The sequence below is a fragment of the Paraburkholderia heleia NBRC 101817 genome, assembly GCF_000739775.1.
Lineage (GTDB): Bacteria > Pseudomonadota > Gammaproteobacteria > Burkholderiales > Burkholderiaceae > Paraburkholderia > Paraburkholderia heleia.
Genome location: NZ_BBJH01000057.1, coordinates 1 through 53,983 on the forward strand (window position 1 = coordinate 1; position 53,983 = coordinate 53,983).

The following is a 53,983-nucleotide window of genomic DNA, read 5'->3' on the forward strand; positions in this document are numbered from 1 at the left end:
AACGCGGCAATGGCTTCCTGCGTCGAGCGCACGTGGCCCATGTGGCGGAACGTCTTTTCGAACGCGAAGCGATGCATCTCTTCGTTCAGACCCGACGTGGCGTCTTCGACGAACACCAGCTTGAAGCCGAGATCGAACGCCGCGCGCGCAGTGGATTCGACGCCGAAGTTCGTGGCGATGCCGCCGATCACGATGGTGTCGATGCCGCGGCGGCGCAGCTGCTGTTCGAGGCTGGTGCCGTAGAACGCGCCCCATTGGCGTTTCGCGACGATCACGTCCCCGGGCTGCGCGCCGATCCCGGGCACGAGTTCGGAAGCTTCGGCCGGCGCGGGCGGCGTGTCGGGCGTGCGGCCGGGCGCGTCGGCGGGCAGCGCGAGCAGTTCGTTCAGGAGCACGTGCACCCAGACGACGGTGCCGCCCCTGGCGCGCAGGGCGTCGGCAAGCGGCTTGGCGTTGGCCACGACCTGCGCGCCGCTATAGGGCGCGATCTGGCGGCCGACGATGCCGTGCTGAAGGTCGATCATCACGAGCGCCGTGGTGCGCGCGTTCAGTGAAAGTGCTTGCGTCATGGTTCACCTATATGTGAGGATGGCTTCACATAATCATACATGAATGTGAGGGAGGCTTCAGATATGGCGGCAGACCCGCTCGCGCGCAAGGAGGCGCAAAAGGAACCGGCACGCGAAAACGCCCGGCGCGTGCCGCGTCAGGAACGCGCGGCGCGCACGGTCGACGCACTGCTCGAAGCCGCGGGCGAAGCCTTCGCCGGGCGCGGCTTCGAAGCGGCGACGATGACCCAGATCGCGCAGCAGGCGGGCGTTTCGGTCGGTGCGGCGTATCAGTACTTTCCGAACAAGGAGGCACTGGCCCTTGCGCTGCGCAAGCGCTACGGCGACGAGATGGACGCACGCTGGAGCGCGCTCATCGCCGCGCACGACGATGCAGGCAAGCTGCCGCTCGCGCAGCTGGTCGAGTGTCTGTTCGACCTGATGGTCGATCTGATGCACGACTATCCCGCGTACTTGCCTCTGCTTTCCGTGCCGCTCGGCTTCAGGCGCGATGCGGCCGTGCGCAACCTGCTGCGCCAGCGCTTCACGGCGCTGTTCCTGCGCTATCAGCCGGCGCTTGCGCCCGACGAAGCCTATCGCGTGGCCGAAGTCATGCTGCAGGTCATCAAGAGCCTCAACCCGCTATACGCCGCGGCGAAGCCGAAGGAGCGCAAGCTGCTGGTCGCCGAGTACAAGGGGGTGCTGGCGGCATGGCTCGCCGTGCGGCTCGCGTGAAGCCGCGAGCCGCCGACACCGCGCCTTAGCGCAGTAGCGGGTCGTCGCGCGACTGGAGCACACGGTCGATCAAGCCGTACTCGGCGGCGGCCTGGGCCGACATGAAGTTGTCGCGGTCGCTGTCGTGCGCGATCTGCTCGATGCCGCGTCCGGTACGCGCGGCGAGCATCGCGTTCAGACGCTCGCGCAGGTAAAGGATCTCGCGCGCCTGCAGCTCGACATCGGCGGCGGTGCCCTGGCCGCCCCCCGAAGGCTGATGGATCATGATGCGCGCGTTTGGCAGTGCGAAGCGTTTTCCCTGCGCGCCTGCGGCGAGCAGGAACGACCCCATGCTGGCCGCGAAACCGGTACACAGCGTCGAGACATCGGGCTTGATGAACTGCATCGTGTCGTAAATGGCGAGTCCGTCGTAGACCGAGCCGCCCGGCGAATTGATATAGAGGTTGATGTCCTTGTCCGCGTTTTCCGCTTCGAGAAAGAGCAGTTGCGCGACCACGAGGCTGGCGCTTTGTTCGGTCACCGGCCCGACGAGGAACACGATGCGCTCGCGCAAGAGGCGCGAGTAGATGTCGTAGGCGCGCTCGCCGCGCCCCGAGGTTTCGATCACGGTCGGGACGAGATTGAGCGCGCTCGGCGGTAATGCTGCATGATTCAGTGCGAAGGATGGCATGACTGGCCTCGTGATTTTTTTCCGTTGACGGCGCGATTGCGCCGCTGCCGCCATGACGTCCGGCGCAGCCCGCGCGTGACGCCAATATTTTTGCGTGCGGCTGTCACGCTGGCCGCGCGCCGAACGTCATGAGGGAAACGGGCGAAAGCCAATGCATGGCGAAGGAGCGAAGCGAATGATGCAGGCGATCGACACAATCGAAGGAACGAGTCCGGCAGGGGCCGGGCGCAATGAGGCTGCGACCCCAGTAAGCGCCGGAGCCGGGTCTGACGCGGCAGGCTGGACCGACGCCCGCCGCGCCGCCGCCTTCGGCGAGGCGCGCGGGCGGCTCATTGTGCTGGCCGCGCGCGTGCTGGGCAGCCGCGCGGAGGCCGAGGACGTCGTGCAGGACGCGTGGTTTCGCTGGCGCGACGCCGACGCACCAGCCCTGCGCGCACCGCAGGCGTGGCTCGCCACGGTCACCGTGCGCCTCGCGATCGACCGGCTGCGGCGCCTGCGCCGCGAGCAGGCGGGCGAACACGAGGCCGCATGGCTCGACGATGCGTCGCCTTCGGCGGAAGAGGCGGGTTTGCGCGCGCGGCGCTTCTCGGACGCGCTGCTGCTCCTGCTCGAACGGCTGGGACCGCTCGAGCAGGCGGTGTTCGTGCTGCGCGAGGCCTTCGACTGCGACTACGCGCAGATCGGCGCGCTCACCGGCTGCACGAACGAGCATTGCCGGCAGATCGTGCGGCGTGCCCGGCTTCGGCTCGCCCGCGAGGCTGCGCCGCAGGCGGTTCCACCCGACAAAGTGCAGCACGCGCGCACGGTCGAGCGCTTGCGCGATGTGCTGCACGCGCAGGATCGCGTGGGATTGATGGATTTACTCGGCGTGACGGCAAACGCGCTGGTTGCGGCGGGCGCGGCCGAAGCGGCTCAAGGCCAGGCTCCGCAGGAAGCCCCCGCCGCGCGCGTTGTGCGCGCCGAAGCGCTTGCGCTGGACGGCGAGCCCGGCGTGGCGCTCGTCGCGCAGGACGGCGCGCTCGCGGCTTGGCTGCATGTGCGCGACGGCCGCTGCGGGCTGCCCGAGCCGGTCGTCTGTATTGCGGCGATGGAAGAGGGAAGCGCGGGGCCGGCCAACCGGCTCAGGGCGGCCAACCGGGCTTTCGGCGGCGACGCGGTGCGCAGGATGCTGGCCCGGCTCGCCTCGAGCGATGGTGCGGCGTGCATCTCGACGCTATCCGTCACGGCTCGCGCGTCCACCGCTCACGGCTGCGCGACGACGCTCGCGCAGCCGCTCGTCCTCGCCTGAATGTCAGCCGCGCAAGGCGGCGTCCCAGTTGATATCGACGCACAGCACCTGCACGCCGTGCTCCGTCTGCACGGCGACCGAGGCCGTGACGCACAGGTGCGCCTCGTTGATCGACAGATAGGGCGGCGTGAACTGCACGCGGCCGGGCGCCCTCATCGCACCGATGAAGTAAGGCCGCCGCTCCCAGCTTGCGCCCTCTGAATGCAGCAGCGGCCGGAAGCGCTTGGCGCGCTGCGACGTGCGGCCGTCGGGCAGCACGTTGTCGCCGATCTGGCGGCCCGACGCGTCAAGCAGGAAGCAGCGCGCCGTGTCGTCGAGGCCGAGCAGCGGCAGTGTGGCGTCGCTCATGTTCGCGCCTGCGGCAAGCTGCTTCGCCGCCGCCTCGATGGCGCTCACGTACGGCGCGAGACGCGCCGACTGCGCATGCTCGCGCGCGGCCACGCGCTCGCGCAGACGGGCCGAAAGATCGTCCATGAGCTGCGCGGCCTTGGCGGGCGGCACCGGCTCGACGTCGGGCCGCGCGAAATACGCGCCCTGCACGAAGTCGGCGTTGCTCTCCAGCGCGATCAGCGCGTCGCGCTCGGTCGAAAGGCCACCCACGAGCACGAGCTGCCCCGACTCGTGCAGCATCGAGACGAGCCCCGGCAGCACGCGCTCGATATGCGCGTGGCGGCTCGCCTGGGCGAGCAGGCTGCGATCGAGCGTGACGATGTCGGGCCGCAGCTGCCACACGCGGTCGATGTTCGAATGCTTGGCGCCGAAGCCATCCAGCGCGATCACGAAGCCCGCCTTGCGCAATCCGTCGATGATTTCCGCGAAGCGAGAATTTTCGCCGCCCGCCTGTTCCGACACTTCCAGCACCACGCGCTGCGGCTGCAGCCCGAGCGCCTTGAGGCCGGCAAGCAGGGCGTCGCCGTAGCTCGTGTCCATGAGCGCGGCGGGGTGCAGGCTCAGAAAGAGCCATTCGTCATGCGAATCGAACGCATTGAAGTTGCCCAGATGCAGCGATTCCGCGAGGCGCCCCAGTTCGAGCAGGTCGCCGCGGCGCGCCGCCTGCGTGAACACCTCCTGCGACGGCGCCTGCTGCCCGTGCTCGTCGTGCGCGCGCAGCGATGCGTGATAGCCGATCGCGCGCCGGTGCGCGACCGAAAACACGGGCTGGAACACGCTGAAGACGGTATAGCCGCCGTACAGCACGGTGCGGCGGGCACCTTCTTCGCCGGCGATGGGGCGAGACTGGAAGCCGGGGGGATCGAGGTCGATCATGCTGGTCATTTTCGTTTCGATGTCGCGCGGGACGGACGTGACGGACGGGACGCGTGAGCGTCAAGTTTACAGGATAGGACAGCAAAAAGTATGCGAGTCCCAAGTGCCGTGGCCATTTGCCTGTGCGGGGGCGCACGGCCATTTCGGGATGGCGTGCGGGTTGGTGTGCGAATCCGGCGCAAACGCAGGCTACGCACGGTCACGAGGCGCGCCGCACCTTTGCGGTGCGCGCGCCGGCGGCGAGGATGCAGCCGCAACGACCGCCACAAGGGCTGCGGCCCCGGCTCGTCAGACCCGCCATGAGGTCCGCTATCAGGTCCGTTCGGACGGATCGGTCTTCTTCGCGGTGTGGCGCAGGTCCGGGGAGAGCTGCGCGAAGATCCACGACGACCCCGCCGTGATGATGCCCACGCAAATGAAGGTCGCGTGGAACGCCGGAATCACATTCTCGCCTGTTTTGTGGCCCATGATGCCCGTGAAGGTGGTGAGCAGCGCGCCCGCGACGGTCACGCCGAGGCTCATCGAGAGCATTTGCACGAGCGAAAAGAGGCTGTTGCCGCTGCTCGCGCCGCCTGTGCCGAGATCCTTGAGCGTGAGCGTGTTCATCGCCGTGAACTGCATCGAGTTCACGGCGCCGAATATCGCCAGTTGCGCGATGCGCATCCACAGCGGCTCGCTGGGCGTGGAAAGCGCGAAGCTCGCCATCATGAGGCCCACGAGCACCGTGTTCGAAACCAGCACGCTGCGGTAGCCGTAGCGCATGATGAGATACGTCACGAGGCGCTTGGAGAACATGCCCGCGGCGGCCGTGGGCAGCATCATGAGGCCGGCCTCGAAGGCCGTATAGCCGAGCGCCACCTGAAGCAGCAGCGGAATCAGATACGGCATCGCGCCGCTGCCGATACGCGCGAACAGGTTGCCGAGCAGGCCCACGCTGAACGTGTGGATCTTGAAGAGATCGAGCGAAAAGATCGGCCGTGGCGTGCGCACCGCGTGCAGACCGTAGGCCACGAACGCGGCAAGCGAAAGGATGAAGAGCACGAGCACCGTGGCGTGCTGGATGCCGAACTCGCTGCGGCCGTCGAGCGCGAATGAAATCGCGAGCATGCCGATGACGAGCAGCAGGTAGCCCGGCAGGTCGAAGCGCGGCGTGTCGGGGTTGCGGCTGTCGGGCATGAAGATGAAGGTGGCGACGCAGCCCACCACGCCCACCGGCACGTTGATGAGAAAGATCCAGTGCCACGAGGCGATCTGCACGAGCCAGCCGCCGAGAGTCGGGCCGATGAGCGGGCCGATCAGCCCCGGAATCGCCACGAACGAGAGCGCGGGCAGGTAGCGCTCGGCGGGAAACGTGCGCAGCACGGCAAGACGGCCGACCGGCAGCAGCATCGCGCCGCCCACGCCCTGTGCGACGCGCGAGACCACGAGCTGGTCCAGCGTATGCGCGCTCGCGCACAGGAGCGAACCGACCGTGAACACGAAGATCGCGCCGAGGAACACGCGCCGTGTGCCGAGCTTGTCCGCGAGCCAGCCCGATACGGGGATCATCACCGCCATCGTCAGCGAATACGCGATGACGACTGATTGCATGCGCAACGGTAGCTCGCCAAGGCTTCGCGCCATCGCCGGCAACGCCGTGTTGACGATGGTCGAATCGAGGGTCTGCATGAAGAAGCCCGTGGCGACGAGCCACAGCATCACGGACAGCGAGCGGGGCGAAGGTGTGGTGCTGGACGCAGCAGTGGATTCGGACATGGGCGAAGAGAGGGGGCGCGCAGGCAAGCGCCATTGTAGGGAAAACGGCGCGCCCACGCAGACGGCCCGGCCCGCTGCCGCGCATGTGGCGCACGTGGCGCACGTGGCGCAGGCGCCGGGGCGTGCGGCCGCTGCGCGCTCATCCGGGCAGGCGCGCCGCCGCCGCGAAGAACGCCTGGGCACGCGGGTCGAGCGTGAGCGCAACGTTGATGCGGATCCACGGGCTCGTCTCGCCTTGCGGGCGGAAGTGGCTGCCCGGCGAGACCGCTACGCCGAGCGGCTCGCCGCAGGCTGCGAGGCGTGTGGAATCCTCCACGTGCGGCACGCGTGCCCAGACGAACTTGCCACCCGTCTGCGCATAGCCGCGCGCGCTGGTCGACGCCGCCGACGCAGCGCTGCCGAACAGCGCCCACCCATGCGCTTCGAGTGTGCGCGTGGCCGACCCTTGCGCTTCGGCGATGCGCCGGCGCAGCCGATCGAGGTATTTGCGGTACGCGCCGCGCTCGAGCAGCGTGGCGGCAACGGCCTGCGTGAAGCGCGAGCCGCTGATGGTGGTGAGCGCCTTGATGGCCGCGAGATCGCGCACGATCGCCGGGCTGGCCACCACGTAGCCCACGCGCAGCGCCGAGGAGAGCGTCTTCGAGAGGCCGCCCACGTACACGACGTGCTCGAACTGGTCGAGCGCCGCGAGGCGGTCGGTGGGATCGGCCTGGAAGTCGGCGTAGATGTCGTCTTCGACGATCGTGAAACGGTGCTCGCGTGCGAGCTGCAGCAGGCGGAACGCGACAGGCGGCGAGATCGTCGAGCCGGTCGGGTTGTGGAACACGGTGTTGACGAAGAACGCGCGCGGATGGTGTTCGGCGAGCATCGCGTGCAAATGGTCGAGATCGGGCCCGCTTGCCGTGCGGCGAATGCCCACGAGGCGCACGCCGTGCAGTTTGAGCAGGCCGTACAGGTTGTAGTAGCCGGGGTCTTCGACGAATGCCGTGTCGCCGGGCTTGAGCATGTAGCGCATGAGCAGGTCGAGGCCTTCGCTCGCGCCTTCGGTAATGAGGATCTGCTGTGTCTCGGCGACGATGCCAAGCGGCGCGAGCCGGTTGCGCAAATGCTCGCGCAGTGTGGCGTCGCCTGTCGGCGTGCCGTAGTCGACGAGGCTCGCGGGGTCGCTGCGCGACACATGGCGGATCGCCTGGCCGAGCGCGTCGATGTCGCGCCACGCCTGCGGGATCGAGCCGCTGTCGAGCTGCAGCAGCTCGCCTTCGCGTTCGAGCTGGCTGAGCAGATGGCCCGATTCGTCGGCGGCGTTCGAGAGGTCGCAGGTGCCCATGCCGGAGAGTCCCGCGCGCGCGTGCTCGCTCACGTAAAAGCCCGAGCCATGGCGCGAGTCGAGATAGCCGAGCGAGACGAGCCGGTCATAGGCCTCGATCACGGGAAAGCGGCTGATGGCGTAGTCGGCGGCGAACTGCCGGATGGACGGCAGGCGCGAGCCCGGGTGCGCCGCGCGCGAGCGGATCCACGTCTGCACGCCGGTGACGATCTGGTCGGTGAGCGGCACATCGCTCGCGCGGTCGAGTTCGAGTTTCATCTGGGTCTCGCTGGGGATGCCGCCTGGGTTTGCCGCTTGAAGCTGCGGTTCGAAACGGCAGTGACTGTCCGGTTTTTTGGCTGTACAGTTCCAGATGAACTGTTCGGAACTGTACATGGGTTCGTGCGTCGCTGACCGCAATAATGCTCCTACCGGAAAGGGGCTTCAAGTCCTTGTCAGCCACCTTCCGGTGGCCGCCCGAGGGGACTCGGCGGCCAGTCTGCAAGGAGCACGGCAATGCGCGAAATCCGAATCTTCGAACTGGAACATGGCGAGCCCGTCGAAACCTGGCGGCTCGCGCAGCCCATGCAATTGCATGTGAGCGAAGGCGAACTCTGGCTCACGATCGCGGGCGACGCCGGCGACTACTGGCTGCGCGCCGGCGAGTCGGTCGGGCTCGCCGCCGGCGTGCGCGTGCACGTGAGCGCGGGCCGCGAAGGGGCGCGTTTCGTGCTGGCGCTCGGCGGCGCAAGCGCCGCTGCGCCAGCGTGGACGGTGGCGCCGGTCGACGTGGAGCGCGTGCGCGCGGCGGGTGCGAGCGGTGTCGCGGCACGCATCGGCGAGGCGTTGCGCGGCTGGGTGCAGCGCGGGCAGTGGGGTGTCCGGGCGGCGGGTTGAGCCGGGGCGACCCGGGTTGACCCTGCCGCTCGTGCTACGCGATGTGCCGCGCGGCATGCGCCGAATCGCCCGCCGTTTCCCCCACGTAGCGTGCGCGCGGACGGATCAGCCGGCCGTCGGCGGCCTGTTCGAGCGCATGCGCGATCCAGCCCGTTACGCGGCCCGCGGCGAACAGCGTGAACGCCGCCCCGCGAGGCAGCCCCAGTACACGCTCGATGGCCGCAAGCGCGTAGTCGAGCGTCGGCCGGGCGCCGCTCGTCTCGGCCACGGCCTGGGCGAGCGCGTCGACTTCGTCCATGGGCGAGCGCGCCGGCGCGCGTTGTGCGAGCAGGTCCAGCAACAGGCGCGCGCGCGGGTCGCCAGCGGGATAGAGCGGGTGGCCGAAGCCGGAGAGCGGCACGGCCGCGCCGGATTCGTCGGGCGCGAGACGGCCGGCGAGATAGCGATGCAGGTCGTCGGCGCGCGCGGCTTCGTCGAAGAGCGCAGCCACACGCGTGGTTTCGCCGCCGTGGCGCGGCCCCGCCAGGGCGGCGAGACCGCCCGTCGCCGCACCGAACAGATGCGTGCCGGTCGACGTGATGCAACGCACCGTGAACGTCGACGCATTCAGTTCGTGGTCGGCGCACAGCACGAGCGCGGCGCGAAGCAGGTCGGTTTGCGCGCGCGAGCGCACGCCCCACGCTTCGCCTAGCTGGCGGTGCAGCGGCTCGTTCGACGGCGCGGCGGAAACGAGCGCCGCGGCGAGCAGGCGCATGAGCATCGCACCGGTGTCGATTTGCGCGTCGCGGCCCTGCGCCCAGATGCGCGGCATCTGCGCCGCGGCGGCGGGCAACAGCACGAGCGCACGTTCGAGCGGGGTGTGACCGCTCCAGATCTTCAGCCATGCCGACCATTGCGCGGCCGCGATGGGCGCCTCGGGCGCCTGCAGCACGCGGCGTGGTGCGCATTGCCACAGCAGCGCCGCGACCTCTTCGAGCGAGGCCTGGCGCGCGAGTGCGATGGCGTCCTCGCCGCGATAAAAGAGCTTGCCGTCGGCGATCAGCGTGATCGACGATTCGAGCACCGGCACGCCCCAGTCGAGCACCTTCTGCGCGATCTTCCCCGCGCGCTTGCCGTCGGCCTTGCGGCGCGCGAGGCGGCGCACCTCGGCGGCGTCGTAGCGGTTGTGGCGGCCATGGGGCGAAGGCGCCGAGGCGATGAGTCCGCGGCTCACATAGGCGTAGAGCGTGGCGCGGCTGATGCCGAGTTCGGCAGCGGCTTGCTCCGCGGTCATATAGCTGGACATGGTGGCTCGCCTCCTGAAACCGGAGAAATCAATCTATGTTGATCATGATAATCAAGATTGATTGGGAATTCGGGCGGCGCGACGATTCATGACGTCACTTCGGCTCGTTTTCTCCTCGCTTTCTTCGCACAAGGACTGCACGCCATGACGCCACGCGACGCGCTCGAACACCTCTGGATGCTGGCGGGCTGCGACCCGGCGGCGCTCGACCGGCTCGACATGGCCGGCGCCGATCCGGGCCTGCCGTCGATCTTTCGCGTGGGCACGCTCGCGGCGGCGAGCATTGGCGCGGCGGGGCTCGCGGCGGCGCAACTGCACGCACTGCGCACGGGCTGCAAGCAGCGCGTGGCGATCGACGTGCGCCGCGCGCTGGCCGCGTTTCGCAGCGAGCGTTATCTGAGCGTGGACGGCAGGCCGCCGACGGAATTGCGTCATCCGGTGACGGGCCACTTCCCGACCGGCGATGGACGCTGGGTCCAGCTGCACGCGAACTTTCCGCATCACCTCGCGGGCATCCTGCGCGTGCTCCAATGCGCGGACGACCGCGACGCCGTGGCGCGCGCGATCCTTGGCTGGGAAGGCGCGGCGCTCGACGACGCGCTCGCGCAAGCGGGCCTGTGCGCCGCGCTCGTGCGCGCGCCGCGCGAGTGGGCCGCGCACGAACAGGCGAAGGCGGTGGCGAGCCTGCCGCTCTTCGAGATCGAGCGTATCGGCGACGCGCCCGCCGAGGCGCCGCGAGCGGGCGCGGCAGCGGCCACAGCCGCGCGCCCTCTGGAGGGCGTGCGCGTGCTCGACCTCACGCGCATCATCGCGGGGCCGGTGGCGGGGCGCACGCTCGGCCAACATGGCGCGGACGTGCTGCTCATCAACGGCCCGCATCTGCCGAACATCGCGCCGCTCGTGATCGACAACGGCCGCAGCAAGCGCTCGGCCACGCTCGATCTGCGTGACGCAGCCGCGTGCGAGCAGTTGCGCGCACTGGCGCGCGACGCCGATGTGTTCGTTCAAGGCTATCGGCCGGGCGCGCTCGCCGCGCGCGGTTTCGCGCCCGCAGCGCTCGCGCAGGTGCGGCCCGGCATCGTGTGCGTGTCGATCAGCGCGTATGGGCATCGTGGGCCATGGCGCGAGCGGCGCGGCTTCGACAGCCTCGTGCAGTCGGCGAGCGGCATCGTGTGGGCCGAGAGCGCCGCCGCAGCAAGACATGGCAACGGCGCAGCAGGTGGGCAGCCGTTCGCCACGGCCCGCCCGCTGCCGTGCCAGGCGCTCGATCACGCGACGGGCTATCTCGCCGCGTTCGGCGCGATGGTCGCGCTCGCGCGGCGCATGCGCGAAGGCGGCAGCTGGCACGTGCGCCTTTCGCTCGCGCAAACGGGCCGCTGGCTGCAGACCATGGGCACGCTCGAAGACGGCCAGCAGGCGCCCGAGGTGGGCGCCGCCGATCTCGCCGATTGCCTGGAGGAAATGGATTCGCCGTTCGGGCGGGTGCGCGCAGTGGCGCCCGCCGAGCGGCTCGACCTCACGCCTGCGTTTCATGCGCGGCCGCCGGTGCCGATCGGCCACGACGCGCCGGCATGGAGCGACTAGGCGTTGCCGCGTTTTCGCGCGCTACTTGCGCAATTCCGCGACGAAATCGTAATAGTCGTTGCGACAGTAGGTATCGGTGAGTTCGATGGCGCGCTGATCGGCGGTATAGCCCACGCGCGTGATGAGCAGCAGCGCGTCGTTGGGCGCGATGCTCATCTGCCGCGCGATTTCCTCGCTCGCGTTCACCGCGCGAAAGTGTTGCAGCGCGCGCACGATCGAAAGCCCGCGCTGTTCGAGAAAGCTATAGAGCGAGTCGCCAATGGCATTCGGGTCGGGAATCAGCGCCGCGGGGAAGGTGGAGTTCTCGACGGCCATGACGATGCCGTCGGCCAGACGCAGGCGCTTTAGGCGCGTGACGGCCGCTGCCGGCGAGAGCCCGAGCTGGATCACCTCATCGCGGCTCGCGGGCTGGATTTCGCGCGAGAGCCAGCGCGAGCTCGGCGTGAAGCCGCGCTGACGCAGCATCTCGCTGAAGCTCGTGAGGCGCGAGAGCGGGTCTTCGATGCGCGGCGTGATGAAGCTGCCCGCGCCTTGCGTGCGGCGAATCAGGCCCTGCTCGACGAGCAGCGCGATCGCCTTGCGCGCCGTGATGCGCGAAACGCCGAGCGATTCCGCGAGCACGCGCTCCGAAGGCAGCGCTTCGCCCGCGTTCCAGCGATTGTCGTGAATTGCAAGGCTCAGCTTGCGCGCAAGCTGCAGATAGAGCGGCGTGTCGTTGTCCGGGTCCGGGCGCAGGTCGCGCCAGCGGTCTTCCGTGGGTGCGTTCATGGGAGGCAGGCATGAAAGGCGAACGGCAATTTTATGTCATCGATGCGCGATCGCGGAAATGAACGGCTCGCGAGAGTGCGTATGACCGCATTGGGCGCGAGGCGATACACTGGCCGTTCTTTGCCAGTCAGCGCCGTTGCAGCGCGCAAAGGGAGATCATGACGACCGATATCGCAAGCGTGGCGTTGCCGGACGGCGAACGCATTCCGACGCTCGGGCAGGGCACATGGGAAATGGGCGAGCGCAGCGCGCACCGCGCCGCGGAAATCGCCGCGCTGCGCGAAGGCGTGGCGCTCGGCATGACGCTCATCGACACCGCCGAGATGTACGGCGAGGGCGCGACCGAGCGCCTCGTCGGCGAGGCCTTGCAGGGCCTGCGCGACGAGGTGTTTCTCGTGAGCAAGGTGTATCCGCACAACGCGAGCCGCAGCGGCGTCGCGCGTGCGTGCGAGGCGAGCCTGAAACGCCTCGGCACCGACCGGCTCGACCTCTATCTGCTGCACTGGCGCGGCGGGGTGCCGCTCGAAGAGACGGTCGAAGGGTTCGAAGCGCTCGTGCGCGCGGGCAAGATCCGTCACTGGGGCGTGAGCAACTTCGACACCGACGACATGGAGGAGCTGTTCGCCACGCCTCGCGGCGACGCGTGCGCGACCAACCAGGTTCTCTACAACATCGCGCGGCGCGGCGCGGAATTCGACCTGCTGCCGTGGAGCGCGGCGCATCGCATGCCGGTGATGGCGTATAGCCCCGTCGATCATGCGCGCCTGCCGAGGCGCTCGCCGCTCGACGACATCGCTCACGCACACGGGGTGTCGGTCTATCGCGTGGCGATGGCGTGGGTGCTGGGTCAAAGCGGGGTCTGTGCGATTCCGAAGGCCGCTCGCGTGGAGCACGTGCGCGACAACCGCGCGGCGCTCGATCTCGTGCTTGGGGCCGAGGAGCATGCGGCGCTCGACGCGTATTTCAAGCCGCCGCGCAGCAAGCGTGGGCTGGAGATGCTGTAGGGCGCGAGCGGGGTACGCGCTCCGTGCGGTCATGGTTTGCGCCGGCGTAGGGTGAGCGGACAGCCGCCCTGGCCGACCGGGAACGCCACGCGCATCGCGCATCCGGCGACCGGCCCACGGCGGCGGTGCCCGGCCGGGGGACCGGGACGCCGCCGCCGACGCCAGGACTGGCGCGCCTGGCCGTCGCGCCAGATCGGAGTGGCTGCTGCGGTCTGCCTGCACCGCCGTACAGGGTCAATGACCGCTGCCATGGCCGCCACCGTGTCCGCCGCCGTACCCGCCGCCCGGGCCGCCCGACGGTCCACCTTTGCCGAATCCGCCGCCGAATCCGCCGCCGAATCCGCCGCCGAATCCGCCGAACCCCCCGCCAAAGCCTCCGCCGAATCCGCCTGCGGGGCCGCCCGAAGGGCCGTTTGCCGATCCGCCGTGGCTGCCGCATCCACAGCCGCCTGAACCGCCGCCGCCGTTGCCGCCGCCGTTGTTGCCACCACCGCTGTTGCCGCCACTGCTGTTGCCGCCGCCGCTGTTGCCGCCGCCGTTGTTGCCGCCACCGTTGTTGCCGCCACCGCTGTTGCCGCCACCGTTATTGCCACCACCGTTATTGCCACCACTGCTGTTACTGCCACCACTGCTGTTACTGCCACCGCCGCCTTTCCCGCCGCCGGAGTTGCTGGAACCGCCTCCCGAGCCGCTCGGCCCCGTCCCTCCTACGCCTGAGCTGCCGCTGCGGCCAAGCCCTCCTGTGCTGGCCGTCGCGGCGCCCGCACCGCCGCCGCTGCCGCCACCGCTCGACGAACCCGAGCCGCCATGGCCGCCGCCGTTGCCCCGGAAACACGCGCCGCCCGGACGGCTAATGCAATCGTTCGGTGCGAACACCGTAGAAACGTCGCTCGCCAACGTCACTGAATCGGACTCCGAATCAGTTGTCGACAAGGTGCTTGCGGCAGGCGATTGCGCAGCAGCCGGCGCGCTGAAAGCCCCGAAGCCCTCGGCCCCGCTCGCCGGCAAAGGTGCATCGGCGAGCAGGATCACCGGATTGATGACATCGCCTGCGGCGTGCGCCGAGGTCGCGGGCAACAACACGCCCGCACTCACCGCACACATGCCTGCTCCCCGTCTGATCAAATAGCAGTACCGGTAAATGCTGGTCTTCTTCATCTTGTTCTCCCCGCAGGGCGGCAGCGTGATGCGCTGTCGTCTCCCGTGCTCCCGCGCAGGCCGCACGCCTGGTGCGCATGCGCCGACTCCGTCAGGCTCGCCACTCGCTGCGCGCCGGCGTGTCAGGTTCGATCCGGCTGAAACGGTACTCGCCAAACAAAAGGCACCCGGTCAGGCCGCGCGCAAGATGACCGGTTTGTGCAGGACTGCTTGTGGATTGTCGGAACCCATCGCGTGGGACGGCAGATTACAAGCGCGTCGAGCGGCCGGTCATCGTCCGCCCGGTGCCGCGACCCGCGCGTGACGGGGCCGATTGCACTGAATGCACTGAATGCACTGGATTGCGGCGGCCGGATGCCTGTTGCCGATGTAGCCAGTTTTGTGCCATCGGTGGGGGAAGGGCGTGCGGGGTGGACTTGACAATTGATGTGGCGCCCGCGTGGCAGAAAAAACGTGGAAAACGTTACGGCGATGAAACGCGCCCGCTGAATGGCGCGCTTCTCGTTGCGAACGCGGACAGCGCAACGAAGCCGGATGCAATATGCGCGCTATCGCACCATCAGGTCGCCGCTTGTGTGTCTGTGGTGGCGCTCTGTTGTGCGCGCAATTCGTCTACGGGAATGTGGCAGAGAATGCGGTGACTACCGCCTGCGTCTGCGAGCGGCGGGGGCGCTTCGTCGCAAATGGCGCCGAGCTTGCGCGGGCAGTGCGCGCTGAAAATGCAGCCGCGCCCCGTGGCCTGCGCGCCGTTGGCCGTTGCCGCGCCGAGCGCGCGCGCGGCCAGCAGCGTTTCTGTATATGGATGCCACGGGCCGTCGAACACCGCGCCGGCCGGGCCGCTTTCCACCACGCGGCCCGCGTAGAGCACGACGATGCGATCGGCGAGGTAGCGCACGACATCGAGGTCGTGCGAAATGAACAGGTAGCTCACGCCGCGTTCGCGCTGCAGGCGTGCGAGCAGGTTGAGAATCGCGGCCTGCACGGAGACGTCGAGCGCCGAGGTGGGCTCGTCGCAGATCACGATGCGCGGCTCGCCCGCGAACGCCTGGGCAATCGCCACGCGCTGCTTGAGCCCGCCCGAAAGTTGCCGCGCGCGCGCCACGAGATAACGCGCCGGCACGCGCACGGCTTCGAGCAGTCCCGCGATGCGCGATTCGTCCGAGGCCTGGCGGGCTGCCGACGCGTCGTCGTGCGGCCGGGACAGAGCGCGCGCGATCAGCCGCTTCACGGGCAGCGCGCGATTGAGCGAGGCGTCCGGATGCTGGAACACGACGCGCAGCGCCGCGCGCTCCTCGGCTCGGCGCCGCGCGACGTGGGTGTGCAGGCGCTTGCCGTCGAGCTCGACGGCGCCGCCCGTATCGGGCGCATACAGGCCGAGCAGCATGCGCGCGAGCGTCGTCTTGCCGCTGCCCGATTCGCCCACGACGCCGAGCGTCTCGCCCGCATGCAGCTCGATCGATACGCCGTCGAGCGCACGGACGGCGTGCGCGCCGTGTCCGAAGGTGCGCGAGACATCGAGCGCCCGCAACACGACGCGCGCTTCGGCCTCGCCATTCGACGGGCCATTGCCCGAGGTCTGCGAACCGTCGCCGCCTCCGATCAGATTTCCGAACGGCAACTCGATCGCGCGTTCGTGATAGTGGCAGCGCGACATCTGCTCGCCGTGCGGCGACGTCATGCGATGCGGCGGCGGCGCTTCCACGCGGCAGCGCGCGTCGGCGAGGCGACAGCGCGGTGCGTAGATGCAGCCGGGCGTACTCGCGCCAGGCGCAGGCAACTCGCCCGGTATCGTGTCGAGCGCGCCCGCATGCTTGTTGCGCCCGTGCGCCGGCAGGCAGCGCAGCAGGCCGACCGTGTAGGGATGGCGTGCGCGCTCGAACACGTCGCGCGTCGCGCCTTCCTCCACGAGCCTTCCTGCGTAGAGCACGCCTACGCGCTCGCACATGCGCCCGATCACCGCGAGGTCGTGGCTGATGAGCAGCACTGCCATGCCCAGTTCCGCACGCAGCTTCGCGATGAGGTCGAGCACCTCGGCCTCGACGGTGGCGTCGAGGCCCGTCGTCGGTTCGTCGAGAATCAGGAGCGCGGGGTTCGACGCGAGCGCCATCGCAATCACCACGCGCTGCTGCATGCCGCCCGAGAGCTGATGCGGATAGCTCGCCAGCACGCGGCCCGGATCGGCAATGCGCACGCGTTCGAGCATCGCGTGCGAGCGTGAGCGGGCCACGCTCGCATCGGCGCCCGCGGCTTCGAACGCTTCGTTCAGCTGGCGGGCGATCGTGAGCGTGGGGTTGAGCGCGCTGGCGGGGTCCTGATAGACCATCGAAACGGCGTTGGCACGCAGCGCGCGCAGGCCGTCGGCGTCGAGCGCGAGCACGTCGTCGCCCGCGATCGCGATGCGCCCGGCCTTCACGCGGCCGTTGCGCGGGAGATAGCGCAGCGCGGCGAGCGCGACCGTCGACTTGCCGCAGCCCGATTCGCCCACGAGCCCATACGCTTCGCCGCGCCGGATACGCAGCGAAACGTCGGTGAGCACGTCGCGGTCGCGCCCGCGCACGCGGTATGCGACGGTGAGGCCGACGAGCGCGAGCGCGTCGTCGTCGCGCGGTGCGCTGAAGGTGGCGAGAGCGGGCCGCGACGCAGCGGGGCGGTTCACGATTGGAGCACCTCGCGCAGGCTGTCGGCGATCAGGTTCACGGCCACGACGAGCGAGGCGATGGCGAGCGCGTCGAATACCACGGTCCACCATGCGCCGCCCGCGAGCAGCGTGTACGACTCGGCGAGCGCGAGCCCCCAGTCGGCGGACGGCGGCTGGATGCCGAAGCCGAGGAACGAAAGCGTCGCCACCGCGAAGATCGCATAGCCGAGACGCACCGTGGCCTCGACGACGATAGGCGGCCAGACGTTCGGCAGAATCTCCGTGAACATCACGGCGAACGCATTCGCGCCGCGCAAGCGGGCCGCCGCCACGTAGTCGAGGTGGCGCTCGGCGAGCACCGCCGCGCGCACCGTGCGCGCGATGAGCGGCGCAAACGTGATGCCGATTACGAGCACCACGGCGAGATTCGAGGCCCCCACGGCGGCGAGCACGAGCAGCGCGACGATCACGAGCGGCAGCGCGAGCACGGCGTCGAGCGTGCGCGCGACGAGCGTGCCGAATGCGCCTTCGAAGTAGCCCGTGACGAGCCCGAGCGCCGCGCCTGCGAGCGTGCCGACGAGCGTGGCGAGCGGCGCGATCGTGAGAATGTCGCGCGCGCCCACGATCACGCGCGAGCAGATGTCGCGGCCGAGCTGATCGGTGCCGCACCAGTGCGTAGGGTCCGGCGGCAGGAGCGAGCTGAGCGGATCGGACGCGTAGGCGTCGTGCGGCGCGAACCACTCGCCCGCGAGCGCGCAGACGATCCACCCCAGGAGGATCAGCGCTCCCGCGACGAACGAGGGCGAGCGCAGCAGCAGATGCAGCGTGTCGCGCACACGCGTGTCGACTAGTGTTTCTTCGCCGGGTTCGCCCGGCGGCTGTGCATCGGGCGGTTCGCCGCCCGGGGAAATTGCTTCGGAGGCCATATCGTTCATGCGCCTTCCGGCGCGCGCAGGCGCGGGTCGAGGAACGCGTGCAAGGCGTCGGCGGCGAGATTGGCGAGTGTATAGACCGCGCCCACCGCGAGCACGGCCGCTTCGAGCAACGGGAAATCCTTGGCCTTTGCGGCGTTGAAGATGAGGGAGCCCACGCCCGGATAGCGGAACAGCGATTCGACCACGACGAGCCCACCAATCAGATAACCGAGTTGCGTGGCCGCCACCGTCACGCTGGGCAAGAGCGCATTGCGCAGCACGTGCCGCACGATCACGACGTGGCTCGGCAGCCCCTTGAGAATCGCGGTGCGCGTGTAGTCGGCGTCGAGCGCCGTGATGGTGCCCGCGCGCGCGATGCGCGCGAGATAGCCGAAGAACACGAGCACGAGCGGCAGCACGGGCAGCACGAGATGCCGCAATTGCTCGAGCACGCCCGCGCCGCCGGGCGCGGTGGCCTCCGCGGTGGCCTCGATAGGCAGCCAGCGCAGCCACACGCCGAAGATGAGGATCAGCACGATCGACGAGACGAACTCCGGCACGGCGCTCGCGCACAGGCCGCCCGTGCTGATTGCGCGGTCGATCAGGCGGCCTTCGTGGAGCGCCGCCCATACGCCGCCCGCAATGCCGAGCGGCACCACCACCACGAACGCCAGCAGGCCGAGCCTCGCCGACTGCAGGAGCGCGCTGCCCACGAACGGCGCCACGGGTTCCTTGTAGCTCCACGACATGCCGAAGTCGCCGCGCAGCGCATGCGTGATCCACGAGACGTACTGGTCGAGCACCGGCCGGTCCGCACCCAGTTCGTGATTGAGCGCGGCCACGGCGCGCGCGTCGGCGAGCGGGCCCAGCACGGCGCGGCCGATGTCGCCGGGCAAGAGCTGGCCGCCCGCGAATACGAGCACCGAAAGCAGCCAGAGGGTGAAGATCGCCCAGGCGGCACGCCGGCCGAGAAAGCGCGCGACGCCCGCGTGCGGGACGAATGCGCGTGCGGCGCCGGGCAGATTCGACATGGGCGGGAGCGGAGTAGCCATCGGAGCTCCGTTTCGGGTGCGTAGGGCCGGTTCAGGCGGCGAGCGTCGCGCGGTCGAAATAGAGCTGGGCGAGCGCGGTGAAGCGCACGCCCGAAAGCACGGCGCGCTGTGCGATCAACTGGTCGTAGAAGTACGGGATGATCACGGGTGTCTCGTCGAGCAGCAGCGTCTGGATCTGCCTCGCCACCTGCTTCTGGGCCGCCACGTCGAGCGTCGCCGCGAATTGCGCGACCAGCTTGTCGTACTGCGCGTTGCGAAAGTGCGCAGCATTCCACGTGCCGCCCGAGGTGAGCGGCGCGTTGAGAAACACATTCGGCACGCCGCGGTGCCCATAGTCGGTCATGCCGAGCGGCGAGTCGAGCCAGTCCGATTTGCCGAACGTGCCCGCACCGTAGTACTGCGACTGGCTTTCCACCTTGAGCGCAATGCGAATGCCGACCGCCTTCGCCGCGTTCTGCACGACCACGGCGAGGTCCGGTATCTCCATGTACTTCTCGGTCGTGAGCGTCACGTCGAAGCCGTTGGCCATGCCCGCCTGCGCGAGCAACTGGCGTGCCTTCGCGACATCGATTTTGCGCTGGGGGACGTCGCTTGCCGTGGAGGGGAAGATGGGCGCGAAGGGGCTGTCGTTGCCCACCACGGCGCGGCCCTTGAACAGGCCGCGCACGAGCACGTCGCGATCGAGCGCAAGCGCGAGCGCCTGACGCACGCGCTTGTCCCTGAACGTGGGCGAGTCGTTGCGCATGTGGATCTGGCGGTGCGCGCTCGAGCGCACGCCAAGCACCTTGAAGTCGGGATTGTTCAGGATACCGAGGCCGCCCTGCACGGTGAAGGTGCCCATCACGTCGGCCTGGTGGCCTTGCAGCGCAAGCAACTGCGCCTGCTCGTCGGCGTAGAACGCGAACTCCACGCGCGCGGGCAGCGACTTGTCGCCCCAGTAGTCGGGATTGCGCACGAAGCTCACGCCGCGCCGCGCTTCGAATTTGTCGAGCTTGAACGGCCCGGTGCCGATAAAGCTCTTTTCGTAATTGCCCGCATAGTTGGCGGGCAGCATCACGGCGTTGTAGTTGTCCGAAGAAACGTAGTAGGCGAAGTTGCCGTTGGGCGCGTCGAGATGGAACTCGACCGTGTGATCGTCGACGGCCTTCGTGCCGCCTTTGGAGAGCACGCCCTTGAGCACCGAGAGCGCCGCCGAGCCGGTTGCCGGGTCGGCGAGCCGATCGAAGGTCGCCACCACGTCCTTCGCGCCGAACGGCTGGCCGTCGTGGAATTTCACGTTGGGGCGCAGCTTGAACGTCCAGACGTCTGCTTTGGCGTTGGCTTGCCACGAGAGCGCGAGGGCGGGTTGCAGATGGCCTTGCGCGTCGTCGTTGGCGAGGAATTCGCCGGTCTGGTTCAGGAGACACAGCGCGCCCGCATCGGTCACGGTGAGCGGATCGACGGCGCCCGCGGGCATCAGGTGCGCCACGCGGATCGTCTGCTCGCCGGGTTTCGCCGCGCCCTGGGCGTGCGCGCCGCGCGGCACGGCGAGTCCCGCAAACGCAGGCAGTGCCGCGAGGCCCACCGCGCTTGCATAGCGCAGCAGCTCGCGGCGCGTGAGGCGGCCGGCAGCGAATTCGTCGAGTGCGTGGTTGCCGTGAGCGCCGGCCTCGCGCCGCAGGGCTTCGAGGCGGGAAGGACTGGACATGTCAAGCGGACGGCGGGACTGCGGTCGTTTCATCGGTGCGGGTTTCCGTGCGATTCCGTTCAGGGGGCGCGCGAGGCCCGGGGGCTTGCGCGACGGCGGCGTGCGGTACGGCAGACGACGAATGGTGCAGCAAAGTGAAACGATTGACGGGGCTATCGGATGCACCAGGGGCGCACCCGGGGCGCAATAGCTGGACCTAGTTTACGCGCTTTCGGCAAACGAGGCGAAGGGTAGGGTTTCGCGGGGTTGCGCGCGCGTGGCGCGCCGTGCAGTCGTCAGAGGGGCGCGAGTGTGCTAGCGGGCCGCGGCGGGCCGGCGCCAGCGATGGAACAACACCGAGCCGATCCAGCAGGCAATGAACGCCGCGACGATGCCGTACCCCAGCTCGCCGAAGCGCTCGTTCAGGCCGGCTATGAGCGTCCACGCGCCGCCGCTCGCCCCGAGCTTGCCGGCGATGAGTCCGAGCGCTTCCACCCCGCCGATCACGATCGCCACGAGCGCCGAGACGAACGTGATGCTCGCGTTGTAGTAGAGCTTGCGCCTCGGGTCGTCCATGGCCCAGCCGTAGGCGTGGACCATCAACACGTTGTCGGTGGAATCGACGAGGGTCATGCCTGCTGTAAAGAGCGCGGGGAACACGAGAATCGAATAGAGCGGCAGGCCCTTGCCCGCTTCGGCGGCGGCGATGGCGAGCAGGCCGATTTCAGTGGCCGTGTCGAAGCCGAGGCCGAACAGCACGCCCACAGGGTACAGGTGCCAGCTCTTCGTGACGAGCGCGAAAAGCGGCCTCAGCGCGCGCGAGAGGAGGCCGGCAGGCGCGGGCGCTGCAGCGGCGAGTGCTGCGTCGTCGCCTTGCTGCGCGCGGCGGTAGCGCATCCACACGTCGCGCAGGATCACGAGGTTCACGCCCGCGAGCACGAGCAGGAACGTCGACGAAACGAGCGTGCCAATGGTCGAGCCGATGTCGCGGAACTGCTCGAAGCGGCCATGCAGCGAGAGCGCCGTGAGCGCGATGCCGAGCGTGGCGACGATCACGACCGTCGAATGGCCGAGCGAGAACGCGAGTCCCACGCCTAGCGGGCGCTGACCCTGCTGCATGAGCTTGCGTGTGACGGTGTCGATGGCGGCGATGTGGTCGGCGTCCACCGCGTGGCGCAGGCCGAAGCCGTAAGCGAGCGCCGCCGTCCCGAGCAGCAGTGGATAGTGGCGAAACGCGATCAGCGCCCACGCCCACGCGCCGAGATTGGCGGCGATGAGCGCGGCATAGAGCGCAATCAGGCGGGCGCGGAGCGGGGCTGCGGGTCTCGTCATTGTGTCGTCATAGCGTCGTGGAAGGCGGTATGGGCTGCCGGGCGCTCAATGGTCGTGCGGATGACGGTGGATGGGGTCGACCCAGTACACGGTTTCCGGGGCTTCGACGGCGTCGATGTTCAGGTTCACCACGACGGCCTCGTTGTCGCTGCGCACGAGCACGCATTCGAGCGGATCGTCGGTGCTCGCGTTGATCTCCTGGTGCGGTACGTAGGGCGGCACGAAGATGAAGTCGCCCGGGCCCGCCTCGGCCGTGAACTCCAGATGCTCGCCCCAGCGCATGCGCGCGTGACCGCGTACGACGTAGATCACGCTTTCCAGCGCGCCGTGGTGATGTGCGCCGGTCTTCGCGTTCGGATGGATCGTCACCGTGCCGGCCCAGATCTTTTGCGCCCCCACGCGCGCCGCGTTGATCGCGGCCGCGCGGTTCATGCCGGGCGTTTGGGCCGTGTTCGTGTCGAGCTGATCGCCGCGTATCACCTTGACGCCGTTTTCGCGCCAGTCGATGGGCGCGTCGTCGTGCGGATGGTCGTGGTCGTGACTCATCGTCGTGTCTCCTTGACTGTGGGCCTCGCAGCGTTATCGCCGCATTGTGGCATGGTCAAAATTGCACCGCGCGCCTGCAAAAAAGCCCGTCCGCTGGGGACGGGCTTTCGTGTGCACAGCAACGCCGGCAGGTCGCCTGCATCGCCTGCGTGTTGCCTCCACTACGCCTTCTTCGCGTTGATAACCGCTTCGGCCACGTTCTGCGGGGTTTCTGCGTAGTGCTTGAACTCCATCGTGTAGGTGGCGCGGCCTTGCGTGAGCGAGCGCAGCGACGTGGAGTAGCCGAACATCTCCGAGAGCGGCACTTCGGCGCGTACGATCTTGCCGCCGCCGCCCGCGATGTCCTCCATGCCCTGCACGATGCCGCGACGGCTCGACAGATCGCCCATCACGTTACCCATGAAGTCTTCGGGCGTCTCCACCTCCACGGCCATCATCGGCTCGAGCAGGACCGGCTTGGCCTTGCGCATCGCTTCCTTGAAGGCCATCGAGCCGGCCATGCGGAAGGCGTTTTCGTTCGAGTCCACGTCGTGGTACGAGCCGAACGTGAGCGTGACCTTCGTGTCGACCACCGGGTAGCCCGCGAGCACGCCCGCCTTGAGCGTTTCCTGGATGCCCTTGTCGACGGCCGGGATGAACTCGCGCGGAATCACGCCGCCCTTGATGGCGTCGACGAACTCGTAGCCCTTGCCGGGCGCCTGCGGCTCGAGCGTGATGACCGCGTGGCCATACTGGCCGCGCCCGCCCGACTGCTTGACGAACTTGCCTTCCACATCTTCGACCTTGTTCTTCACGGTCTCGCGATACGCGACCTGCGGCTTGCCGACGGTCGCCTCCACGCCGAACTCGCGCTTCATGCGATCGACGAGAATTTCGAGGTGCAGCTCGCCCATGCCCGAGATGATGGTCTGGCCGGACTCTTCATCGGTTTGCACGCGGAACGACGGGTCTTCCTGCGCGAGGCGATTGAGCGCGATGCCCATCTTCTCCTGGTCGGCCTTGGTCTTCGGCTCGACGGCTTGCGAGATCACGGGCTCGGGGAAGATCATCCTTTCGAGCACGATGGCATGCGCCGGATCGCAGAGCGTGTCGCCGGTCGTCGCCTCCTTCAGGCCCACCGCGGCCGCGATGTCGCCCGCGCGCACTTCCTTGATTTCCTTGCGCTCGTTCGCGTGCATCTGCAGGATGCGCCCGAGCCGCTCCTTCTTGTCCTTGGTCGCGTTGAGCACCGTGTCGCCCGAATTCACCACGCCCGAATAGACGCGGAAGAAGATCAGCTGGCCGACGAACGGGTCCGTCATGATCTTGAAGGCGAGCGCGGAGAACGGCTCGTCATCGCTCGGGTGGCGCTCGATTTCCTTGTCGTGGAGGTCGTGGCCGAGAATCGCGGGCACGTCCACCGGCGAGGGCAGGTAGTCGATCACGGCGTCGAGCATGGCCTGCACGCCCTTGTTCTTGAACGCGCTGCCACAGAGCATCGGCACGATCTCGTTGGCGATCGTGCGCTTGCGCAGGCCGCCCTTGATTTCCTCTTCGGTCAGGCTTTCGTGATCGTGAAGATACTTCTCGAGCAGCGTTTCGTCGGCTTCGGCGGCGGCCTCGACCATCTTCTCGCGCCATTCGTGCGCGAGCTCGACGAGATTCGCGGGGATGTCCTCGTACTCGAACTTCACGCCCTGGCTCTCGTCGTCCCAGACGATCGCCTTCATCTTCACGAGATCGACCACGCCCTGGAAGTGATCTTCCGCGCCCACCGGAATCTGGATAGGCACGGCAACGCCCTTCAGACGCTCGCCGATCTGCCGCTGCACGCGGAAGAAGTCCGCGCCCACGCGGTCCATCTTGTTGACGAACGCGATGCGCGGCACCTTGTACTTGTTCGCCTGACGCCAGACGGTTTCCGACTGCGGCTGCACGCCGCCCACGGAGTCGTACACCATGCACGCGCCGTCGAGCACGCGCATGGAGCGCTCGACTTCGATCGTGAAGTCCACGTGCCCGGGGGTATCGATGATGTTGATGCGGTGTTCGGGGTAATTGCCGGCCATGCCCTTCCAGAATGCAGTGGTCGCGGCCGAGGTGATCGTGATGCCGCGTTCCTGTTCCTGCTCCATCCAGTCCATGGTCGCCGCGCCGTCGTGAACCTCGCCGAGCTTGTGATTCACGCCGGTATAGAAAAGGATGCGCTCGGTCGTCGTGGTTTTGCCGGCGTCGATGTGAGCGCTGATCCCGATGTTGCGATAGCGCTCGATGGGGGTCTTGCGAGGCACGGTGATCTCCTTGGAATGACGCGCCATGGAAGCTGCCGGGCGGCACGCGGCGCGGCCAGCGCGCGGCCCGATGCGCCGCAGGCGCGCGCCTGGGTGGCACGCGCCATGCGGGGGTTTACAGGATAGCGCTTGCGCGCCGGTTTTGCAGGGTGCATGCCGCGGCGCGGGAAGCCGCGACAGCGCTGCGCAGCGGCGCCAGGCGGGGCGCTGACCGGCAGGCGGGCAGGCGGGCGCAAAAAAAAGCCGGCGCCGCGTGAGTGCGGGGCCGGCTTGCGCATTTCGCGCAGCGCGCGAATCTCGCGCGCTGGATCACCGCGCGCTTACTGCAGCGGCGGCAGTCCCTGAATCACCATGCCGGGCTTGATGCCCTTCGCCGTGAACCAGCCCTTGGGCATTTCGAGCGCAAAGACGCCGTTGTTGCGCGGGCAGTGGTTGTTGGTCGTTTCGGCCTGCATCTCGTCGATGTCGGTGATCGTGCCGTCGGCGCGAATGAACGCGATCGACAGCGGAATCAGCGTGTTCTTCATCCAGAAGCAGTGCACGGCGTTTTCGCCGAACACGAACAGCATGCCTTCGTTGGGCCCAAGCTGCGAACGGTACATGAGGCCTTGTTCACGGTCGGCGTCGTTTGCGGCGACCGCCGCGTCGATCACGAACATGCCCGCCGTGAGCTTCACGCGCGGAAATTCGCCCGGCTGCTTCGCGCCTGGCGGCATCTGCTGCGCCTGTGCGATGCTCGACGTGGCCGTCGCGGTGAACATGAGCGCCGCGAAAGCGGCCAATGGCAATGCGACGACAAGCGTGCAGCGCACGAACAACGAGCGCAGGGAAAATCGCACGAGAGACTCCTTGCTGTAGGGTAATCCGCGCATGTTACGCGACCAGGTCAGGGCGGGTCAAAATGCGCGGCGCGGTTCACGTCATCGACGTGATGCGGCGAGCGTGCGTGTCAAAAAAAATGGCTAAAAATCGGGCAGCCAGACAAAAAGAAAAAGGCAGAACGCCTTGCGGCGCTCTGCCTTTCGTCGCGCTGAAGAGCGGCAACGCATGCCGCTTCTTCATGCGTCTTACAGCAAGCTTACTCCGAAGCTGCCGAAGCGGCTTCAGCCTTCGCTGCCTTCTTGTGCGACGACTTCTTGTGAGCCTTCTTGTGCGACGACTTGTGAGCAGCCGAAGCAGCAGCAGCCGGAGCAGCCGAAGCAGCTTCCGGAGCCGAAGCTTGTGCGAATGCAGCCGATGCGAAGAGACCAGCGACCAGAGCAGCGATCAGTTTGTTCATGTTGTGAATCCTCAAGCTTGAGTTGATTAACCAAGTGACCCGGTTTTTGGAGTCAGGTCGGTAAACGTGCCATCCACCTTTCGGTTGACAGTCGCTTTCGACAAATTCGCGTGAATTTGATTTCTGCGTCTGCCAGCGGTCGGGACCGTACATTGCTGCGAGGACCCGGAAGGCTGAATGCCGGATAGCTTCTGGCGGCATCTGCGTCGGATAACGCATCGTCTCGCGAGACGGTTGACGCAAACTTTCATTTGCTTCGTAACGAGACGCAACAGAAAGGCGAGGGACGTGCCGCGTCATTCGAAAAAAATCGATCGGCACGCGAAAAGTGCTTGCGCAACAATCACTTGTGTTGGTGAGACGTGTTTTGCCAGGGGCCATTGGCGGGCACGTCGATGCTTTCACCGGGCGCGAGGCCGAGCGAAAAAATATCGAGCGCGCCGATCGCGACGCGTACGAGCCGCAAGGTTGGATAGCCCACGGCCGCGGTCATGCGTCGCACCTGCCGGTTCTTGCCTTCGCTGATCGCAATCTCGACCCACGTCGTGGGTATGGACGCGCGATAGCGAATCGGCGGATTACGCGGCCACAAATTTTCGGGCTCGACAATGATTCTTGTTCGACACGGCTGCGTCACGAAGTCGCCGAGATCGATGCCGCGTTCGAGCGCGGCAAGCGCTGCCGCATCGGGTTCGCCTTCCACCTGCGCCCAATAGCGCTTCACGAGCTTGCGTTTCGGTTCGGCAATGCGCGCCTGCAATGCGCCGTCGTCGGTGAGGAGCAGGAGCCCTTCGCTATCGGAGTCGAGCCGGCCCGCGGGATAGACGCCCGGCACCTTCACCCAGTCCGCGAGGGACTGACGTGTTTCGTGCGGCGAAAACTGACAGATTGTGCCGAACGGTTTATTGAGGGCGATCAAACGCATGACAGGGCGACGGGTACGAATGGATAACTGGCTGGCGCCGAGATCTTAATGCATATTATGTTTCGCCGATTTTTATATCTTATATAAGACATAAGACTTGTGCTGGCGTTCATGTGATGTGCGCGGCACGCGAGCGCGAGGCGTGGGCTAGAATAGCCGCCAGACCCTCACGCCGACGGACCGTCCGCGCTGCCAGGCGAGCCGCCCGGTATGCCGCTTACCGAGCGGTGTTGCGCGCCGTGCGTCGCGTGTCTCTGGACAGTCTTGCTGCGAATATCGACCGCGCCGGTTGCCGGGAAGCCGAAACGGCGAGATGCCTTTCTCGCCGGGCGAACAGGCTTCGCCGCCGCCGCGAGGCGCCGAGCGCCGCGTCACACCCGCTACAACAGCCTTGCCCTTACTGGAGTCGATCATGCCGTATCAGCACATCGTGGTTCCGACCGGCGGTGAAAAGATCACCGTCAATCCGGACTTCTCGCTCAACGTCCCGGACCAGCCGATCATCCCGTACATCGAAGGCGACGGCACGGGCGTGGATATCACGCCGGTCATGCTGAAGGTGGTCGATGCGGCCGTCGAAAAGGCCTACGGCGGCAAGCGCAAGATTCACTGGATGGAAATCTACGCGGGCGAGAAGGCGACCCGGGTCTACGGTCCCGACGTGTGGCTGCCCGAAGAAACCCTCGACGCCGTGAAGGAATACGTGGTGTCGATCAAGGGGCCGCTCACGACGCCGGTTGGCGGCGGCATCCGGTCGCTGAACGTCGCGCTGCGCCAGCAACTCGACCTGTACGTGTGCCTGCGCCCCGTGCAGTACTTCAAGGGCGTGCCCTCGCCGGTGCGCGCGCCGGAGAAGGTCAACATGGTCATCTTCCGCGAGAACTCGGAGGACATCTATGCGGGCATCGAATGGCCCGCGGAGTCCGAAGGCGCGAAGAAGCTCATCAGGTTCCTGCGTGAAGAGATGGGCGTGACGAAGATCCGTTTTCCGGACAGCTCGGGCGTGGGCGTCAAGCCGGTGTCGCGCGAGGGCACCGAGCGTCTCGTGCGCAAGGCAATCCAGTATGCGATCGACAACGAGCGCCGCTCGGTCACGCTCGTGCACAAGGGCAACATCATGAAGTTCACCGAAGGCGCGTTCCGCGACTACGGTTACGCGCTCGCGCAGAAGGAGTTCGCAGCGGAACTGATAGACGGCGGCCCGTGGATGAAGATCAGGAATCCGAAGACGGGCGGCGACATCGTGATCAAGGACGTGATCGCGGATGCTTTCCTGCAGCAGATCCTGCTGCGCCCGGCCGAATACGACGTGATCGCCACGTTGAACCTGAACGGCGATTATGTTTCCGACGCACTGGCGGCACAGGTGGGTGGCATTGGCATCGCACCGGGTGCGAATCTTTCGGACTCCGTGGCGATGTTCGAGGCGACTCACGGCACGGCCCCCAAGTATGCGGGGAAGGACTATGTCAATCCGGGCTCCGAAATTCTCTCGGCGGAAATGATGCTGCGTCATCTCGGCTGGGTCGAGGCGGCGAACCTCATCATTGCCTCGATGGAGAAGTCGATTCTGCAAAAGCGCGTGACTTATGACTTCGCGCGTCTGATGGAAGGGGCGACGCAGGTGTCGTGCTCTGGCTTCGGGCAGGTGATGATCGAAAATATGTAGGCGGAACGCGACGCATCGCTGTCCCAGTAGAAAAAACCGGCAGACCGAAAGATCTGCCGTTTTTTTTGTCCGGCTCGCCGTCAGTCCGTCGTGAATGGATCGGCTATCCGGCTTCGATCGGCTCATGCGCTATTATGACAACGGTCAATCGAGTTCATCCGTGGTTTCGTTCAACGTGCCAGTCGTCTATCGCTTCCTTCTCGCCTGCCTGTTCGCGCTGCTTCCCATGCGCGGCGCGATGGCGTGCGGGCACGCGCAGCACGATGCACTGACGGCGCACGCTGCACTCACGCCGCACGTTGCGCTCAGCGATCGTTGCGCCGGGACGAGCACCGGCAGTCACGGCTCGCATTCGAGTTGCGGCGCGAGTTGCTGCGCTGCCGGTTGCTGCGCGCATTGCAGCGTGCCCTCCGCCATGACCGCATTCGACGCGCAGACCGACGCACACTCCACGCCCGTCGTGCTTCCCGCCGCCATGCGCGCCGGCATTACGCACGCGCCTCCTTTGCCTCCTCCAATCGCCTGAGCCGGGCCGCCCGCTCCGGGCGGCGTACTGCGCTCGCGCTTTGCGCGAGCGAAACGAATCCCGCGCGCACGTGCGTGTTATTGCGCGCCGCGTGTCCAGGCATGAATGAGGCATGAGGACTTCATCGATGAAACGAAGAGCATTTCTATCCGGCGCGTTGAGCGCCGCCACCACGACCCTGTTCGCGCGTCGTGCATTCGCACAAGAGGCGGGCGATGCGATGCACGGCATGACGGACATGTCGGCGATGTCGGGTGGCATGATGCAGGCACATGGACCGCTTGCACCTGCCGATGCGTTGCCCGCCGGCGCGCCGCTTGCCGCGCTGCGCACGCTCGCCAGCCAGAGCCGCGAGCCGGGCCAGTTTCGCGCGACGCTCGTCGCGCAGCCCGCTGCGCGTGCGCTGCTGCCCGGAAAGCCGCAAACGGTCTTCTGGCAATACGATGCGCTCGGCGCGCTCGCGGCGAGCGCCAACGATGGCCCGGTCATCGGCCCGTTGATCGACGTACGCGAGGGTGACACCGTCGAAATCACGTTCGTGAACCGGCTGCTGCAGCCTTCGACGATTCATTGGCATGGCCTGCCCGTGCCGCCCGATCAGGACGGTAATCCGTCGAATCCCGTTGCGCCCGGCGAGCAGCACGTTTATCGCTTCACGCTGCCGCAGGGGAGTGCGGGCACCTACTGGTATCACCCGCATCCCCACAGGCTGAGTTCGGAACAGGTGTTCCGCGGGCTGGCGGGGCCCTTCGTCGTGCGCGCCGCCGACGATCCACTCGCGGCGTGGCCCGAGCGGCATCTGTTCGTGTCCGACCTGAAACTCGCGGCAGACGGCACGATTCCCGCGAACGGCATGATGGACTGGATGAACGGCCGCGAAGGCCAGTACGTGCTCGTCAACGGCGCTCGTCAGCCGCACATCGAGGTCGTGCGCGACGAGCGCTGGCGCGTCTGGAACGGCTGTAACGCGCGCTATCTGCAACTCGCCTTCGACGACGGCCGCGCCTTCACGCAGGTGGGCACCGACGGGGGGCTGCTGGGCGCGCCGCGCGAGGGCGTCACCTCGCTACTGCTCGCGCCGGGCGAACGCGCGGAGCTGATCGTGCACGTGGGGCAGGGCGTCTCGCGTGCATCGCTGATTGCCGCGCAATACGACCGCCACAAAATGGCGATGACGCACGGCAGCCTGCCCGCGGGGCCGACGCTGAGCCTCGCGAATGTTGGCTTCGCCCCGGCCGGTGCGGAACAACCGGCACTGCCGTCGCGCCTGCGGCCGATTGCGCCACTCATATCTTCAGGTCCTCTAACGGTTCCGGGAAAAAGCGTGGTGTTCGGCGAAGCCATGGACATGAAAGCGATGCACGCGCCGGGCGCCTCCACGCAGCCCATGCCGCGCGGTATGCGGTTTATGGTGAACGGCGCGGTGTTCGATCCGGCGCGCGTGACGCTGGCGAGCCGGCGCGGGGAAGTCGAGCACTGGACGATAGCAAACGGCACGGACATGGATCATCCGTTTCATCTGCACGGCACGCAATTTCAGGTGCTGGCGCGCGAGCGCGGCGGTGTGCGCAAGGAGGAAGAATTGCTGGCATGGCGCGACACGGTGAACGTGCAGCCCGGTGAAACGGTGCACATCGCAACCGTTCAGCACGAGGCGGGCGATCGCATGTTTCATTGCCACATCCTCGAGCACGAGGACCTCGGCATGATGGGTACGTTGCGCGTGAGCTAGCGCGCGAACGTTAAAAAACCATGACGCCAAAAAGAAACCCGGCCGAAGCCGGGTTTCCAAGGTACGGGTACCGAACAGATCAGGCTGCTGCCTGAATGTTCGATGCCTGTTTACCCTTCGGGCCTTGCACGACCTCGAAGCTCACTTTCTGCCCTTCTTTGAGGGTCTTGAAGCCATTCATTTGAATAGCCGAAAAGTGAGCGAACAGGTCCTCGCCGCCTTCATCCGGCGTAATGAACCCGAAACCCTTCGCGTCGTTGAACCACTTGACCGTACCGGTTGCCATACCAACTTCCCCTGTAACTCATGTCACTACCACGAGCAGTTCGAAAAGCTAAACGATCGCGGTGCGATCGCCCCCTCCTCACAAGCTCACCAACGGCATTTTTTCGAATTTAAGGCGGTTGAAAAAAGTGCCAGCTTGATTGTTGGGGGTCTTTAATCTGCTGTCAAGAATATTTTGAGACGCTTCTTGACACGTTGTAAAGAGCGCATTTCCAGGGTTTTTCCTGCTTTTCGCCGACGCTGAGCGCCAGTGCATAAAGCAGCTGCAGGAGGGCGTCTTGAAAAGTCGCGCAGGTGACGCATATGCGATGCACCGCACCATGGAATCTGGCACTGAGCGTGCGGGCGCCGACAGTCGCTTCCCACGGCAACGTCAAGGTTGTGCGATACTCGATTTAACGGTGGCGTGAAAGCTGCTCAGAGCAGGATTGTGTACCGGCCCCGCAGCCGGTCGAAGGGATCGGGGCCGGGCCAGGGCGCATGAATTGCTTGCGGCGGGTCGCAGGTCGGGAGCGCCGGGTTCACCGGCCGGCCGGTCAGGTTACGGCAGGATTGCGGGCCTGTCCGAGTTGTTTAGAATGGGTGTATGGCGATTATCCCGGACAAGCAGGATTCAACCGTACTGGAGCGGCAGGAGCAAAAGGTCAAACCGCCCTCCATGTACAAGGTCGTGCTAATGAATGACGACTACACGCCGATGGAATTCGTCGTGATGGTCGTGCAGGAATATTTCAATAAGGACCGCGAGACCGCAACGCAGATCATGTTGAAGGTCCATCGCGAGGGCAGGGGTGTTTGTGGGGTCTATACGCGGGACATCGCGTCGACCAAGGTTGAGCAAGTCGTTACCCATGCACGGCAGGCCGGGCATCCGCTGCAGTGTGTGATGGAGGAAGCATGATTGCCCAGGAACTGGAAGTCAGCCTGCACATGGCGTTCATGGAAGCACGTCAGGCGCGGCACGAGTTCATAACGGTCGAGCATCTGCTGCTGGCGCTGTTGGACAATCCAACGGCGGCGGAAGTGCTGCGCGCGTGTGCCGCCAATATCGAAGACCTGCGACAGAACCTGCGCAACTTCATTCACGACAATACCCCTACGGTTCCCGGCACGGATGACGTCGATACGCAGCCGACGCTCGGGTTCCAGCGCGTGATCCAGCGCGCGATCATGCACGTTCAGTCCACTTCCAACGGCAAGAAGGAAGTGACAGGCGCGAACGTGCTGGTCGCCATCTTCGGCGAGAAGGACTCGCACGCGGTGTACTACCTGCAGCAGCAGGGCGTCACGCGTCTGGACGTCGTGAATTTCATTTCGCACGGTATCGCGAAGACGGGCAGCAGCGAAGCCGCCAAGGCCAGCGACGCGAACGCCGAAGCCGAAGACGCCGCCGGCCAGAAGGAAACCCCGCTCGCCCAGTTCACGCAGAACCTGAACCAGATGGCGAAGGACGGCCGGATCGATCCGCTCATCGGCCGCGAACTGGAAGTGGAGCGCGTGGTGCAGGTGCTGTGCCGCCGCCGCAAGAACAATCCGCTGCTCGTGGGCGAGGCCGGTGTCGGCAAGACCGCGATCGCGGAAGGGCTCGCCTGGCGCATTACGCGTGGCGAAGTGCCGGACATTCTCGCGGATGCCCAGGTCTACTCGCTCGACATGGGTGCACTGCTTGCTGGCACGAAATACCGCGGCGACTTCGAGCAACGCCTCAAAACGGTGCTGAAAGAACTGAAAGAGCGTCCGCACGCGATTCTGTTCATCGACGAAATTCATACGCTGATCGGCGCGGGCGCCGCGTCGGGCGGCACGCTGGATGCGTCGAACCTGCTCAAGCCGGCGCTCTCGTCGGGCACGCTCAAGTGCATCGGCGCGACGACGTTCACGGAATACCGCGGCATCTTCGAGAAGGACGCGGCGTTGTCGCGGCGCTTCCAGAAGGTCGACGTGGTCGAGCCGACCGTCGAGCAGACCGTGGCGATCCTGCGCGGTCTGAAGTCGCGCTTCGAGGAGCACCACGGCGTGAAGTATTCGTCGGGCGCGCTGAACGCGGCCGCTGAACTGTCGGCGCGTTTCATCACCGACCGTCACTTGCCCGACAAGGCAATCGACGTGATCGACGAAGCGGGCGCGGCCCAGCGCATCCTGCCGAAGTCGAAGCAGAAGAAAACCATCGGCAAGAGCGAGATCGAAGAGATCATCTCGAAGATCGCGCGCGTGCCGGCGCAAAGCGTGTCGCAGGACGATCGCAGCAAGCTGCAGACGCTCGACCGCGATCTGAAGGCCGTGGTGTTCGGCCAGGATCCGGCCATCGACGCGCTCTCGGCTTCGATCAAGATGGCGCGCGCGGGTCTGGGCAAGACGGACAAGCCGATCGGCTCGTTCCTGTTCTCGGGCCCGACCGGCGTCGGCAAGACCGAAGTGGCGCGCCAGCTCGCCTTCACGCTCGGCATCGAGCTGATCCGCTTCGACATGTCCGAGTACATGGAGCGCCATGCGGTGAGCCGTCTGATCGGCGCGCCGCCGGGCTACGTCGGGTTCGACCAGGGCGGTCTGCTTACCGAAGCCGTGACGAAGAAGCCGCACTGCGTGCTGCTGCTCGATGAAATCGAGAAGGCGCACCCGGACATCTTCAACGTGCTGCTGCAAGTGATGGACCACGGCACGCTGACCGACAACAATGGCCGCAAGGCGGATTTCCGCAACGTCATCATCATCATGACGACGAACGCGGGCGCCGAGGCGATGAACAAGTCGACGATCGGCTTCACGACCCGGCGCGAGCAGGGCGACGAGCTGGCCGATATCAAGCGCCTGTTCACGCCCGAGTTCCGCAACCGGCTCGATGCGACGATCAGCTTCCGTGCGCTCGATGAGGAAATCATCATGCGCGTGGTCGACAAGTTCCTCATGCAACTGGAAGACCAGCTGCACGAGAAGAAGGTCGACGCGGTCTTCACCGACGCGCTGCGCAAGCACCTGGCCAAGCACGGCTTCGACCCGCTCATGGGCGCCCGGCCGATGCAGCGCCTGATTCAGGACACGATCCGCCGTGCGCTCGCCGACGAACTGCTGTTCGGCAAGCTCATGAACGGCGGCCGCGTGACCGTGGACGTCGATGCGGAAGACAAGGTCCAGCTCACGTTCGACGAGCAGCCGGCGCCGCGCAATCCGGAAGCGGTGGAAGTGGAATAAGCCACGGCAGCGCTGCTGCGCAAGCAGCCTTCAGGCGAGACGGCGCAGTTCGAAAGGACTGCGCCGTCTTTCTTTTGGGGCCGGGCGGCAGGTCCAGGGGGCGCCGTGATGCGCAGGCGCGCCAGCCGTCAGCCGGTAAAATGCGCGTTGTCCGCCGTCGGCCTTTTCTTGATGCGCAGCGCTTCAGTCGCGTCTCGCGCAAAGCAGAGGTGTAACAGTGGTACCACGTAAAGCGCAAAAAGCACGCCGCGGCGTGCTTTTTTTGTTGCCCGCGCAACCGCCTGGCTCAGTGCTTGCCCGTGCTGCCGAAACCGCCCGCGCCGCGCTCGCTCGCCTCGAAGTCGTCGACGATGTTGAACTGCGCCTGCACGACCGGCACGATCACGAGCTGCGCGAGACGCTCCAGCGGGTTGAGCGTGAAGGTGGTGTGGCCGCGGTTCCAGGTCGAAATCATCAGCTCGCCCTGGTAGTCCGAGTCGATCAGGCCGACCAGATTGCCGAGCACGATGCCGTGCTTGTGGCCAAGGCCCGAGCGCGGCAGGATCAGCGCCGCGTAGCCGGGGTCGGCCACGTGGATGGCGAGGCCCGTCGGCACGAGCTTCGTTTCGCCCGGTTCGAGCGTGACCGGCGCGTCGAGGCACGCGCGCAGGTCGAGGCCGGCGCTGCCCGGCGTGGCGTACTGGGGTAGCTGGTCGCGCATGCGCTCGTTCAGGATCTTGATGTCGATTTTCATGAAGTCAGGGTGATGGGGCGGTGGTGGATCGCTCAGGCGCGAGGCAGCTGGAACGCCTCGGCGAGAAGTTCGTAAGAGCGCAGACGAGCCTCGTAGCTGCCCGCAACGGTCAGCACGATCAGTTCGTCGGCGCGGAAGTTGTCCTTGATGGCGAGAAGGCGCTCGGTGACGCTCTCGGGCGTGCCGATGACGCTGCGTGGCTTCTCGCGGTCGATCACGATCTGCTCGCGCTCGCCGTACTCCTGCGCGCGCCCCTGCTCGAGGCTCGGGATCGGCGCGTTCAAGCCATAGGCCATCTGCACGCGGCGCAGGTCGACGGCCTTTTCGAGGTCGGCGGCCTCGGCTTCGGTGTCGGCGCAGATCGCGAACACGGCGCACGCGAGATACGGCTTCGCTTCGTGGCCCGGCTTGAAGCGGTCGAAATACGCCTCGGCCACGAGATGTCCGAAATGCGCGTTGATGAAGTGCGCGAACGAGAAGCGCAGTCCGAGCTGTGCGGCGAGGATGCCGCCGAAGTCGCTCGAACCGAGCACCCAGAGCTGCGGGCGCGTCTGGATCTGCGGCTGCAGCACCACGCCGCTCGCGAGATGGTCGGCGGGAAGCGTGCCGTCCATGAGGCCGACGAGATCCTGCACCTGCTGCGAGAACTGGTCGCCGCGGTTGTACGTGCCTGCGGCCACGGCCTGCGCCGTGCGCATGTCGCCGCCTGGCGCACGCCCGACACCGAGGTCGACGCGCCCCGGAAAGAGCGCTTCGAGCATCATGAACTGTTCGGCGATCTTGAAGGGGCTGTAATAGGGCAGCATGATGCCGCCCGAGCCGATACGGATGCGCTTCGTGACGCTGCCGAGGCGCGCGAGCATGACCTCGGGGCAGGGGTTGCACACGCCCAGCAGGCCGTGGTGCTCGGCGCACCAGTAGCGCGTGTAGCCCAGGTCGTCGGCAAGCTGGGCAAGCTCGATGGTGGCGGCGATGGCGTCCGCCGCGCTGTGCCCGGCGATCACGGGCGACTGGTCGAGTACGGAAAGCCGTGTCATGGCAGTACTGCTCCTTGCCTGGGTTCGCGGCGCCCAACGCCGGCACGCGGGTGCGCCGGCGCGCGCGTCACGAGATGATGCTCGGGTCCGGCAGACGCCGCGCGATTTCGGCGACGAGCGTCTGCGCGAGCGCCTGCTTGGCCGCGCGCGGCAGCGGCGTGCGGCCGCCCGCCTCGAACAGCACGACTTCATTGTCGTCCTGACCGAAGGTGAGCGGGCCGAGATTGCCGATCAGCAGCGGCACCTTCTTGCGCGCGCGCTTTTCTTCGCCGTGCACGTCGAGGTTGCCGCTTTCGGCGGCGAAGCCCACGCAGTACGGCGGGTTCGGCAATGCCGCCACCGAGGCGAGGATGTCCGGGTTCTCGACGAACGTGAACGTCGGCATACGGTGCTCGGCGGTTTTCTTGATCTTGTGCTCGGCGACATGATCGACGCGCCAGTCGGCCACGGCCGCCACACCGATGAAGACATCGGCGTCGGTCGCGGCGCGCATGACCGCGTCGTACATCTGCCGGGCGGTCTGGACGTCTTCGCGATACACGCCCCACGGCGTTTGCAGCGCGACGGGACCCGCGACCAGATGCACCTCGGCGCCGGCCTGCTGCGCGGCGCGCGCGAGCGCGAAGCCCATCTTGCCGCTCGAGCGGTTGGTGATGCCGCGCACGGGATCGAGCGGCTCGAAGGTCGGGCCGGCGGTGATCAGGAGCTTGCGGCCCGCGAGTACCTTCGGCGCGAAGAACGAGACGATCGCCTCGTACACGGCCTCCGGTTCGAGCATGCGCCCGTCGCCGATCTCGCCGCACGCCTGCGGGCCGGAATCGGGACCGAGTGTTTCGATGCCGTCCGCGCGCAGTTGCGCGACGTTGCGCTGCGTGGCCGGGTTTTGCCACATTTGCCGGTTCATTGCGGGCACGACGAGGAGCGGACAGTCGCGCGCCACGCACAGCGTGGCGAGCAGGTCGTCGGCGAAACCGTGGGCGAGTCTGGCGAGGAAGTCGGTCGAGGCGGGTGCGACGACAATGGCGTCGGCCTCGCGCGAGAGATCGATGTGCGCCATGTTGTTGGGCACGCGGCCGTCCCACTGGCTCGTGTAGACGGGGCGGCCCGAGAGCGCCTGCATGGTGACCGGCGTGATGAACTGCGTGGCCGCCTCGGTCATCACGACTTGCACGGTCGCGCCGGCCTTGGTCAAGAGGCGCGTGAGCTCGGCGATCTTGTAGCAGGCGATGCCGCCCGTCATGCCGAGCACGAGGTGGCGGCCGGCCAGTTCGCCTGGGTTTGCAGCGGACGTGTTCAAGTCACAGCTCCTATAACCGTGCAGCCCGCAGACTCAGCGCGCGCCGCGCACGCGCCGCAATTCGTCGAACACCAGCAGCACCGCGCCGATGGTGATCGCGCTATCGGCGAGGTTGAACGCCGGCCAGTGCCAGCCGCCCACGTGGAAGTCGAGAAAGTCGATCACGTGGCCGTACAGCAGGCGGTCGATCACATTGCCGAGCGCGCCGCCCATGATGAGCGCGAGCGCCGTGCAAAAGAGCTTCTGCGTAGCGTGGCGCTTGAGCAAATAGCAGATCACGAGCGCCGCCACCACGCCGAGCGCCGTGAACGCCCAGCGCTGCCAGCCGCCTGCGGCCGACAGGAAGCTGAACGCCGCCCCCTTGTTGTAGACCAGGACGAGGTTGAAGAACGGCGTGATCACGCGGCCTTCGCCGTAGCTGAACACCTTGTTGATGGCGATTTTCGTCAGCTGATCGGCGAGGATCACGATCAGCGCGACTCCCAGCCACGGCGCGAGCGTGCCGCCCGCGCCATTCGACCTGGACTGCTTCGTCAGCGTCTTTGCCATTATGCCGCGCTCCGTTTTTCACCGCCGCCGAACAGATTCGCGACGCAGCGGCCGCACAGGCCCGGATGCTCCGCGTTCGCGCCCACGTCCTCGCGGTAGTGCCAGCAGCGCTCGCACTTGAGGTACTTCGAGGTGACCACTTCGACGCCTTCCTCCGCTTCGCCATCGACCTTCACGATTTCCGCCGCCGAGGTGATCAGCACGAATTTCAGGTCGTCGCCCAGACTTTCGAGGGCGGCATGGCGCGCGCCGCTCGCGAGAATGCGCACTTCGGCCTGCAGCGACGAGCCGATCTGGTTCGCCACCCGCGCCTCTTCGAGCGCCTTCGTCACGTTGCCGCGCACTTCGCGCAGCAGCGTCCACTTGGCAATCAGTTCGGGGGCGCCTTCGATGTCCGGGAAGGCGTGGAAGGTTTCGGTGAAGATGGTTTCGCTTTGCGGCTGGAACACCTTCCACGCTTCTTCGGCCGTGAACGAGAGGAACGGCGCGAGGATGCGCAACAGGCTATGCGTGATGTGATGCAGCGCCGTTTGCGCGCCGCGACGGGCCTTCGAGTCCGCCGCGCTCGTGTAGAGGCGGTCCTTCAGCACGTCGAGGTAGAAGCCGCCCAGGTCCTCCGAGCAGAACGTCTGGAGCTTGGCCACGACCGGGTGGAACTCGTAGCGGTCGTAGTGGGCGAGCACGTCGTTTTGCAGCGTGTGCGTAAGTGCGACGGCATAGCGGTCGATCTCAAGCCACTCGCTCGCGGGCAGCGCGTGCTTCTCGAAGTCGAAGTCCGAGAGGTTCGAGAGCAGGAAGCGCAGCGTGTTGCGGATACGGCGATAGCCTTCCGTCACGCGCTTGAGGATCTCTTCCGAGATGGCCAGCTCGCCCGAGTAGTCGGTCGAGGCAATCCACAGACGGATGATTTCCGCGCCCAGACGGTTCGCCACTTCATGCGGATCGACGCCGTTGCCGAGCGATTTCGACATCTTGCGGCCTTCGCCGTCGACGGTGAAGCCGTGCGTGAGCAGCGCGTTGTAGGGCGGGCGGCCGTCGAGCATCGAAGCCGTGAGCAGCGACGAGTGGAACCAGCCGCGATGCTGGTCCGAGCCTTCCAGGTACAGGTCGGCCGGGAACTGGAGCTCATCTTTGTGCGAGCCGCGCAGCACGTGCCAGTGCGTCGTGCCCGAGTCGAACCACACGTCGAGCGTGTCGCGGTTCTTCTCGTACAGGTTGGCGTCGTCGCCGATCAGCTCGCGCGGGTCGAGCGTTTGCCACGCTTCGATGCCTTCCTTTTCCACGCGCTGCGCCACCTGTTCGAGCAGCTCCAGCGTGCGCGGATGCAGCGCGCCGGTTTCCTTGTGCACGAAGAACGCCATCGGCACGCCCCATTGGCGCTGGCGCGAGAGTGTCCAGTCCGGGCGGTTGGCGATCATCGAATACAGGCGCTGCTTGCCCCACGAGGGGTAGAACGCGGTCGCCTCGATGCCTTCGAGCGCCGTTTCGCGCAGCGTCTTGCCGCCGTCCGCAGGCTGAACGTCCATGCCCGCGAACCACTGCGAGGTGGCGCGGTAGATGATCGGCGTCTTGTGGCGCCAGCAGTGCATGTAGCTGTGCAGGTACTTTTCGCTGCGCAGGAGCGTGCCGGCGGCGTCGAGCGCGTCGACGATCTTCGGGTTCGCCGCCCAGATCGAGAGGCCGCCGAAGAGCGGCAGCGATTCGATGTAGCGGCCATCGCCCATCACCGGGCTGATGATGTCGGAATCCGCCATGCCGTGCGCCTTGCACGACACGAAGTCTTCCACGCCGTAGGCGGGCGCGGAGTGCACGATGCCCGTGCCGGTGTCGGTCGTGACGTAGTCGCCGAGATAGATCGGCGCCGTGCGCTTGTAACCGGGGTGCGCCGAGGCGAGCGGGTGATTGAAACGCAGCAGCGAGAGCTTCTCGCCCTTCGTCGTGGCGACGATCTTGCCCTCGAGGCCGAACTCCTGCATGCACGCTTGCACGCGCTCGACGGCGAGGATCAGCAGGCCGCGTTGCGTGTCCACGAGCGCATAGTCGATCTCCGGGTGCACGTTCAGCGCCTGATTCGACGGGATCGTCCAGGGTGTGGTGGTCCAGATCACGATGCCGCCTTCCTCGCGCGGCAGGGCGGGCAGGCCGAACGCAGCCGCCGTTTCGGCGGGTTGCGCGAACGTGAACAGTACGTCGATGGTCGGGTCGGTCTTGTCCTTGTACTCGACCTCGGCTTCAGCGAGCGCCGAGCCGCAGTCGAAGCACCAGTTCACGGGCTTCAGGCCCCGGAACACATAGCCCTTCTCGATGATCTTCGCGAGTGCGCGGATCTCGCCGGCCTCGTTCATGAAGTTCATCGTCTTGTACGGGTTGTTCCAGTCGCCGAGCACGCCCAGGCGCCTGAAGCCTTTCTTTTGCGTCTCGATCTGGCCGGCCGCGTACTCGCGCGCCTTCTGCATCACTTCCTGGGCGGGCAGCGACTTGCCGAACTGCTTTTCGATCTGGATTTCGATCGGCATGCCGTGGCAGTCCCAGCCCGGCACGTAGACCGCGTCGAAGCCCGCGAGATTGCGCGCCTTGACGATCATGTCCTTGAGGATCTTGTTCACCGCGTGGCCGAGGTGGATGTCGCCGTTCGCATACGGCGGGCCGTCGTGCAGGATGAACTTCTTGCGGCCCTTCGAAGCCGCGCGGATCTTCTCGTAGACCTGCTTCTCTTCCCATTCCTTGACCCATTGCGGCTCGCGTTTCGGCAGGTCGCCGCGCATCGGGAACGGGGTGTCGAGCAGGTTGACGGGATATTTAGATTCGGACTTCTGCGGCTTGCCGGAGGATGCTTTCTTGTCGCTCATGGTGAGATCACGTGGAATTCGGGGGGATGCATGGCGTCAGCGTTGCGGCCGATGCCGCGCAACCGTCGCCGCGGGCGCTGCATGCCGTGCCTTGTGCACGCGGCGCCTGGGGGGCGGGCAGCCCGCGCATGCGGGCCGCGGGTCACCTAATTCGGTCGGTGGCCGAGGTGGCGAAGCCGGTGGATGCGCCGCCCGCCACGTCTGCGCCCGCTGCGGCGAACCACGCGCGGGTGTTCGCCACGTCGCGCGCGATCGCGGCGGTGAGCGTTTCGAGGTCGGGAAACTTCTCCTCGTCACGCAGCTTCTTGAGAAACTCGACGCGCACGAGCTTGCCGTAGGCGTCGCCGTGCCAGTCGAGCAGATGCACTTCGAGCAGCACGCGGCCCGAGTCGTCCACGGTGGGGCGCAGGCCGAGGCTCGCGACGCCAGGCAACGGATGATCGGCAATGCCATGCACCATCACGACGAAGATCCCCTTGAGCGCCGGCCGCTTGTGGCCGATCAGCAGGTTCATCGTGGGAAAGCCCAGGTCGCGCCCGAGCTTCAGGCCGTGCGTGACGTGCGCGCTGATGTGATAGCCGCGGCCAAGCGAGGCGCGCGCGGCGTCGAGGTCGCCCGCGTGCAGCTGGGCGCGCACGGCGGAGCTGGAAATGCGCACGCCCGAAGGGTCGGCCACGGTCGCCATCTGCTCGACTTCGAAGCCGTGCTGCGCGCCCGCGGCCTGCAGCGACGCGAAGTCGCCTGCGCGCTTCGCGCCGTAGCGGAAGTCGTCGCCGATCATCATCCAGCGCGCGTGCAGCCCGCCCACGATGATGCGCTCGACGAACGCCTCGGGCGACTGGCTCGCGAACGTGTGGTTGAAATGCTCGACCACGACGCGGTCCACGCCGTTCTCGCGCAGCGCTTCGAGCTTGTCGCGCAGCATGGCGATGCGCGGCGGCGCGCTGGCCGGGTTGAAGAACTCGCGCGGATGCGGCTCGAAGGTCATCACGCAGACGGGCAGGCCGCGCGCGTCGGCTGCCGCGCGCACGCGCGCGAGCAATGCCTGATGCCCGCGGTGGACACCGTCGAAATTGCCGATGGTCAGCGCGCAGGGCGCGCGGCTTTCGGCATTGGGAAGACCGCGGAAGACTCTCACGATAGCGGAACCTGGTGGAACCTCGAAAAGCGCGCTGGCGCAGCACGCGTGCTAATGATCGACTGCTGACCTGGCCGCTCGCGGCCCAAGGACCGCGACGAAACAGAAGATTATAAACGCACGAGGCGACGATCGCCGCCGCACGAGCGTTGAGCAGGTCCCCCGATGATAAAATCCGCGGATGAAAAATCTCGTCATCCTGATTTCGGGGCGGGGCAGCAACATGGAAGCCATCGTGCGCGCTTGCGCGCAGGAAGCCTGGGGGGCGCGTATCGCCGCCGTGATTGCCAACCGTCCTGACGCTGCGGGCCTCGCATTCGCGGCTTCGAACGGCATTGCCACGGCGGTCGTCGATCACCGCCAGTTTCCCGATCGCGCCAGCTTCGACGCGGCGCTCGCTCACGTCATCGACGGCTACGCGCCGGACCTCGTCATACTGGCGGGCTTCATGCGCGTGCTGACCGAATCCTTCGTCGGCCATTATTCGGGTCGGATGCTCAATATCCACCCCTCGCTGCTGCCGATGTTTCCGGGCCTCAAAACGCATCAGCAGGCGCTCGACGCCGGTTGCCGCGTGCACGGCGCGACGGTGCATTTCGTCACGCCTACGCTCGATCATGGTCCGATCGTCGCGCAGTCGGCGGTTCCGGTGCGCACGGGCGACGACGCCGCGGCGCTCGCCGCGCGCGTGCTCAAGACCGAACATGTAATGTATCCGCGCGCGGTGCGCTGGTTCGTCGAAGGGCGTCTCGCGCTCGACGGCGAACGCGTGACGCTCACGCCGGCCGAGCCTCAGTGGCTCTTCTTTGACGACTCGCAAGCCGCCGGGGAGGGCGCATGAGACTGCATGGTTTTCTGATTGGACAGACCGAAACGTTGCTCGCCGACGTCCTCAAATTCACGGGACCGGCCGATGCCGTGACGAGCCGCTTCTTCCGCGAGCATCCGAAGCTCGGCCACGCCGAGCGCGGGGTGATCGCCGAAGCCGTGTTCGCGGTGCTGCGCCGGCGCATGGAGTTCGCCCATCTGGCCGAAAGCGGCACGGGCAGCCCGACGCGCCGTCTCACGCTGCTCGGCCTCATGGCGACGGCGGGCCGTTCGGCGATCCGTCCGTTCGTGTCGGACGCCGAGGCGACCTGGCTCGAGCACGTCGCGAAGATCGACCCGGCGAGCCTGCCGCAGCGCGTGCAGCTGAATTTGCCGGAGTGGATCGTCAAGGCGCTGGAAACGCGCTTTGAGCCCGCCGAACTGGCGCAGCTGGCCGCCGCGCTCAACTATCCGGCGCCTTTGGATTTACGTGCCAATCCCGTCAAGGCGAATCGCGACGAGCTGATCCGCTCGCTGTCCGAGTCGGGTATCGAAGGCGGCGAAACGCCGTTTGCGCCGTTCGGCGTGCGCGTGACCGGCAAGCCCGCGCTCGCGAAACTCGACGCATTCAAGAATGGCTGGTTCGAGGTGCAGGACGAGGGCAGCCAGCTGCTGTGCACGCTGCTCGCGCCGCGCCGCGGCGAGATGGTGGTGGACTTCTGCGCGGGCGCGGGCGGCAAGACGCTGGCGCTCGGCGCGATGATGCGCTCGACCGGCCGGCTCTACGCCTTCGACGTGTCCGACCGGCGCCTCGCCAAGCTCAAGCCGCGCCTCGCGCGCAGCGGTCTTTCGAACGTCAATCCCGTGCTGATCGACAGCGAGCACGACGCCAAGATCAAGCGGCTGATCGGCAAGATCGATCGCGTGCTCGTGGATGCGCCGTGCTCGGGCCTCGGCACGCTGCGCCGCAACCCCGACCTCAAGTGGCGCCAGACGCCCGAGTCGGTGGCCGAGCTCGCGCCCAAGCAGCTTTCGATCCTCACGAGCGCGGCGCGCCTGCTCAAGCGCGGCGGCCGTCTCGTCTACGCGACCTGCAGCATTCTCGAAGCCGAGAACGAAGCGGTCGTGAAGCAGTTCCTCGAGGCGCATCCCGAATTCGTGCTGGTGAGCGCGCGCGACGTGCTGGCCGAGCAGCGCGTGGGCCTCGACACGGGCGACTACCTCTCGCTGTGGCCGCATCGCCACGCCACCGACGGCTTCTTTGCTGCCGTGCTGGAGCGTCGCGGCGAGGCCAGGCCCGGAACGAAGGCAGCGGGCGCGCAGACCACGCCTGAAGAGGCCGCAGCGGAGCAAGAGGCGTCGGAGGCGATCGCGAAGGCGCAGGAAAGCGAAGCCGCCGAGCCGGACGCCGCGCTGGAGTAAGACCCGCGGCGGGTGCGGGAATTGCGGGCCGGTATGGTCGCGGTGAAAGACTAGATGGGGCCGGATATCATGGAAAGGGCCAGTCGGGGTGCGGCAAAGCGCCTCGAAATGCCCTTCAGACGTTGACGCCGTCACCATTAAAGAAAAAAATCTCCCTTTGTTACAAACACTTGGAGCGGTTCTAGTAGAATGCCGTCCAACCGCATCTCGTCGCTTTCACTTTCTTGACACTGGCGCCTGGCTGAAAGGCTGACGCGCTTCGCTTCACAGGTAAATGCCTTGTTGAACTCCTTGCTTGATTTCCTCGCCCACGGGGTGCTCCATTTCTCGTGGTGGCAGATCGTGCTGTTCGCGGCGGTGGTCACCCACATCACGATCATCGGCGTGACGGTGTACCTGCACCGCTGCCAGGCGCACCGCGCGCTGGATCTGCATCCCATCGCGAGCCACTTCTTCCGTTTCTGGCTGTGGATGACCACGGGCATGCTCACGGGCCAGTGGGCCGCAATCCACCGCAAGCACCACGCCAAGTGCGAAACGGAGGAAGATCCGCACAGCCCGCAAACGCGCGGCATCTGGAAGGTGCTGCTCGAAGGCGCCGAGCTCTATCGCGCCGAAGCGAAGAACGAAGAAACGCTGCGCCGTTTCAGCCACGGCACGCCCAACGACTGGATGGAGCGCAACGTCTATACGCGCTACCCCATTCTCGGCGTGAGCATCATGATGGTGATCGACGTCGCGCTGTTCGGCGCAGTCGGCCTCACCGTGTGGGCCGTGCAGATGGCGTGGATTCCGTTCTGGGCGGCCGGTGTCGTGAACGGCCTCGGGCACTTCTGGGGCTACCGCAACTTCAATTCGTCCGACGCGAGCACGAACCTTCTGCCGATCGGCATCATCATCGGCGGCGAGGAACTGCACAACAACCACCACACGTTTGCGACTTCCGCGAAGCTCTCGAACAAGTGGTACGAGTTCGACATCGGCTGGATGTACATCCGCATGATGCAGGCGGTCGGTCTTGCCAAGGTGAAGAAGGTCGCGCCCACGCCGCGCCTCACCAAGGGCAAGCTGGTGCCCGACCACGAAACGCTGCAGGCCGTGCTGTCCAACCGCTACGAAGTGATGGCGCGTTACGCCAAGGCCGTGAAGCAGGCTTACCGTCAGGAGCTCGCGCACCTCAAGGAAGTGGGCGAGCGCGAGAAGTACAAGGTCATGCGCGGCGCGCGCAAGTGGTTCGACAAGGAAGAAGCCAGCCTGAACGAGCCGCAGAAGCGCCAGCTTCCGCAAATTTTCGCGAACAGCCAGAAGCTGCGCACGTACATCGAACTGCGCAACGAGCTCGCCGCAATCTGGGAGCGTTCGAGCGCCTCGCGCGAACAACTGCTCGCGCAGCTCCAGGATTGGTGCCATCGCGCTGAACAAAGCGGCATCAAGGCGCTGCAGGAATTCGCGTCGCGCCTGCGCCGTTACGCGTGATCGGTTCGACCGGATTTTGGCCCCGCGGTGGGGCGCAGGAAAATCCTTTAGAATGACGAGACGTCACAAAACCCCGCGCTGGCGGGGTTTTTCTTTTTGGGCCGCGAAAAAGCCGGAGTCCCCACAATGGCTTCAATGGCGCGGCGATCGGTAGGGGCAGGAGATGATGAGTCAGGCGATCAGGAAGGTCGAATATGATCGGCCGCAGGGTGCCGTCTGCAGCGTTGGACAGGCTTGGGCGCGCGTGCCCGATGCGCCGTCCGCGGCAGAGCGCGTGGCATTGAAGGAGCGGATTCGTGCGTTGCTCAAGCGCGAGAAGGCGGTGCTTGTCGCGCACTATTACGTGGATCCTGAATTGCAGGAGCTCGCCGACGAAACCGGCGGCTGCGTGGCCGATTCCCTCGAGATGGCGCGCTTCGGCCGCGACCACGAGGCCCAGACGCTCGTCGTGGCGGGCGTGCGCTTCATGGGTGAGACCGCGAAGATTCTGAGTCCGAACAAGCGCATTCTCATGCCCGATCTCGACGCGACCTGCTCGCTCGATCTCGGTTGCCCCATCGACGAATTCTCGGCGTTTTGCGACGAGCATCCGGACCGCACCGTGGTCGTCTACGCGAACACGAGCGCGGCCGTGAAGGCGCGCGCGGACTGGATGGTCACGTCGTCCATCGGTCTCGAGATCGTCGCCGACCTGCACGCGAAAGGCGAAAAGATTCTATGGGCGCCGGACCGGCACCTGGGCAGTTACATCCAGAAGAAGACCGGCGCGGACATGCTGCTGTGGCAAGGCTCCTGCCTCGTGCACGACGAGTTCAAGGGCATCGAGCTCGACCTGCTGCGCGCCGAATATCCGGACGCCAAAATTCTCGTCCACCCCGAATCGCCCGAGAGCGTGGTCGCGCTCGCGGACGTGGTCGGCTCGACCACGCAGCTGATCGACGCCGCCGTGAAGCTCGACGCGCAACGCTTCATCGTCGCGACCGATCTCGGCATTCTGCACAAGATGCGCCTCGCGGCACCGGGCAAGACCTTCATCGAAGCGCCCACGGCCGGCAACAGCGCCACCTGCAAGAGCTGCGCGCACTGCCCGTGGATGGCCATGAACGGTCTGGCGAATCTCGTCGACGTGCTGGAGCGCGGTCACAACGAGATTCACGTCGACAGCGCGATCGGTGAGCGCGCGCGCCTGCCGATCGATCGCATGCTGGCGTTCGCGGCCGAGCACAAGCGCCGCGTGCAGGCGAGCGGCGACCTCGCGCGCGACACCGCGCTGTTCTCGCAAGTGGGGGCGGCGTAAATGGGCGCACTCGAATTGCTCGCAGTCGATGCCGTTGCACCGGTGCTCGATGAAGTGCGCTCGCAGTACGGCGCGGCGTTCGACGCGGCGATCGCACGCAACGTGGCCGATGCGCTCGCGGAAGACGTGGGAACGGGCGACCAGACCGGCCGTCTCGTCCCCGCCGATGAAATGCGCGACGCGCGCATCATCGTGCGAGAAGACGCGGTACTATGCGGCGTGCTCTGGTTCGACGGCGTGGTGAAGCAGGTCGATCCGCGCATCGACGTGCGTTGGCATTATCGCGAGGGCGAGCGCATGGCCGCCGGCACGACCGTCTGCTCGCTGCGCGGTCCGGCGCGCTCGCTGCTCACGGCCGAGCGCAACGCGATGAACTTCCTGCAGTTGCTTTCGGGCGTGGCAAGCGTGACGCGCCGCTACGTCGACATGATCGCGCACACCCGCGCGCGCATTCTCGACACGCGCAAGACGCTGCCCGGCTTGCGCCTCGCGCAGAAGTACGCAGTGCGCGTGGGCGGCGGTGCAAACCAGCGTCTCGCGCTTTACGACGGCATCCTGATCAAGGAAAACCACATTGCTGCGGCAGGCGGCGTGGGTGCGGCGATGGACGCTGCGCTCGCTCTCGATGCGGGCGTGCCGATCCAGATCGAGGTCGAGACGCTCGAGCAGCTCGAAACGGCGCTCGCGCGCGGCGCGAAGTCGGTCCTGCTCGACAACTTCTCGTTCGACATGATGCGCGCCGCGGTGAAGCTCACGGCGGGGCGTGCGGTGCTCGAAGTCTCGGGTGGCGTGAATTTCGACACGGTACGCACGATCGCGGAAACGGGCGTGGACCGCGTATCGATTGGCGCGCTGACGAAGGACGTGCGCGCGACCGACTTCTCGATGCGCATCGTCTGAAGCCCCGCAAGTTCGCTGAACTGAACCAGAACGAAAAAGGCCGCCTCGCGATTGAGGCGGCCTTTGTTCTTTTGTGACGTCCAGGGTTCGCCGGACTCAGGCAACCGTGCGATTGCGTACGCGCTCCGGGGCGAGCACGGTCGGCAGCGCCTTGGGCAGCGAGTTGGGCCAGTCGCGGCTGTAGTGCAGGCCACGGCTCTCGCGCCGCGAGCGTGCACTTTCCACGATCAGCGAAGCGACGTCGACGAGGTTGCGCAATTCCAGCAGGTCGCGCGTGACGCGGAAATTCGCGTAGTACTCGAGAATTTCATCTCGCAGCAGGGCGATGCGATGTTGGGCGCGCTCGAGCCGCTTGTCGGTGCGCACGATGCCGACGTAATTCCACATCAGCCGGCGCAGCTCGTCCCAGTTGTGGGCAACGACGACTTCCTCGTCGGAATCGGAGACGCGGCTTTCGTCCCAGTCCGGCAGCGGCGCATGCGCGCCCGCACTGAAGCCTTCCGCCTCGATCGCCTCGGCCGCCGAACGGCCGATCACGAGGCACTCGAGCAGCGAATTGCTCGCGAGGCGGTTCGCGCCGTGCAGGCCCGTGTACGAGGTCTCGCCCACGGCATAGAGGCCCGCGAGGTCGGTGCGCCCGGCGAGATCGGTGACGACGCCGCCGCAGGTGTAGTGCGCGGCGGGTACCACGGGAATCGGTTCCTTCGTGATGTCGATGCCGAATTCGCGGCAACGCGCGAGGATGGTCGGGAAATGCTCCTCGAGAAACGCCGGCGGCTGATGGCTGATGTCGAGATGCACGCAGTCGATGCCGTGCCTCTTGATCTCGAAGTCGATCGCGCGGGCGACGATGTCGCGCGGCGCCAGCTCGGCGCGTGCGTCGTGCGCGGGCATGAAACGGGTGCCGTCGGGCAGGCGCAGCACGCCGCCTTCGCCGCGCACGGCTTCCGATATCAGGAACGACTTGGCGTGCGGGTGGAAGAGGCAGGTGGGGTGGAACTGGATGAACTCCATGTTCGCCACACGGCAGCCCGCGCGCCACGCCATGGCGATGCCGTCGCCGGTGGCCGTGTCGGGGTTCGTCGTGTACAGGTAGACCTTGCCCGCGCCGCCCGTGGCGAGCACCGTGTGCGGCGCCTGGATCGTCACCGTGCGGTCGTTCTTCAGATCGAGCGCATAGAGGCCGTGGCAGCGACGGCCCGGCAGGCCGAGCCGGTCGGACGTGATGACGTCGATCGCCTGATGGTCTTCGAGGATCGTGATGTTCGGGTGCAAGCGCGCGCGCTCGAGCAGCGTCTGCACGACCGCGTGGCCGGTGGCGTCGGCGGCGTGGATGATGCGGCGATGGCTGTGGCCGCCTTCGCGCGTGAGGTGAAAGCCGAGTTCGGCGGCGGCGTCCTTCGTGAACGGCACGTCCTGGCCGATCAGCCATTCGATGGCCTCGCGGCCATGCTCGACGATGTAGCGCGTGGCGGCCTCGTCGCACAGGCCGCCGCCGGCGACGAGCGTATCGTCCACGTGGTTCTCCACGCTGTCGGCCGAATCGAGCACGGCGGCAATGCCGCCTTGCGCGCGGTCACTCGCACCTTCGGTCATCGCGCGCTTGGCGATGATCACGACGCGGCGCGAATCGGCGAGATTCAGCGCGACGCTCAGTCCTGCGAGGCCGCTGCCGACGATCGCTACATCGAAATTCATGATCCTGCTTCTCCGTCTCTCTTGTTCTACGCTTTCTGGCCGCCGCGGTCCTGCGCCGTCATGGCATATGACACACGTGTGGCAGCCGGTATAAAGCGGGAAGCATACTCCGAGAGAGGAGCGAACGGATAGCGCCAGTTTGGGCGCTGCCGCTAAAACACCGTTGCAAGTGGCGAACCGGGGCGCGGCGGGCCAATCTACGGCGCGTAAAAAGAAAAACCCCGCGGATAAGCGGGGTTTTTCTGTCTTCGTCAGGCTCGGAACCCGATCAATTACTTGATCTTGGTTTCCTTGTACTCGACGTGCTTGCGAACAACCGGGTCGAACTTCTTGATCGACATTTTTTCCGGCATGTTGCGCTTGTTCTTCGTGGTCGTATAGAAGTGACCCGTACCTGCGGTCGATTCCAGCTTGATCTTGTCGCGGACGCCCTTGGCCATGATTTACTCCTTACAGTTCGCCGCGTGCGCGCAGGTCTGCGAGCACGGAATCGATGCCGTTCTTGTCGATCAGGCGCAGGCCCGCGTTCGAGACGCGCAGACGCACCCAACGGTTTTCGCTTTCAACCCAGAAACGGCGGTTTTGCAGATTCGGGAGGAAACGGCGCTTGGTTTTGTTGTTAGCGTGGGAAACGTTGTTGCCGCTCATCGGCGCTTTCCCAGTGACTTGGCATACACGTGCCATGAGTGCACTCCTACGGAAATTCTGAGTTCGAGAGCCGCTTAAGTTTCCCAGGCGAGAAATGGCCGGAAAGGAGCGCTCACGTATGGATGAGAGACAACCTCGAACCCAGCGCATATTTCCCCTGGAATGCCGCGACGGGCTTCGGAACAGGGTTGGAAATAGGCAAACCATAATTCTAGCAGAAAAAACCCTGGAAAATCAAACCCGATTTGTGCATGCCGTTGTTTGCCGAGGATTCGCCGAAGCGCCGGGCGCCTGTGCCGCCTCAGGTCCAGCCATGGCGCGCGAAGGAGAACGTCTCCCGTGTGCCGATGACCAGGTGGTCGATGAGCTGAACCTCCACGAGCGCCAGCGTTTCGCGCAACACCCGCGTGAGGCGCCGATCGCTCGCGCTCGGCTGCACCGCGCCCGAAGGGTGATTATGGGCGACGATCAGGCTCGCGGCATTGAGCGTCAGCGCGCGCCGCACGATTTCGCGAGGATACACCGCCATGCGCGTGAGCGAGCCGCGCGAGCTTTCCTCCGAGCGGATCAGCCGATGGCGCGCGTCCAGAAAGAGGCAGACGAACACCTCGTGCGGCCGACCGCCGATCAGGAGGCGCAAATAGTCCTCGACCGCACCGGGAGAGTCGATGAGCGGCTTGTCGTCGAGCGCTTGCGCAAGCGCCCGCCGCGCGAGTTCCGTGACCGCCCGCAGCATCGAGGATTTTGCGGGCCCAATGCCGCGCAGCGCCTCGAATTCTTCGTGCGGCGCGTCGAGCATGGCGCGCAGCGAGCCGAATCGAACGAGGAGCGTGCGAGCCACCTTGAAGACATCGTGGCCCGGCAGGCCAAAGCCGAGCAGGATCGCGAGCAGCTCCTCGTCCGAGAGCGCGGCCGCGCCGACCGTACGCAGGCGTTCGCGCGGCATGTCGCGGCGTGGGGCCGCAGGTGCCGCGCCGTCGCGGGTCGAGGCCGAAGGCGCAGCCGGCGCGGGGAGAACGCCGGCGCGGGGGCCGCGCTCTGCGCAGCCTGGATCGGACAGGCGGCCGGCGAGCGCGCCGCCGACGAAAATGGGCGCCGTGTCCGGGAGGCAGACAAGTTCCGTCATGGCAATCTCCACAGACAAATAAGGAGTTCGCCGCGCGCGCGGGTGTGGGCATTGGCGCTGCACAATCGTGCCGCGACCGCCTCGGCCAAGTGGCTTACAATAGATGTTTTCCGGCCGCCGGAGGCGGGCCGGACCGGCGCCTTGCGGCGCGCACGCGCGAAGCGCGCGTTACGACGAAATGAGTTACGCATGAGCATCATCGACATCTCCGAAGTGAAATCCGGTTCCCACGTGACGCTGAATTACCGGCTTTCACTCGCCGATGGCACCGAAATCGTCAATACCTTTGTCGACCGTCCCGCCACCTTGCTGATGGGCGCCGGCCAGCTTGCGCCGCCGCTGGAAGAGATTTTGCAGGGCCTGAAAGTGGGTCACCACTCGACCTTTCAGCTAGAACCCGGCGTCGCTTTCGGCCAGCGCAACCCCGACCTGATCCAGCGCGTGTCGCTCAAGACCCTGCGCGAGAACGGCATGATCGGCGAGGAGTTCAGCCCGGGCGACCTGATCGAATTCAATGCCCCCAACGGCGGGCGTTACGCGGGTGTGCTCAAGGAAGTGAATGAGACCTCCGCGCTGTTCGATTTCAACCACCCGCTCGCTGGCCAGGCGGTTGCGTTCGAAGTGCAAATCATCGGAATCCTTTAAAGCCCATGACCAACACGGACACGTCCCTCATCGCAGAACTGGCCGACGCGGAAATCCTGCTCGCCCAGCCGCGCGGCTTCTGCGCCGGTGTCGATCGGGCCATCGAGATCGTCGAGCGCGCCATCCAGCTTCACGGCGCACCGATCTATGTGCGTCACGAGATCGTCCACAACGCTTATGTCGTCGAAGACCTGCGCAAGAAGGGGGCGATCTTCATCGAGCAGCTCGAAGAGGTCCCGTCCGGCAACACAGTGATCTTCAGCGCGCACGGCGTCTCCAAGTCGGTGCGCGCCGACGCCGAGGCGCGCGGCCTGCGTGTCTACGACGCGACTTGCCCGCTCGTCACGAAGGTTCACGTGGAAGTCGCGAAGATGCGCGACGAAGGGCTCGATATCGTCATGATCGGGCACAAGGGCCATCCGGAAGTGGAAGGCACCATGGGGCAGGTGGCCGAGGGCATGTACCTCGTCGAGGACATTGCCGATGTCGAGGCGCTCAAGCTGCGCGATCCGCAGCGCGTGGCGTTCGTCACGCAAACCACGCTCTCGGTGGACGACGCCGCGGAAATCATCGCGGCGCTCAAGGCGCGCTTCCCGGCCATTCGTGAGCCGAAGAAGCAGGACATCTGCTACGCCACACAGAATCGCCAGGACGCCGTCAAGTTCATGGCGCCGCAGTGCGACGTCGTGATCGTGGTGGGCAGCCCGAACAGTTCGAATTCGAACCGCTTGCGCGAAGTGGCCGAGAAACGCGGCATTCCCGCCTATATGGTGGATGCGCCCGAGCAGATCGACCCCCAGTGGCTCGCCGGCAAGCGCCGGATCGGCCTGACGGCTGGCGCATCGGCCCCCGAGGCGCTCGCTCAGGAAATCATTCGCCGCCTGCACGAACTTGGTGCGCGCAACGTGCGTGCACTCGAAGGTATCGAGGAGAACATTGCATTCCCCTTGCCGCGCGGACTCGGCCAGCCGGTCTGAAGCCGCCCGCTCCCGCAAAAACGCGCCCATTCGGCGCGTTTTTTTATGCCCGCGACGCATGCGGGGGCATCAATAACGAGGGCCATATGGCGAGAAAAGGCAGGTTAACCTCGCGTTGGCCGGGTGTCCTTATCAGTGTTTTCGCTAGCGTACAGCATCGAAACACGTGATATGACCCCGAATTTTGGTGGCAATCGACACGCTTTCGGCACGAATGCACCGCGCCGGGGCGGCATTATTATGCTCCTCCTTAAATATCATTCATTTGACCTAATGCCCGCCCGACAAGGCATTGCGGCCATTATCCGCAACACATGATGCGAAGGCTGTCGATCTTTGGTGCAACTGGTGCACGAAAATGCGGCGCAACCCGTGGTGCAACCCGTCCCGTGCACTTATCTAAAAATATGGTTGCAATGCAGGAAAACCCTGCCGGTTCAACAATATTGCCCGTCGCATAATTGGCGTTACAATGCGCGCGTTCTGAAGGCTGGACATCCCATGAGAAGGCCATCAGGCAAGCATTTCGGAAGGCGCAGGAGACCTGATTAATGCGATTCAAGTCGGCTTTTGCCGCGTCATCGGTAAATGCGGTTGCGTCGTGCCACGTGTGGCACAGCCGTAATGTCGAGACGGGCACGAGCGCAACATCGATCACTCTTGGCATGCAGATTGCTTTTGTATGCACCGGCGTTGTCATGCCGGTTCGCTGCCTGGGTGCGACGGATCTCGCAGCTGAGGTCCCGCAGCGCGCAGGTGGCCGGGGAGAGGGAGTCATGGCGTCTGACGCATTCGCGTTTGCCGGCCGCAAGGTTCGCCGCGAATACGCCAACGTGAATATGACGTGTAGTTGATTGAACCCGACGGCACCGAACCATCCGACGGTGCCGTTTTTGCATCCGCTTTTGGCGAGCCTGCCGCTGCAACACAGCGGCAACGCGAACCAGGGCGGCCAACCGTTACCGGTTTTTACTTCAATACCCGAAAGTGTCGTTGCGGTTCCGTAAAACATCGCCCACCGGCCGATGACGAGCGCGAATCCGGTTGCACGGGCTAAGGAGCATTACATGGATATTTTCATCCAGCAGATCCTGAAC

At 66.3% G+C, this 53,983-nt stretch carries 47 protein-coding genes; 17 read left to right on the forward strand and 30 right to left on the reverse strand.

Features of this window, described 5'->3' with window-relative positions:
* On the reverse strand, nucleotides 1–569 hold a 569-nt coding region (locus tag BHE01S_RS32935; protein ID WP_042271829.1), incomplete at its 3' end, for an isochorismatase family protein.
* A gap of 63 nt (nucleotides 570–632) precedes the next feature.
* On the opposite strand from BHE01S_RS32935, the gene BHE01S_RS32940 reads away from it, so the two are divergent.
* Complete coding sequence (locus tag BHE01S_RS32940) at nucleotides 633–1,283, forward strand: TetR/AcrR family transcriptional regulator (protein ID WP_042271832.1); 651 nt, start codon at nucleotides 633–635, stop codon at nucleotides 1,281–1,283.
* 25 nt (nucleotides 1,284–1,308) lie between these two features.
* Here BHE01S_RS32940 and clpP read toward each other — a convergent pair whose 3' ends face one another.
* Complete coding sequence (clpP, locus tag BHE01S_RS32945) at nucleotides 1,309–1,953, reverse strand: ATP-dependent Clp endopeptidase proteolytic subunit ClpP (RefSeq protein WP_042271835.1); 645 nt, start codon at nucleotides 1,951–1,953, stop codon at nucleotides 1,309–1,311.
* Between the two features lie 175 nt (nucleotides 1,954–2,128).
* Here clpP and BHE01S_RS32950 point away from each other — a divergent pair, with 175 nt between their 5' ends.
* The gene (locus BHE01S_RS32950; protein ID WP_052406216.1) at nucleotides 2,129–3,241 is read left to right on the forward strand and encodes a sigma-70 family RNA polymerase sigma factor; all 1,113 of its coding nucleotides are present in this window, start codon (nucleotides 2,129–2,131) and stop codon (nucleotides 3,239–3,241) included.
* Between the two features lie 3 nt (nucleotides 3,242–3,244).
* On the opposite strand, the gene BHE01S_RS32955 is transcribed toward BHE01S_RS32950, so the two are convergent.
* From BHE01S_RS32955 to BHE01S_RS32965, 3 genes are all read right to left on the reverse strand, one after another.
* Nucleotides 3,245–4,516, reverse strand: coding sequence for an EAL domain-containing protein (locus tag BHE01S_RS32955; protein ID WP_042271837.1), 1,272 nt, complete (start codon nucleotides 4,514–4,516; stop codon nucleotides 3,245–3,247).
* 303 nt (nucleotides 4,517–4,819) lie between these two features.
* Entirely contained in the window at nucleotides 4,820–6,262 is a 1,443-nt protein-coding gene (gene mdtD / locus BHE01S_RS32960; protein WP_042271840.1) for a multidrug transporter subunit MdtD, read from the reverse strand.
* Nucleotides 6,263–6,401: 139 nt separating this feature from the next.
* Nucleotides 6,402–7,847: an aminotransferase-like domain-containing protein gene (locus BHE01S_RS32965; protein WP_042271914.1), complete on the reverse strand. Its 1,446-nt coding sequence runs from the start codon at nucleotides 7,845–7,847 to the stop codon at nucleotides 6,402–6,404.
* A 237-nt stretch (nucleotides 7,848–8,084) separates the two neighbouring features.
* Between BHE01S_RS32965 and BHE01S_RS32970 the strand changes: the two genes are divergently transcribed.
* Nucleotides 8,085–8,465: a DUF2917 domain-containing protein gene (locus BHE01S_RS32970; RefSeq protein ID WP_042271843.1), complete on the forward strand. Its 381-nt coding sequence runs from the start codon at nucleotides 8,085–8,087 to the stop codon at nucleotides 8,463–8,465.
* 34 nt (nucleotides 8,466–8,499) lie between these two features.
* Here the strand turns inward: BHE01S_RS32970 and BHE01S_RS32975 are convergent, their stop codons facing one another.
* Nucleotides 8,500–9,750, reverse strand: a complete 1,251-nt coding sequence (locus BHE01S_RS32975; protein WP_042271845.1) for a citrate synthase family protein — start codon at nucleotides 9,748–9,750, stop codon at nucleotides 8,500–8,502.
* Between the two features lie 144 nt (nucleotides 9,751–9,894).
* Here BHE01S_RS32975 and BHE01S_RS32980 point away from each other — a divergent pair, with 144 nt between their 5' ends.
* The gene (locus tag BHE01S_RS32980; RefSeq protein WP_042271917.1) at nucleotides 9,895–11,334 is read left to right on the forward strand and encodes a CoA transferase; all 1,440 of its coding nucleotides are present in this window, start codon (nucleotides 9,895–9,897) and stop codon (nucleotides 11,332–11,334) included.
* A gap of 21 nt (nucleotides 11,335–11,355) precedes the next feature.
* Here BHE01S_RS32980 and BHE01S_RS32985 read toward each other — a convergent pair whose 3' ends face one another.
* On the reverse strand, nucleotides 11,356–12,102 hold the full coding sequence (locus tag BHE01S_RS32985) for a GntR family transcriptional regulator (protein WP_042271847.1): 747 nt from the start codon (nucleotides 12,100–12,102) through the stop codon (nucleotides 11,356–11,358).
* A 158-nt stretch (nucleotides 12,103–12,260) separates the two neighbouring features.
* Here BHE01S_RS32985 and BHE01S_RS32990 point away from each other — a divergent pair, with 158 nt between their 5' ends.
* Complete coding sequence (locus BHE01S_RS32990) at nucleotides 12,261–13,106, forward strand: aldo/keto reductase (RefSeq protein WP_042271849.1); 846 nt, start codon at nucleotides 12,261–12,263, stop codon at nucleotides 13,104–13,106.
* A gap of 234 nt (nucleotides 13,107–13,340) precedes the next feature.
* On the opposite strand, the gene BHE01S_RS32995 is transcribed toward BHE01S_RS32990, so the two are convergent.
* From BHE01S_RS32995 to BHE01S_RS33040, 11 genes are all read right to left on the reverse strand, one after another.
* Nucleotides 13,341–14,264 carry a hypothetical protein gene (locus BHE01S_RS32995; protein WP_042271852.1) on the reverse strand — a complete coding sequence of 308 codons (924 nt, stop codon included), beginning with the start codon at nucleotides 14,262–14,264 and terminating at the stop codon, nucleotides 13,341–13,343.
* Nucleotides 14,265–14,823: 559 nt separating this feature from the next.
* Nucleotides 14,824–16,920, reverse strand: coding sequence for a dipeptide ABC transporter ATP-binding protein (locus BHE01S_RS33000; protein WP_042271856.1), 2,097 nt, complete (start codon nucleotides 16,918–16,920; stop codon nucleotides 14,824–14,826).
* The gene (locus BHE01S_RS33005) at nucleotides 16,917–17,837 is read right to left on the reverse strand and encodes an ABC transporter permease (protein WP_245639935.1); all 921 of its coding nucleotides are present in this window, start codon (nucleotides 17,835–17,837) and stop codon (nucleotides 16,917–16,919) included. The genes BHE01S_RS33000 and BHE01S_RS33005 overlap by 4 nt, the downstream gene beginning before the upstream one ends.
* Nucleotides 17,834–18,847: an ABC transporter permease gene (locus tag BHE01S_RS33010; protein WP_042271859.1), complete on the reverse strand. Its 1,014-nt coding sequence runs from the start codon at nucleotides 18,845–18,847 to the stop codon at nucleotides 17,834–17,836. Before BHE01S_RS33010 ends, BHE01S_RS33005 begins: the two co-directional genes overlap by 4 nt.
* A gap of 52 nt (nucleotides 18,848–18,899) precedes the next feature.
* The gene (locus tag BHE01S_RS33015; protein ID WP_042271862.1) at nucleotides 18,900–20,588 is read right to left on the reverse strand and encodes an ABC transporter substrate-binding protein; all 1,689 of its coding nucleotides are present in this window, start codon (nucleotides 20,586–20,588) and stop codon (nucleotides 18,900–18,902) included.
* A 261-nt stretch (nucleotides 20,589–20,849) separates the two neighbouring features.
* Nucleotides 20,850–21,866 (reverse strand): HoxN/HupN/NixA family nickel/cobalt transporter, encoded by a 1,017-nt coding sequence (locus BHE01S_RS33020; RefSeq protein ID WP_042271865.1) that lies wholly within the window; start codon nucleotides 21,864–21,866, stop codon nucleotides 20,850–20,852.
* A 45-nt stretch (nucleotides 21,867–21,911) separates the two neighbouring features.
* Entirely contained in the window at nucleotides 21,912–22,412 is a 501-nt protein-coding gene (locus tag BHE01S_RS33025) for a cupin domain-containing protein (protein WP_042271867.1), read from the reverse strand.
* A gap of 161 nt (nucleotides 22,413–22,573) precedes the next feature.
* Nucleotides 22,574–24,682 (reverse strand): elongation factor G, encoded by a 2,109-nt coding sequence (gene fusA, locus BHE01S_RS33030; protein ID WP_042271923.1) that lies wholly within the window; start codon nucleotides 24,680–24,682, stop codon nucleotides 22,574–22,576.
* Nucleotides 24,683–25,002: 320 nt separating this feature from the next.
* Nucleotides 25,003–25,521: a DUF192 domain-containing protein gene (locus tag BHE01S_RS33035; protein ID WP_042271928.1), complete on the reverse strand. Its 519-nt coding sequence runs from the start codon at nucleotides 25,519–25,521 to the stop codon at nucleotides 25,003–25,005.
* Between the two features lie 239 nt (nucleotides 25,522–25,760).
* Nucleotides 25,761–25,961 carry a hypothetical protein gene (locus BHE01S_RS37430; RefSeq protein ID WP_028213393.1) on the reverse strand — a complete coding sequence of 67 codons (201 nt, stop codon included), beginning with the start codon at nucleotides 25,959–25,961 and terminating at the stop codon, nucleotides 25,761–25,763.
* Nucleotides 25,962–26,304: 343 nt separating this feature from the next.
* Nucleotides 26,305–26,886, reverse strand: a complete 582-nt coding sequence (locus BHE01S_RS33040; RefSeq protein ID WP_042271870.1) for a pseudouridine synthase — start codon at nucleotides 26,884–26,886, stop codon at nucleotides 26,305–26,307.
* Nucleotides 26,887–27,298: 412 nt separating this feature from the next.
* Here BHE01S_RS33040 and icd point away from each other — a divergent pair, with 412 nt between their 5' ends.
* From icd to BHE01S_RS33055, 3 genes are all read left to right on the forward strand, one after another.
* Complete coding sequence (gene icd, locus BHE01S_RS33045; RefSeq protein WP_042271931.1) at nucleotides 27,299–28,555, forward strand: NADP-dependent isocitrate dehydrogenase; 1,257 nt, start codon at nucleotides 27,299–27,301, stop codon at nucleotides 28,553–28,555.
* Nucleotides 28,556–28,679: 124 nt separating this feature from the next.
* Nucleotides 28,680–29,081: a hypothetical protein gene (locus BHE01S_RS36200; RefSeq protein WP_157025787.1), complete on the forward strand. Its 402-nt coding sequence runs from the start codon at nucleotides 28,680–28,682 to the stop codon at nucleotides 29,079–29,081.
* Between the two features lie 127 nt (nucleotides 29,082–29,208).
* Nucleotides 29,209–30,813: a multicopper oxidase family protein gene (locus BHE01S_RS33055; protein WP_042271873.1), complete on the forward strand. Its 1,605-nt coding sequence runs from the start codon at nucleotides 29,209–29,211 to the stop codon at nucleotides 30,811–30,813.
* A gap of 79 nt (nucleotides 30,814–30,892) precedes the next feature.
* Here the strand turns inward: BHE01S_RS33055 and cspD are convergent, their stop codons facing one another.
* Nucleotides 30,893–31,099 carry a cold shock domain-containing protein CspD gene (cspD, locus tag BHE01S_RS33060; protein ID WP_017776809.1) on the reverse strand — a complete coding sequence of 69 codons (207 nt, stop codon included), beginning with the start codon at nucleotides 31,097–31,099 and terminating at the stop codon, nucleotides 30,893–30,895.
* Nucleotides 31,100–31,684: 585 nt separating this feature from the next.
* On the opposite strand from cspD, the gene clpS reads away from it, so the two are divergent.
* On the forward strand, nucleotides 31,685–31,999 hold the full coding sequence (gene clpS / locus BHE01S_RS33065; protein ID WP_028213389.1) for an ATP-dependent Clp protease adapter ClpS: 315 nt from the start codon (nucleotides 31,685–31,687) through the stop codon (nucleotides 31,997–31,999).
* Nucleotides 31,996–34,287, forward strand: coding sequence for an ATP-dependent Clp protease ATP-binding subunit ClpA (gene clpA / locus BHE01S_RS33070; protein ID WP_042271878.1), 2,292 nt, complete (start codon nucleotides 31,996–31,998; stop codon nucleotides 34,285–34,287). Before clpS ends, clpA begins: the two co-directional genes overlap by 4 nt.
* Before the next feature lie 286 nt (nucleotides 34,288–34,573).
* On the opposite strand, the gene dut is transcribed toward clpA, so the two are convergent.
* The 6 genes from dut to BHE01S_RS33100 all read right to left on the reverse strand — a co-directional run bounded on the left by dut (nucleotide 34,574) and on the right by BHE01S_RS33100 (nucleotide 41,890).
* Entirely contained in the window at nucleotides 34,574–35,020 is a 447-nt protein-coding gene (dut, locus tag BHE01S_RS33075) for a dUTP diphosphatase (RefSeq protein WP_042271881.1), read from the reverse strand.
* A gap of 32 nt (nucleotides 35,021–35,052) precedes the next feature.
* Entirely contained in the window at nucleotides 35,053–36,057 is a 1,005-nt protein-coding gene (locus BHE01S_RS33080) for an LLM class flavin-dependent oxidoreductase (RefSeq protein WP_042271884.1), read from the reverse strand.
* Between the two features lie 67 nt (nucleotides 36,058–36,124).
* Complete coding sequence (coaBC, locus tag BHE01S_RS33085) at nucleotides 36,125–37,354, reverse strand: bifunctional phosphopantothenoylcysteine decarboxylase/phosphopantothenate--cysteine ligase CoaBC (RefSeq protein WP_407669580.1); 1,230 nt, start codon at nucleotides 37,352–37,354, stop codon at nucleotides 36,125–36,127.
* 33 nt (nucleotides 37,355–37,387) lie between these two features.
* Entirely contained in the window at nucleotides 37,388–37,903 is a 516-nt protein-coding gene (gene lspA, locus BHE01S_RS33090) for a signal peptidase II (RefSeq protein WP_042271887.1), read from the reverse strand.
* Nucleotides 37,903–40,752 carry an isoleucine--tRNA ligase gene (ileS, locus tag BHE01S_RS33095; RefSeq protein WP_042271890.1) on the reverse strand — a complete coding sequence of 950 codons (2,850 nt, stop codon included), beginning with the start codon at nucleotides 40,750–40,752 and terminating at the stop codon, nucleotides 37,903–37,905. The genes lspA and ileS overlap by 1 nt, the downstream gene beginning before the upstream one ends.
* Nucleotides 40,753–40,894: 142 nt before the next feature.
* Nucleotides 40,895–41,890, reverse strand: coding sequence for a bifunctional riboflavin kinase/FAD synthetase (locus BHE01S_RS33100; protein WP_028205268.1), 996 nt, complete (start codon nucleotides 41,888–41,890; stop codon nucleotides 40,895–40,897).
* A gap of 181 nt (nucleotides 41,891–42,071) precedes the next feature.
* On the opposite strand from BHE01S_RS33100, the gene purN reads away from it, so the two are divergent.
* The 5 genes from purN (at nucleotide 42,072) to nadC (ending at nucleotide 47,792) form a co-directional block, all read left to right on the forward strand.
* Nucleotides 42,072–42,731, forward strand: coding sequence for a phosphoribosylglycinamide formyltransferase (purN, locus tag BHE01S_RS33105; protein WP_042271893.1), 660 nt, complete (start codon nucleotides 42,072–42,074; stop codon nucleotides 42,729–42,731).
* Nucleotides 42,728–44,119 carry an RsmB/NOP family class I SAM-dependent RNA methyltransferase gene (locus tag BHE01S_RS33110; protein ID WP_084069522.1) on the forward strand — a complete coding sequence of 464 codons (1,392 nt, stop codon included), beginning with the start codon at nucleotides 42,728–42,730 and terminating at the stop codon, nucleotides 44,117–44,119. Before purN ends, BHE01S_RS33110 begins: the two co-directional genes overlap by 4 nt.
* Before the next feature lie 279 nt (nucleotides 44,120–44,398).
* Nucleotides 44,399–45,595: a DesA family fatty acid desaturase gene (locus tag BHE01S_RS33115; RefSeq protein WP_042271896.1), complete on the forward strand. Its 1,197-nt coding sequence runs from the start codon at nucleotides 44,399–44,401 to the stop codon at nucleotides 45,593–45,595.
* Nucleotides 45,596–45,761: 166 nt separating this feature from the next.
* Nucleotides 45,762–46,892, forward strand: coding sequence for a quinolinate synthase NadA (nadA, locus tag BHE01S_RS33120; RefSeq protein WP_042271942.1), 1,131 nt, complete (start codon nucleotides 45,762–45,764; stop codon nucleotides 46,890–46,892).
* Entirely contained in the window at nucleotides 46,893–47,792 is a 900-nt protein-coding gene (gene nadC / locus BHE01S_RS33125; RefSeq protein WP_042271899.1) for a carboxylating nicotinate-nucleotide diphosphorylase, read from the forward strand.
* A 96-nt stretch (nucleotides 47,793–47,888) separates the two neighbouring features.
* Here nadC and nadB read toward each other — a convergent pair whose 3' ends face one another.
* The 4 genes from nadB to radC all read right to left on the reverse strand — a co-directional run bounded on the left by nadB (nucleotide 47,889) and on the right by radC (nucleotide 51,264).
* Nucleotides 47,889–49,490: an L-aspartate oxidase gene (gene nadB, locus BHE01S_RS33130; RefSeq protein WP_042271901.1), complete on the reverse strand. Its 1,602-nt coding sequence runs from the start codon at nucleotides 49,488–49,490 to the stop codon at nucleotides 47,889–47,891.
* A 272-nt stretch (nucleotides 49,491–49,762) separates the two neighbouring features.
* Complete coding sequence (gene rpmG, locus BHE01S_RS33135; RefSeq protein WP_027794136.1) at nucleotides 49,763–49,930, reverse strand: 50S ribosomal protein L33; 168 nt, start codon at nucleotides 49,928–49,930, stop codon at nucleotides 49,763–49,765.
* A gap of 10 nt (nucleotides 49,931–49,940) precedes the next feature.
* Nucleotides 49,941–50,174 (reverse strand): 50S ribosomal protein L28, encoded by a 234-nt coding sequence (rpmB, locus tag BHE01S_RS33140; protein WP_042271906.1) that lies wholly within the window; start codon nucleotides 50,172–50,174, stop codon nucleotides 49,941–49,943.
* Between the two features lie 265 nt (nucleotides 50,175–50,439).
* Complete coding sequence (gene radC / locus BHE01S_RS33145; protein ID WP_084069524.1) at nucleotides 50,440–51,264, reverse strand: RadC family protein; 825 nt, start codon at nucleotides 51,262–51,264, stop codon at nucleotides 50,440–50,442.
* Between the two features lie 189 nt (nucleotides 51,265–51,453).
* Between radC and BHE01S_RS33150 the strand changes: the two genes are divergently transcribed.
* On the forward strand, nucleotides 51,454–51,909 hold the full coding sequence (locus BHE01S_RS33150) for an FKBP-type peptidyl-prolyl cis-trans isomerase (RefSeq protein WP_028205261.1): 456 nt from the start codon (nucleotides 51,454–51,456) through the stop codon (nucleotides 51,907–51,909).
* 5 nt (nucleotides 51,910–51,914) lie between these two features.
* On the forward strand, nucleotides 51,915–52,886 hold the full coding sequence (gene ispH, locus BHE01S_RS33155; protein WP_042271909.1) for a 4-hydroxy-3-methylbut-2-enyl diphosphate reductase: 972 nt from the start codon (nucleotides 51,915–51,917) through the stop codon (nucleotides 52,884–52,886).
* Nucleotides 52,887–53,187: 301 nt separating this feature from the next.
* Here ispH and BHE01S_RS38180 read toward each other — a convergent pair whose 3' ends face one another.
* Complete coding sequence (locus BHE01S_RS38180; protein WP_157025788.1) at nucleotides 53,188–53,586, reverse strand: hypothetical protein; 399 nt, start codon at nucleotides 53,584–53,586, stop codon at nucleotides 53,188–53,190.
* Nucleotides 53,587–53,983: the final 397 nt, after the last annotated feature.

Bases quoted from the DNA above. Each gene is read 5' to 3' on its own strand.
- BHE01S_RS32940 (WP_042271832.1), top strand. From the start codon at position 633: ATGGCGGCAGACCCGCTCGCGCGCAAGGAGGCGCAAAAGGAACCGGCA.
- clpP (WP_042271835.1), bottom strand. From the start codon at position 1,953: ATGCCATCCTTCGCACTGAATCATGCAGCATTACCGCCGAGCGCGCTC.
- BHE01S_RS32950 (WP_052406216.1), top strand. From the start codon at position 2,129: ATGATGCAGGCGATCGACACAATCGAAGGAACGAGTCCGGCAGGGGCC.
- BHE01S_RS32955 (WP_042271837.1), bottom strand. From the start codon at position 4,516: ATGACCAGCATGATCGACCTCGATCCCCCCGGCTTCCAGTCTCGCCCC.
- mdtD (WP_042271840.1), bottom strand. From the start codon at position 6,262: ATGTCCGAATCCACTGCTGCGTCCAGCACCACACCTTCGCCCCGCTCG.
- BHE01S_RS32965 (WP_042271914.1), bottom strand. From the start codon at position 7,847: ATGAAACTCGAACTCGACCGCGCGAGCGATGTGCCGCTCACCGACCAG.
- BHE01S_RS32970 (WP_042271843.1), top strand. From the start codon at position 8,085: ATGCGCGAAATCCGAATCTTCGAACTGGAACATGGCGAGCCCGTCGAA.
- BHE01S_RS32975 (WP_042271845.1), bottom strand. From the start codon at position 9,750: ATGTCCAGCTATATGACCGCGGAGCAAGCCGCTGCCGAACTCGGCATC.
- BHE01S_RS32980 (WP_042271917.1), top strand. From the start codon at position 9,895: ATGACGCCACGCGACGCGCTCGAACACCTCTGGATGCTGGCGGGCTGC.
- BHE01S_RS32985 (WP_042271847.1), bottom strand. From the start codon at position 12,102: ATGAACGCACCCACGGAAGACCGCTGGCGCGACCTGCGCCCGGACCCG.
- BHE01S_RS32990 (WP_042271849.1), top strand. From the start codon at position 12,261: ATGACGACCGATATCGCAAGCGTGGCGTTGCCGGACGGCGAACGCATT.
- BHE01S_RS32995 (WP_042271852.1), bottom strand. From the start codon at position 14,264: ATGAAGAAGACCAGCATTTACCGGTACTGCTATTTGATCAGACGGGGA.
- BHE01S_RS33005 (WP_245639935.1), bottom strand. From the start codon at position 17,837: ATGAACGATATGGCCTCCGAAGCAATTTCCCCGGGCGGCGAACCGCCC.
- BHE01S_RS33010 (WP_042271859.1), bottom strand. From the start codon at position 18,847: ATGTCGAATCTGCCCGGCGCCGCACGCGCATTCGTCCCGCACGCGGGC.
- BHE01S_RS33015 (WP_042271862.1), bottom strand. From the start codon at position 20,588: ATGAAACGACCGCAGTCCCGCCGTCCGCTTGACATGTCCAGTCCTTCC.
- BHE01S_RS33020 (WP_042271865.1), bottom strand. From the start codon at position 21,866: ATGACGAGACCCGCAGCCCCGCTCCGCGCCCGCCTGATTGCGCTCTAT.
- BHE01S_RS33025 (WP_042271867.1), bottom strand. From the start codon at position 22,412: ATGAGTCACGACCACGACCATCCGCACGACGACGCGCCCATCGACTGG.
- BHE01S_RS37430 (WP_028213393.1), bottom strand. From the start codon at position 25,961: ATGAACAAACTGATCGCTGCTCTGGTCGCTGGTCTCTTCGCATCGGCT.
- BHE01S_RS33040 (WP_042271870.1), bottom strand. From the start codon at position 26,886: ATGCGTTTGATCGCCCTCAATAAACCGTTCGGCACAATCTGTCAGTTT.
- icd (WP_042271931.1), top strand. From the start codon at position 27,299: ATGCCGTATCAGCACATCGTGGTTCCGACCGGCGGTGAAAAGATCACC.
- BHE01S_RS36200 (WP_157025787.1), top strand. From the start codon at position 28,680: ATGCGCTATTATGACAACGGTCAATCGAGTTCATCCGTGGTTTCGTTC.
- BHE01S_RS33055 (WP_042271873.1), top strand. From the start codon at position 29,209: ATGAAACGAAGAGCATTTCTATCCGGCGCGTTGAGCGCCGCCACCACG.
- cspD (WP_017776809.1), bottom strand. From the start codon at position 31,099: ATGGCAACCGGTACGGTCAAGTGGTTCAACGACGCGAAGGGTTTCGGG.
- clpS (WP_028213389.1), top strand. From the start codon at position 31,685: ATGGCGATTATCCCGGACAAGCAGGATTCAACCGTACTGGAGCGGCAG.
- clpA (WP_042271878.1), top strand. From the start codon at position 31,996: ATGATTGCCCAGGAACTGGAAGTCAGCCTGCACATGGCGTTCATGGAA.
- dut (WP_042271881.1), bottom strand. From the start codon at position 35,020: ATGAAAATCGACATCAAGATCCTGAACGAGCGCATGCGCGACCAGCTA.
- BHE01S_RS33080 (WP_042271884.1), bottom strand. From the start codon at position 36,057: ATGACACGGCTTTCCGTACTCGACCAGTCGCCCGTGATCGCCGGGCAC.
- lspA (WP_042271887.1), bottom strand. From the start codon at position 37,903: ATGGCAAAGACGCTGACGAAGCAGTCCAGGTCGAATGGCGCGGGCGGC.
- ileS (WP_042271890.1), bottom strand. From the start codon at position 40,752: ATGAGCGACAAGAAAGCATCCTCCGGCAAGCCGCAGAAGTCCGAATCT.
- purN (WP_042271893.1), top strand. From the start codon at position 42,072: ATGAAAAATCTCGTCATCCTGATTTCGGGGCGGGGCAGCAACATGGAA.
- BHE01S_RS33110 (WP_084069522.1), top strand. From the start codon at position 42,728: ATGAGACTGCATGGTTTTCTGATTGGACAGACCGAAACGTTGCTCGCC.
- nadA (WP_042271942.1), top strand. From the start codon at position 45,762: ATGAGTCAGGCGATCAGGAAGGTCGAATATGATCGGCCGCAGGGTGCC.
- nadC (WP_042271899.1), top strand. From the start codon at position 46,893: ATGGGCGCACTCGAATTGCTCGCAGTCGATGCCGTTGCACCGGTGCTC.
- nadB (WP_042271901.1), bottom strand. From the start codon at position 49,490: ATGAATTTCGATGTAGCGATCGTCGGCAGCGGCCTCGCAGGACTGAGC.
- rpmG (WP_027794136.1), bottom strand. From the start codon at position 49,930: ATGGCCAAGGGCGTCCGCGACAAGATCAAGCTGGAATCGACCGCAGGT.
- rpmB (WP_042271906.1), bottom strand. From the start codon at position 50,174: ATGGCACGTGTATGCCAAGTCACTGGGAAAGCGCCGATGAGCGGCAAC.
- radC (WP_084069524.1), bottom strand. From the start codon at position 51,264: ATGACGGAACTTGTCTGCCTCCCGGACACGGCGCCCATTTTCGTCGGC.
- BHE01S_RS33150 (WP_028205261.1), top strand. From the start codon at position 51,454: ATGAGCATCATCGACATCTCCGAAGTGAAATCCGGTTCCCACGTGACG.
- ispH (WP_042271909.1), top strand. From the start codon at position 51,915: ATGACCAACACGGACACGTCCCTCATCGCAGAACTGGCCGACGCGGAA.
- BHE01S_RS38180 (WP_157025788.1), bottom strand. From the start codon at position 53,586: ATGACAACGCCGGTGCATACAAAAGCAATCTGCATGCCAAGAGTGATC.